Annotated in this window: 54 protein-coding genes, 1 tRNA gene, 1 other RNA gene and 1 pseudogene (1 of these 57 only partly in view); 36 read left to right on the top strand and 21 right to left on the bottom strand. The window is 62.0% G+C overall.

From position 1 onward, the window contains the following. The 3 genes from ACGYKA_RS10750 to ACGYKA_RS10740 all read left to right on the top strand — a co-directional run. Window positions 1-1,027 carry the 3' portion of a hypothetical protein gene (locus ACGYKA_RS10750; protein ID WP_394409625.1) on the top strand. Its footprint begins 203 nt before the window's first position, so the window shows 1,027 of its 1,230 coding nt (coding positions 204-1,230); the start codon falls outside the window, past its left edge; its stop codon occupies window positions 1,025-1,027. Then, entirely contained in the window at window positions 1,024-2,376 is a 1,353-nt protein-coding gene (locus ACGYKA_RS10745) for a cytochrome P450 (protein WP_394409627.1), read from the top strand. Before ACGYKA_RS10750 ends, ACGYKA_RS10745 begins: the two co-directional genes overlap by 4 nt. Window positions 2,377-2,444: 68 nt before the next feature. Continuing rightward, window positions 2,445-3,338: a fructose bisphosphate aldolase gene (locus ACGYKA_RS10740; RefSeq protein WP_271687239.1), complete on the top strand. Its 894-nt coding sequence runs from the start codon at window positions 2,445-2,447 to the stop codon at window positions 3,336-3,338. 48 nt (window positions 3,339-3,386) lie between these two features. Here ACGYKA_RS10740 and ACGYKA_RS10735 read toward each other — a convergent pair whose 3' ends face one another. From ACGYKA_RS10735 to ACGYKA_RS10700, 8 genes are all read right to left on the bottom strand, one after another. After that, a complete protein-coding gene (locus tag ACGYKA_RS10735; RefSeq protein ID WP_271687240.1) occupies window positions 3,387-3,614 on the bottom strand; it encodes an N-(5'-phosphoribosyl)anthranilate isomerase in 228 nt (75 codons plus the stop codon). Between the two features lie 9 nt (window positions 3,615-3,623). Then, window positions 3,624-3,857 (bottom strand): ribbon-helix-helix domain-containing protein, encoded by a 234-nt coding sequence (locus ACGYKA_RS10730; protein WP_271691335.1) that lies wholly within the window; start codon window positions 3,855-3,857, stop codon window positions 3,624-3,626. Then, window positions 3,854-4,030 carry a DUF4169 family protein gene (locus tag ACGYKA_RS10725; RefSeq protein WP_067266677.1) on the bottom strand — a complete coding sequence of 59 codons (177 nt, stop codon included), beginning with the start codon at window positions 4,028-4,030 and terminating at the stop codon, window positions 3,854-3,856. Before ACGYKA_RS10725 ends, ACGYKA_RS10730 begins: the two co-directional genes overlap by 4 nt. Further along, the gene (gene fumC / locus ACGYKA_RS10720) at window positions 4,027-5,418 is read right to left on the bottom strand and encodes a class II fumarate hydratase (protein WP_394409629.1); all 1,392 of its coding nucleotides are present in this window, start codon (window positions 5,416-5,418) and stop codon (window positions 4,027-4,029) included. The genes ACGYKA_RS10725 and fumC overlap by 4 nt, the downstream gene beginning before the upstream one ends. A 95-nt stretch (window positions 5,419-5,513) precedes the next feature. Further along, on the bottom strand, window positions 5,514-5,993 hold the full coding sequence (locus ACGYKA_RS10715; RefSeq protein ID WP_394409631.1) for an SspB family protein: 480 nt from the start codon (window positions 5,991-5,993) through the stop codon (window positions 5,514-5,516). Between the two features lie 73 nt (window positions 5,994-6,066). After that, window positions 6,067-7,311 (bottom strand): chromate efflux transporter, encoded by a 1,245-nt coding sequence (chrA, locus tag ACGYKA_RS10710; RefSeq protein WP_394438741.1) that lies wholly within the window; start codon window positions 7,309-7,311, stop codon window positions 6,067-6,069. A gap of 120 nt (window positions 7,312-7,431) precedes the next feature. Next, window positions 7,432-7,780: a transfer-messenger RNA gene (gene ssrA / locus ACGYKA_RS10705) on the bottom strand. A 62-nt stretch (window positions 7,781-7,842) separates the two neighbouring features. Next, complete coding sequence (locus ACGYKA_RS10700) at window positions 7,843-8,595, bottom strand: FadR/GntR family transcriptional regulator (protein WP_394409636.1); 753 nt, start codon at window positions 8,593-8,595, stop codon at window positions 7,843-7,845. Window positions 8,596-8,672: 77 nt separating this feature from the next. Here ACGYKA_RS10700 and ACGYKA_RS10695 point away from each other — a divergent pair, with 77 nt between their 5' ends. From ACGYKA_RS10695 to ACGYKA_RS10620, 16 genes and pseudogenes are all read left to right on the top strand, one after another. Beyond that, window positions 8,673-9,461 (top strand): DUF2182 domain-containing protein, encoded by a 789-nt coding sequence (locus tag ACGYKA_RS10695; protein ID WP_394409639.1) that lies wholly within the window; start codon window positions 8,673-8,675, stop codon window positions 9,459-9,461. Between the two features lies 1 nt (window position 9,462). Continuing rightward, a complete protein-coding gene (locus ACGYKA_RS10690) occupies window positions 9,463-10,095 on the top strand; it encodes a DUF1326 domain-containing protein (RefSeq protein ID WP_271687246.1) in 633 nt (210 codons plus the stop codon). Next, window positions 10,092-10,592, top strand: a complete 501-nt coding sequence (locus ACGYKA_RS10685; protein WP_394409642.1) for a DinB family protein — start codon at window positions 10,092-10,094, stop codon at window positions 10,590-10,592. The genes ACGYKA_RS10690 and ACGYKA_RS10685 overlap by 4 nt, the downstream gene beginning before the upstream one ends. Then, window positions 10,592-11,695: a dimethylsulfoniopropionate demethylase gene (locus ACGYKA_RS10680; protein WP_394417851.1), complete on the top strand. Its 1,104-nt coding sequence runs from the start codon at window positions 10,592-10,594 to the stop codon at window positions 11,693-11,695. The genes ACGYKA_RS10685 and ACGYKA_RS10680 overlap by 1 nt, the downstream gene beginning before the upstream one ends. Before the next feature lie 36 nt (window positions 11,696-11,731). Then, entirely contained in the window at window positions 11,732-12,718 is a 987-nt protein-coding gene (gene acuI, locus ACGYKA_RS10675) for an acryloyl-CoA reductase (RefSeq protein ID WP_394409648.1), read from the top strand. Between the two features lie 67 nt (window positions 12,719-12,785). After that, entirely contained in the window at window positions 12,786-13,211 is a 426-nt protein-coding gene (locus ACGYKA_RS10670; RefSeq protein ID WP_067266693.1) for an HIT family protein, read from the top strand. Between the two features lie 177 nt (window positions 13,212-13,388). Continuing rightward, window positions 13,389-15,026, top strand: coding sequence for a BCCT family transporter (locus tag ACGYKA_RS10665; RefSeq protein ID WP_276154402.1), 1,638 nt, complete (start codon window positions 13,389-13,391; stop codon window positions 15,024-15,026). A gap of 98 nt (window positions 15,027-15,124) precedes the next feature. Further along, window positions 15,125-16,350: pseudogene (locus ACGYKA_RS10660) on the top strand (aminotransferase class V-fold PLP-dependent enzyme). A 61-nt stretch (window positions 16,351-16,411) separates the two neighbouring features. After that, complete coding sequence (locus ACGYKA_RS10655) at window positions 16,412-17,833, top strand: cryptochrome/photolyase family protein (protein ID WP_394417848.1); 1,422 nt, start codon at window positions 16,412-16,414, stop codon at window positions 17,831-17,833. A 62-nt stretch (window positions 17,834-17,895) separates the two neighbouring features. After that, window positions 17,896-19,107, top strand: a complete 1,212-nt coding sequence (locus ACGYKA_RS10650; RefSeq protein ID WP_394409657.1) for a class I SAM-dependent methyltransferase — start codon at window positions 17,896-17,898, stop codon at window positions 19,105-19,107. A 36-nt stretch (window positions 19,108-19,143) separates the two neighbouring features. Then, complete coding sequence (locus ACGYKA_RS10645; protein WP_394409660.1) at window positions 19,144-19,584, top strand: TrgA family protein; 441 nt, start codon at window positions 19,144-19,146, stop codon at window positions 19,582-19,584. 5 nt (window positions 19,585-19,589) lie between these two features. Continuing rightward, the gene (locus tag ACGYKA_RS10640; RefSeq protein WP_394409663.1) at window positions 19,590-20,723 is read left to right on the top strand and encodes an NUDIX domain-containing protein; all 1,134 of its coding nucleotides are present in this window, start codon (window positions 19,590-19,592) and stop codon (window positions 20,721-20,723) included. 13 nt (window positions 20,724-20,736) lie between these two features. Then, complete coding sequence (locus ACGYKA_RS10635; RefSeq protein WP_394409666.1) at window positions 20,737-21,771, top strand: cysteine synthase A; 1,035 nt, start codon at window positions 20,737-20,739, stop codon at window positions 21,769-21,771. Continuing rightward, window positions 21,768-24,134: a DUF3772 domain-containing protein gene (locus tag ACGYKA_RS10630; protein ID WP_394409669.1), complete on the top strand. Its 2,367-nt coding sequence runs from the start codon at window positions 21,768-21,770 to the stop codon at window positions 24,132-24,134. Before ACGYKA_RS10635 ends, ACGYKA_RS10630 begins: the two co-directional genes overlap by 4 nt. Continuing rightward, on the top strand, window positions 24,131-24,853 hold the full coding sequence (locus tag ACGYKA_RS10625; protein WP_394409672.1) for an alanyl-tRNA editing protein: 723 nt from the start codon (window positions 24,131-24,133) through the stop codon (window positions 24,851-24,853). Before ACGYKA_RS10630 ends, ACGYKA_RS10625 begins: the two co-directional genes overlap by 4 nt. 72 nt (window positions 24,854-24,925) lie before the next feature. Continuing rightward, window positions 24,926-25,015: transfer RNA gene (locus ACGYKA_RS10620), tRNA-Ser, on the top strand. Window positions 25,016-25,125: 110 nt separating this feature from the next. Here ACGYKA_RS10620 and ACGYKA_RS10615 read toward each other — a convergent pair. The 4 genes from ACGYKA_RS10615 to ACGYKA_RS10600 all read right to left on the bottom strand — a co-directional run bounded on the left by ACGYKA_RS10615 (window position 25,126) and on the right by ACGYKA_RS10600 (window position 28,905). Then, window positions 25,126-25,416, bottom strand: a complete 291-nt coding sequence (locus ACGYKA_RS10615) for a hypothetical protein (protein ID WP_394409675.1) — start codon at window positions 25,414-25,416, stop codon at window positions 25,126-25,128. A 436-nt stretch (window positions 25,417-25,852) separates the two neighbouring features. Beyond that, window positions 25,853-26,449 (bottom strand): L,D-transpeptidase, encoded by a 597-nt coding sequence (locus ACGYKA_RS10610; RefSeq protein ID WP_394407775.1) that lies wholly within the window; start codon window positions 26,447-26,449, stop codon window positions 25,853-25,855. Between the two features lie 111 nt (window positions 26,450-26,560). After that, a complete protein-coding gene (locus ACGYKA_RS10605; RefSeq protein ID WP_394409678.1) occupies window positions 26,561-28,288 on the bottom strand; it encodes an FAD/NAD(P)-binding protein in 1,728 nt (575 codons plus the stop codon). A 47-nt stretch (window positions 28,289-28,335) separates the two neighbouring features. After that, a complete protein-coding gene (locus tag ACGYKA_RS10600; protein WP_067267369.1) occupies window positions 28,336-28,905 on the bottom strand; it encodes a DUF882 domain-containing protein in 570 nt (189 codons plus the stop codon). Window positions 28,906-29,235: 330 nt separating this feature from the next. Between ACGYKA_RS10600 and ACGYKA_RS10595 the strand changes: the two genes are divergently transcribed. Genes ACGYKA_RS10595 through ACGYKA_RS10580 form a run of 4 tightly spaced genes read left to right on the top strand, consistent with a single transcriptional unit; the run spans window position 29,236 to window position 33,480 of the window. After that, on the top strand, window positions 29,236-30,852 hold the full coding sequence (locus ACGYKA_RS10595; RefSeq protein ID WP_394409681.1) for a murein L,D-transpeptidase: 1,617 nt from the start codon (window positions 29,236-29,238) through the stop codon (window positions 30,850-30,852). Between the two features lie 34 nt (window positions 30,853-30,886). Next, on the top strand, window positions 30,887-31,978 hold the full coding sequence (lpxD, locus tag ACGYKA_RS10590) for a UDP-3-O-(3-hydroxymyristoyl)glucosamine N-acyltransferase (RefSeq protein ID WP_394409684.1): 1,092 nt from the start codon (window positions 30,887-30,889) through the stop codon (window positions 31,976-31,978). Between the two features lie 32 nt (window positions 31,979-32,010). Continuing rightward, the gene (locus ACGYKA_RS10585; protein WP_394409687.1) at window positions 32,011-32,268 is read left to right on the top strand and encodes an acyl carrier protein; all 258 of its coding nucleotides are present in this window, start codon (window positions 32,011-32,013) and stop codon (window positions 32,266-32,268) included. Between the two features lie 3 nt (window positions 32,269-32,271). After that, entirely contained in the window at window positions 32,272-33,480 is a 1,209-nt protein-coding gene (locus tag ACGYKA_RS10580; protein ID WP_394409690.1) for a beta-ketoacyl-[acyl-carrier-protein] synthase family protein, read from the top strand. A gap of 69 nt (window positions 33,481-33,549) precedes the next feature. Here the strand turns inward: ACGYKA_RS10580 and ACGYKA_RS10575 are convergent, their stop codons facing one another. After that, complete coding sequence (locus ACGYKA_RS10575; protein WP_209217784.1) at window positions 33,550-34,200, bottom strand: invasion associated locus B family protein; 651 nt, start codon at window positions 34,198-34,200, stop codon at window positions 33,550-33,552. Between the two features lie 467 nt (window positions 34,201-34,667). Between ACGYKA_RS10575 and ACGYKA_RS10570 the strand changes: the two genes are divergently transcribed. After that, window positions 34,668-36,206 (top strand): helicase HerA-like domain-containing protein, encoded by a 1,539-nt coding sequence (locus ACGYKA_RS10570; protein WP_394409693.1) that lies wholly within the window; start codon window positions 34,668-34,670, stop codon window positions 36,204-36,206. A gap of 74 nt (window positions 36,207-36,280) precedes the next feature. Here ACGYKA_RS10570 and ACGYKA_RS10565 read toward each other — a convergent pair whose 3' ends face one another. From ACGYKA_RS10565 to ACGYKA_RS10540, 6 genes are all read right to left on the bottom strand, one after another. Continuing rightward, a complete protein-coding gene (locus ACGYKA_RS10565) occupies window positions 36,281-37,585 on the bottom strand; it encodes a branched-chain amino acid ABC transporter permease (RefSeq protein WP_394409696.1) in 1,305 nt (434 codons plus the stop codon). Continuing rightward, complete coding sequence (locus tag ACGYKA_RS10560; RefSeq protein WP_271687268.1) at window positions 37,582-38,592, bottom strand: branched-chain amino acid ABC transporter permease; 1,011 nt, start codon at window positions 38,590-38,592, stop codon at window positions 37,582-37,584. Before ACGYKA_RS10560 ends, ACGYKA_RS10565 begins: the two co-directional genes overlap by 4 nt. Window positions 38,593-38,594: 2 nt before the next feature. Then, window positions 38,595-39,416, bottom strand: coding sequence for an ABC transporter ATP-binding protein (locus ACGYKA_RS10555; RefSeq protein ID WP_394409698.1), 822 nt, complete (start codon window positions 39,414-39,416; stop codon window positions 38,595-38,597). Then, window positions 39,413-40,195 carry an ABC transporter ATP-binding protein gene (locus ACGYKA_RS10550; RefSeq protein WP_067266791.1) on the bottom strand — a complete coding sequence of 261 codons (783 nt, stop codon included), beginning with the start codon at window positions 40,193-40,195 and terminating at the stop codon, window positions 39,413-39,415. Before ACGYKA_RS10550 ends, ACGYKA_RS10555 begins: the two co-directional genes overlap by 4 nt. An 88-nt stretch (window positions 40,196-40,283) precedes the next feature. Next, window positions 40,284-40,445, bottom strand: coding sequence for a hypothetical protein (locus tag ACGYKA_RS10545; RefSeq protein ID WP_394409701.1), 162 nt, complete (start codon window positions 40,443-40,445; stop codon window positions 40,284-40,286). Window positions 40,446-40,592: 147 nt separating this feature from the next. Beyond that, entirely contained in the window at window positions 40,593-41,777 is a 1,185-nt protein-coding gene (locus ACGYKA_RS10540) for an ABC transporter substrate-binding protein (RefSeq protein ID WP_394409704.1), read from the bottom strand. Window positions 41,778-41,963: 186 nt separating this feature from the next. Here ACGYKA_RS10540 and ACGYKA_RS10535 point away from each other — a divergent pair, with 186 nt between their 5' ends. Beyond that, the gene (locus tag ACGYKA_RS10535; RefSeq protein ID WP_394409707.1) at window positions 41,964-43,061 is read left to right on the top strand and encodes a PQQ-dependent sugar dehydrogenase; all 1,098 of its coding nucleotides are present in this window, start codon (window positions 41,964-41,966) and stop codon (window positions 43,059-43,061) included. 3 nt (window positions 43,062-43,064) lie between these two features. Here ACGYKA_RS10535 and ACGYKA_RS10530 read toward each other — a convergent pair whose 3' ends face one another. After that, window positions 43,065-44,069, bottom strand: coding sequence for a GlxA family transcriptional regulator (locus ACGYKA_RS10530; protein WP_394409710.1), 1,005 nt, complete (start codon window positions 44,067-44,069; stop codon window positions 43,065-43,067). A 191-nt stretch (window positions 44,070-44,260) separates the two neighbouring features. Here ACGYKA_RS10530 and ACGYKA_RS10525 point away from each other — a divergent pair, with 191 nt between their 5' ends. Then, on the top strand, window positions 44,261-45,631 hold the full coding sequence (locus ACGYKA_RS10525; protein ID WP_271687274.1) for a class II 3-deoxy-7-phosphoheptulonate synthase: 1,371 nt from the start codon (window positions 44,261-44,263) through the stop codon (window positions 45,629-45,631). An 88-nt stretch (window positions 45,632-45,719) separates the two neighbouring features. Here ACGYKA_RS10525 and ACGYKA_RS10520 read toward each other — a convergent pair whose 3' ends face one another. Beyond that, window positions 45,720-46,379, bottom strand: coding sequence for a PAS domain-containing protein (locus ACGYKA_RS10520; RefSeq protein WP_394438731.1), 660 nt, complete (start codon window positions 46,377-46,379; stop codon window positions 45,720-45,722). Between the two features lie 280 nt (window positions 46,380-46,659). On the opposite strand from ACGYKA_RS10520, the gene ACGYKA_RS10515 reads away from it, so the two are divergent. From ACGYKA_RS10515 to phoB, 10 genes are all read left to right on the top strand, one after another. Further along, a complete protein-coding gene (locus ACGYKA_RS10515) occupies window positions 46,660-47,550 on the top strand; it encodes a YicC/YloC family endoribonuclease (RefSeq protein ID WP_394409716.1) in 891 nt (296 codons plus the stop codon). Between the two features lie 3 nt (window positions 47,551-47,553). After that, entirely contained in the window at window positions 47,554-48,201 is a 648-nt protein-coding gene (gene gmk, locus ACGYKA_RS10510) for a guanylate kinase (RefSeq protein ID WP_394401072.1), read from the top strand. Then, entirely contained in the window at window positions 48,198-48,719 is a 522-nt protein-coding gene (locus ACGYKA_RS10505; protein WP_394409719.1) for a gamma carbonic anhydrase family protein, read from the top strand. Before gmk ends, ACGYKA_RS10505 begins: the two co-directional genes overlap by 4 nt. A gap of 1 nt (window position 48,720) precedes the next feature. After that, window positions 48,721-49,773, top strand: a complete 1,053-nt coding sequence (locus ACGYKA_RS10500; protein WP_271689969.1) for an ATP-binding protein — start codon at window positions 48,721-48,723, stop codon at window positions 49,771-49,773. A gap of 138 nt (window positions 49,774-49,911) precedes the next feature. Then, a complete protein-coding gene (locus tag ACGYKA_RS10495) occupies window positions 49,912-50,952 on the top strand; it encodes a substrate-binding domain-containing protein (protein WP_394409722.1) in 1,041 nt (346 codons plus the stop codon). 70 nt (window positions 50,953-51,022) lie between these two features. Continuing rightward, the gene (gene pstC / locus ACGYKA_RS10490; RefSeq protein WP_394401077.1) at window positions 51,023-52,519 is read left to right on the top strand and encodes a phosphate ABC transporter permease subunit PstC; all 1,497 of its coding nucleotides are present in this window, start codon (window positions 51,023-51,025) and stop codon (window positions 52,517-52,519) included. Continuing rightward, the gene (pstA, locus tag ACGYKA_RS10485; protein WP_271687279.1) at window positions 52,516-53,871 is read left to right on the top strand and encodes a phosphate ABC transporter permease PstA; all 1,356 of its coding nucleotides are present in this window, start codon (window positions 52,516-52,518) and stop codon (window positions 53,869-53,871) included. Before pstC ends, pstA begins: the two co-directional genes overlap by 4 nt. Before the next feature lie 15 nt (window positions 53,872-53,886). Continuing rightward, entirely contained in the window at window positions 53,887-54,684 is a 798-nt protein-coding gene (pstB, locus tag ACGYKA_RS10480) for a phosphate ABC transporter ATP-binding protein PstB (protein ID WP_067266771.1), read from the top strand. Between the two features lie 4 nt (window positions 54,685-54,688). Further along, on the top strand, window positions 54,689-55,396 hold the full coding sequence (phoU, locus tag ACGYKA_RS10475; protein ID WP_394409725.1) for a phosphate signaling complex protein PhoU: 708 nt from the start codon (window positions 54,689-54,691) through the stop codon (window positions 55,394-55,396). A 4-nt stretch (window positions 55,397-55,400) separates the two neighbouring features. Next, entirely contained in the window at window positions 55,401-56,090 is a 690-nt protein-coding gene (phoB, locus tag ACGYKA_RS10470; protein ID WP_067266767.1) for a phosphate regulon transcriptional regulator PhoB, read from the top strand. Window positions 56,091-56,235 lie beyond the last annotated feature (145 nt).

Genomic DNA, 56,235 nt, shown 5'->3' with positions numbered 1-56,235 from the left:
CGGGCAGCGGGTGAGCGCGCAGGTCGAGGTTCTGGTCTGGTCCGACATCGTGCGCGAAAGCATGAGCAGTTCGATCCCCGCGACCTATTGGCAATTGCTGCGCACCGCTTGGGTCTACATCGGATCGGGCGCGCTTTGGCGGCTCATGCGGCTGCGCAAGGGGCCGGTGATCGCCGCACTCTACCCCGTTGGCATGTTGATCGCGCAGGCGCTGCTGGCGGTGGCGCTTGGCCTGTTGAGCTATGGCCTTCTCGGCATGCTCAGCGATCATTGGGCCGCGCGGCTCGCCTTCGCGGCACTGGGCATGGGGTTGGGCATTGCCCTGCTGCGCTGGTTCAAAAAGAAGGACGGCAAGTTTTTCGCCTATTACCTCATGCATGACTACGCCTATTCCGCCGCCACCAAGGGCGCGAATCCACCGCAGCTTGAGGCGCGTATGGCGACCTTTGCCGATGCCATCGCCGCTGCGCTGACTGATGATGTCGACGAGGTCTTGGTCGTCGGCCATTCCTCGGGCGCGCATCTGGGGGTATCTGTGCTGGCCGATCTGATCCGGTCGGGCAGGGTGGCCGAAAGCGGGCCTGCTCTGGGTTTCCTCACGCTGGGGCAGGTGGTGCCAATGGTGTCTTTCCTGCCCCGGGCCGAGCGGTTGCGCAGCGATCTGCGCTATCTCTCGGCGCGTGATGAATTGGCTTGGGTCGATGTCACCGCCCCGGGCGATGGCTGCGCCTTTGCGCTTTGCGATCCGGTGTCGGTGTCCGGCGTCGCGCCCGAAGGGAAGCGTTGGCCGCTGGTCTTCTCCGCCGCCTTCACGCAAACGCTTAGCCCCGCGCGGTGGAAGGCACTGCGCTGGCGGTTCTTCCGACTGCATTTCCAGTATCTTTGTGCCTTCGACCGGCCGCGTGACTATGATTACTTTCAGATTACCGCCGGGCCCCAGACGCTCGCCGCACGCTATGACGGGCGGCCTGCATCGAAATCGCGGATCGACCACGCGGTCAGCAAATACACCTCCGTCGCCGCATGAGCCAACCGCCCAAACCACCCGCGCGGCCCGACCGCGTCTCGCTCTGGCGCTATGCCAAACTGTTTCGCGCCGACATCCTCTCGGCCCAGCCGGCGCGGCTTTACCGCGCGTGGATGGCGGAGTTCAAAACGCCGTTTTTTCGCAGCTACCTGATGAACCAGCCCGAACTGGTGAAAACCGTGTTGAAGGACCGGCCCGAGGATTTCCCGAAATCCGACCGTATCGGCGAGGGGCTGCGGCCCCTCTTGGGCAACTCAGTCTTTCTGACCAATGGCGAGACATGGAAACGCCAGCGCCGCATCATCGACCCAGCCTTCGAGGGCGGGCGGCTGCGTGAGACTTTTCCCGCCATGTGGGACGCGGCAGAGGCGGCTGCGGCACGGCTGGACTCCAAGGCGGACCAGGTGGTCGAGATCGAGGCTGAGACAAGCCACGCCGCCGCCGATGTGATCTTTCGCACGCTGTTTTCGCTGCCGATCGAACATGAGGTCGCCCGCGCGGTTTTTGACGAGTTTCGCAATTACCAGCGTAGCCAGCCGATCCTGAACCTCGGGGCGCTTTTGCCGCTGCCGCGCTGGATGCCGCGCCTGTTTCGCCGCGACACGCGGGCCAGTGCGGCGCGGATCAGGACGCTGATCACCGATCTGACCCGCGCGCGCATGGCGCAGATCGAGGCGGGCACCGCGCCCGACGATCTTGCCACCAAGATCATGACCCAAGCCGATCCCGAAACCGGAGAGCGCTTCGACACCCAAGAAATGGTCGATCAGGTCGCGATCTTCTTTCTTGCAGGGCATGAGACCAGCGCCTCGGCCCTCGCTTGGGCGCTATACTTGATGGCCACCCATCCCGCGTGGCAAGAGCGACTGGCGGAAGAGGCGCAGGCGCTTGAGACCTGCGATTTCGCGGTGGTGTCGAAACTAAAGCTCAGCCGCGATGTTTTTCGCGAAACGCTGCGCCTTTACCCGCCCGTGCCGATGATGGTGCGCGAGAACCGCTGCCCCGAACACTTCCGTGACCGACAGGTGAAACAGGGCGCGCAACTGGTGCTCAGCCCGTGGCATCTGCACCGCCACGAACGGCTTTGGGAGAACCCCGACGGCTTTGACCCGACCCGCTGGCAGACCGAGAATGGCAAACAGTGCCAGCGCGACGCTTTCATCCCATTCTCCGCCGGGCCGCGGGTCTGCACGGGGGCGGGCTTTGCCATGGTCGAGGGGCCGCTGATCCTGTCGCGCATCCTGCGCGACTTCCGCGTGACGGCCCAACCGGGCCGCGTGCCAGTGCCTGTCGCACATTTGACCGTCCGTTCAGATAAGGGCATTTGGTTAGCGCTATCAAGACGCTAGCTGCTATCATCGGCTTTGCGTTTCAATTAGAAACGCAGCGAACGGAATCAAAATAGGACCTGGGTGACATGGGCTACGACAAGGCGCAACTTGAGCAAATGGACAGCGGCAAGGGCTTCATCGCGGCGCTTGATCAATCGGGTGGCTCCACCCCCAAGGCGCTGAGCCTCTATGGCGTGGAACCGTCGGACTACAACGGCGACGAAGAGATGTTCAAAGCCGTCCATGACATGCGGGCGCGGATCATCTTGGCCGATGATTTCACCTCTGAAAAAGTGATTGGCGCGATCCTTTTCGAGCGCACGATGGATGACACGATCAACGGCAAGCCGGTCGCGCAGCTGCTCTGGGAAGACCGCGGCGTGGTGCCTTTCCTGAAGATCGACAAGGGTCTGGAAGAGACCAATAACGGCGTGCAGATGATGAAGCCGATCATGGAGATCGACGACCTGCTGGCCCGTGCCGTGAAACACGGCATCTTCGGCACCAAGGAACGCTCTGTCATTCATGAGGCCAATGAAAACGGCATCGCCGCCGTGGTGGCGCAGCAGTTCGAACTGGCCAAACAGGTCTGTGCCGCCGGTCTCGTGCCGATCATCGAGCCCGAGGTGAACATCAACTCCGAGAGCAAGGCCGAGGCCGAAGAAATTCTGCACGGTGAGATCGAGAAGCATCTGAAGGCGCTGCCCGAAGGTGAGATGGTGATGCTGAAACTGACGATCCCCGAAAAGGCCGGTCTCTATGACGATCTTGCCGAGCATGCCAATGTGCTGCGCGTCGTGGCGCTGTCGGGTGGCTATTCCACGGCGGAAGCCTGCGAACGGCTGGGCAAGAACCGGACCATGATCGCCAGCTTCTCCCGCGCTTTGACCGAAAGGCTGAACGTTAAGATGACGGACGCCGAGTTCAACACGGCGCTTGGGCAGAACATCGAGAAAATCTACCAAGCCTCGATTTGCTAAACGGAATTTTTTGAAAATTCCGAAGCCGTTTTCTTTTAAAGAAAACGGCTACACGATCCGCCGGATGGGTTCACGATGGCAAAATATGATGACCTGTCCGGCGTTTTCCACCGCTTGATACCCACGGCGCTTCAATTCCGCTTCGAATGCCCGGCGTCCGACGAATTTCTCGATATCCCGCGCTTTGCGCCGGATCACCTGACCGCTGATCGCGGCGCGCGAGGCAAAGAGGCTGTGGAGCCACGCCTGTGGCGAAAGGGGAGAGGCCAAAGTCATGGCCGGACGCTAATCCGCTTTTGGTAAACGTTCCTTTAACGACCGCAGCACAAACAAGCGGATCGCCCCGGCCAGCCCGATGTCCAGCCCACGGGCGGCGTCGATCTCGGCCACCAATGCGTTGATCGGCATGCCCCGCGCGGCGGCGATGGCGCGGAACTCATCCCAGAATTCGTCTTCGAGGGAGATCGATGTCCGGTGGCCCCTTAGGGTCACCGAATGTTTGCGGGGCCGTGCGCTCATGTCTCGCGCTTATGCGCATCGAGCGTGGCCTTGGCTTGGGCGGCGCTTTTGCGCGCCGCCTCCTTCTCAGCTTTGCTACGGCCAAAGCGCAGCGCATTCTCATCCGCCTGAGCGCGGCGGGCCGCAAGATCGCGTGCCTTTCTCGCCTTGTTCAGGTTGATGGGCTGGCTCATTTCGGGCCGATCATGTTCTCGGGGCGCACCACACGCTCGAAGGTCTCGGCATCGACGAAGCCCAAGGCAATCGCCTCTTCCTTCAACGTGGTGCCGTTCTTATGCGCGGTCTTGGCGACCTTGGTGGCATTGTCATAACCGATCTCGGGGGCCAGCGCGGTGACCAGCATCAGCGACTCGCGCATCAGCTTCTCGATCCGGTCCGCATCAGCCTTGAGGCCATCCACCAGATTGTCGGTAAAGGCCGAGGCCGCATCGCCCAACAGTTGCATGGATTGCAACACGTTATAGGCCATCATCGGCTTGTAGACGTTAAGCTCGAAATGCCCCTGCGATCCGGCGAAGCCCACGGCGGCATCATTGCCCATGACATGGGCACAGACCTGCGTCAGCGCCTCGCATTGGGTCGGGTTTACCTTGCCCGGCATGATCGAAGAGCCGGGCTCGTTCTCGGGCAGGATCAATTCGCCCAGACCGCAGCGCGGGCCGGAGCCCAGAAGGCGGATGTCATTGGCAATTTTGAACAGCGAGGCCGACACGGTCTTCAGCGCGCCGGAGATCTCGACCATCGCGTCATGGGCAGCCAGCGCTTCGAACTTGTTGGGCGCTGTGACGAAGGGCAGGCCGGTGATCTCGGCCATGTTATGCGCCACAGTCTCCGCCCAGCCCTGTTTGGTGTTCAGCCCGGTGCCCACGGCGGTGCCGCCCTGTGCCAGCTCATAGATACGGCCAAGCGCGTCGCGCACACGGGCAATGCCCATAGCGACCTGATGGGTATAGCCCGAGAATTCCTGAGACAGCGTGAGCGGTGTCGCGTCCTGCGTATGGGTGCGGCCAATCTTGATGATTCCGTCGAATTCTTCGACCTTCTTCTGCAACGCGCCGTGCAGCTTCTCCAGCCCCGGCAGCAGCACGTCACGCGCCGTCATCGCGGTGGCGATATGCATGGCGGTGGGGAAGGTGTCGTTCGACGACTGGCCCATGTTGCAGTGATCGTTCGGGTGCACCGGATCCTTGGAGCCGATGGTGCCGCCCATGACCTCGATCGCGCGGTTGGCGATGACCTCGTTGGCGTTCATGTTCGACTGGGTGCCGGAACCGGTCTGCCAGACCACCAGCGGGAAGTTGTCGTCGAACTTGCCCTCGAAGACCTCTCCGGCGGCTTGAATGATCGCGCGACCGCGTTCCTCGTCCAGCGAGCCCTGCGCCACATTCGCCTGCGCGCAGGCCTTCTTGATCACGCCGAGCGCGCGCACGATGGCGATGGGCTGCTTTTCCCAGCCAATCGGGAAGTTCATGATCGAACGCTGCGTCTGCGCGCCCCAGTATTTATCGGCGGGGACTTCGAGCGGACCAAAGCTGTCGGTTTCGGTGCGGGTATCGGCCATTCTGCGGCTCCTGCTGTGACTTATCGTTGTCCAGCGGTGTACCTGCGCCTTACGCGCTGCGCAATGCGGGGATGGCGCTAACGGCCATTCCGGCGCTACTTCCGAAAGGAATCGAGCGAGACGATCTCGGCATCTTTGACCGGCTCTTCCGCGACTTCCAACTCTGCCTCATCCGTCTGGTCGAGCGTGACCTCATCCTCCGCCACGTCTTCCTCTTCGGTCTCTTGCTGTTCGAACCGCAGGCCGAACTCAACCGAAGGGTCCACGAAGGTGCGGATCGCGTCGTAAGGAATATAAAGCGGCTCTGGCGCATCGCCGAAATTCAGCGTGATAGCGAAACCGTCTTCACCCACATCAAGGCCGTCGTACCAATGCTGCATCACCACGGTCATCTCATCGGGATAACGGTCGGACAGCCAATCGGCCAATTCCGCATCCGGATGCGAGGTGTCGAAGGTGATGAAGAAGTGGTGATTCCCCGGCAGTCCCTTATCCGATACGTCTTGCAAGACCCTGCGGATCAGGCCCCGCATGGCTTCGTGCATCAGGTTGCCGTAATCAATGCTGCGGCTCATTCTTCTCTCCGGTCCGGGCGTTGGGCAGGGGTAAGCATACCCCATTCAGGGGCGAGTGAAAGGGGGTCCCGCGCTAAATCGCGTGAAGGATCAGCGCCAGCATGGGGAGCAGGACCATCGTGAGGACAAACCCACGCTTGAGCGCCAGCATCAGCACGGCCGCCAAGAGGGTGAGCGCGGCGGCCATGGGGTTGAAACTGTTCCAAACGGGCAGGGGCAGGGCGAGCGGGCCATCAGCGCCCACCCGGTCAAACAGCACATGCAGCGCAAACCAGACCGAGAGATTGGCGATGACCCCCACCACAGCCGCCGTGATCGCCCTCAGCGCGCCTTCAATACGCGGCTGTTCAGAGAGCGCCCCAAGATACGGGCCCGCAAGGAAAATCCACAGAAAACAGGGCGTGAAAGTGACCCAAAGCGCCAGCAGCCCGGCAGCCATCGCCCCCGCGGGGCCGCTTTGCGCAAATCCCGCCAGCATCCCGACGAATTGCGTCACAAGGATCAGCGGGCCCGGCGTCGTCTCAGCCAAGCCGAGCGCGTCGATCATCTGATCGGTCTCGATCCAGCCGAAATCCTGCGCCACGGTCTGGGTCATATAAGCCAGCACCGCATAGGCCCCGCCGAAGGTCACCACGGCCAGCCTGGAAAAGAACAGACCCAGTTGCAGCAGAAAGTCGTCGCCCATGAAGGCAAGGAACAGAAGCGGCGCGGCCCAGAGACCACCCCAGATGAGCAGGGTACGCAGGCTATGCGCCGGGGGCAGGTCGGCGGCTTCGGTCTCGGGCGTCGGGCTTCGGGTCAGCATCCCAATGGCCCCGGCCGCCAGAATGATCAGCGGAAACGGCAGGCCCAGCACGAAGAGCGCGATGAAAGACCCAAAGGCCAGCGCCCAGCCGAGACGCCCGTGAAGCGCCTTTGAAGAAACCTTCAGAAGCGCTTGGAATACCACGATAATAACAGTGGCCTTGATGCCCAGAAAGGCCGTTTGTACCAAGGGCATCTGCCCATACCACGCATAAAGCAGCGCGAGTGCGGCGATGAAGACCGCACCCGGCACGACGAAAAGCAGCCCCCCCAACAGCCCGCCCGCAACGCCGCGCAGGCGCCAGCCTGCATAGGTCGCCAGCTGCATCGCCTCCGGTCCGGGCAACAGCATACAGAGCGAAAGGGCCCGCAGGTAGGTCTGCTCGCTCAACCACGGGCGATGCTCGACCAGCTCGCGGTGCATCACGGCGATTTGGGCTGCGGGGCCGCCGAAGGACATCAACCCGATCCGGCCAAACACGCGAAACATATCGGGCCAACTGGGCGGGGTCATCGGGGCCATCCTGCGTCATCAAAGCCACCACGGCTTCGCTGCGTCACGGATAGGGCCAGAGAAAAGCGCGGTCAAGTTAATGCAAGAGCGCCGTCTAACGGGTATGGAATGGAAGGGAAAAGTGCAGGTTTCTGTTGCCAGGTACCTGCGAACCCCGCCTTAAGCTGCAAGGCCTAAGGACTTAAGATTTCAGTCGCTAAAACCGCTTACGCGGCCATCGCAACTGGAGCACGATTGTCATTTGCAATTGTACAGTTTGAACCGATAACGGTGGTATCTCACCGAGACAAAGCAACCCCTTTAGACGTTCGTCGATCCTATTTCGGCCCCATGATCCCCAAATGAAGGATGTTTGGTGGAGCCGCCGGGTACCGCCCCCGGGTCCGAACCGCTTATTACGAGCGCGTTTATGTCCATAGTCCCGAAGGACGTGATTAAAGTAGGGCCGCCATGGGCGAATTGCAAGGGGTGGGATGCGGTGAATTTTTCACGTCAAGATAAGAGCGTATCGCGTTGTTTATATGGCCCAACCTAGCGTCTGCCCGCAACTTCGGCATTCCGCGCCGCACGCGCGGCGAAAACGCTTTGGGCAAGCTGTTGCGTCTCGGCCTCCAGCGCGGTCAGCCCTGCCGTCACCGCCCTGTCGTCATGGGCCTCTACCGCATCCGCGATCTCTTGATGCAGAGCCACGATCCGTGCGCGATCCCGCGCGGTGAAGGTGATCATATTCATCAAAGTTTGCATGGCTTCGACCGCGCCCGCGAGTTGGTAGCTCAGCACCGGATTGCCCGCGCCATCGACCAACGCCCGGTGGAAGGCGACGTCGGACGCGCAAAAGGCCTCGTCCGTGAGGCCCGGTTGCGCCTGCCGGTGAATTTCGGCGCGCATGGTAGCAAGGTGATCCGCCGTCCGGCGCTCTGCCGATAACGGCGCGCAAGCGCGCTCCAATGCAAAGCGGGCCTCGCAGGCGGTCTCAAAGCTCACCGCGTTCATCGACAGAAGCAGAGTCGATGTGGTGATCTGCTGCGCGTAGGCATCCGGAAAGCTCAGGCGGTTAACGAAAGCACCCCCCGTGGCTCCGCGCTGCGTGCGGATCAGCGATTGCGCGGCCAGACGCTTGAGCGCCTCGCGCACCGTGGGGCGGGAAACCTCGAACTGCTCGGCCAGCTCCGCCTCGGAGGGCAGACGCTGGTCGACGATCAGATGCCCGCCGATGATGGCGTCGCGAATGGCCGTGGCGATCTGGGCCGATAGATCGGCGGGGTTGCTTGGGTCGATTTTCATATGTCTTACAATTAGTGTTTGCGAGGACTTTAATTGTCTGACATTAAATCTACAAGAGCACGCAGGGGAGGGCGGTGATGACCGGGATGGTACGATCAACACTATGGCTGGGGTTTTTCGCCCTAATTCTCGCCGCTTGGTGGATGATGTACAGCATGGCGATGCAGATGGATCTCGATCTGCTGGGCCGCCCCGGGGCCATGGGCGAACGTATGCGGCAGATGGATCCGGGCATGGATATGTATATGCCCATGGCGCGTTTCTTTCCACTGTTCGTGATGTGGGGCGCGATGATGGCGGCGATGATGGTCCCGACCATGGTGCCAACGCTACGCGCCTATGAAGACCTTATGACTTCGGCCAATGGCAAGCGCGCGGGCTGGCTGGCGGTGCTTGCAGGCTACCTCGCAGTCTGGTTGATCTTCGCGGCGGGGATCGCGGGTTTGCAACTGATGCTGCTGCACGGCGGCGTCATCGACATGCTCGGCATCGCCAAATCGCGTTGGACGGCGGCGGCGCTGCTTTTGGCTGTAGGACTCTTCCAATTTACCCGCGCCAAGGAGATTTGCCACGGGGTCTGCCACTCTCCGATGATGTATTTCATGGGCCACTGGCGCCCCGGCGCCGCGGGCGGTTTTCGCATGGGGCTGGGCCTCGGTGCCTTTTGCGCGGGCTGCTGCTGGGGCTTTATGCTTCTGGGCTTTGCCGGCGGGGTCATGAACCTTGCTTGGATGGGGCTGGCCACGCTTTTCATGGTCATCGAAAAACTGCCCCAGATCGGGCATTACGTAACAAAACCAATGGGTTTCTCCCTAATCCTCGGCGCAGGAGTCGTGGCGGGTTGGCCCGTGATCACAGGAGGATGATATGCCAAACAGAGAGATGACACCCGCCAATTGGGCGATCAAGGGCGAGCTTTTCCTGAACTGCTCTTGCGATGTCTTCTGCCCCTGCGTGGTCAGCCTTGGCGCGCATCTGCCGACCGAAGGCCACTGCCATGCATGGATGGGCATCGTGATCGACGAGGGCCATTTCGAGGGGGAGGATTTGGCCGGCCTGAACGTCGGGTTGTTGGTCGACATTCCGGGCCGCATGGGCGAGGGAAATTGGAAGGTCGCCGCCTATGTGGACGACCGCGCGAGCGAGGCGGCCTATGACGGGTTGCTGCAAATCTTCTCAGGCGCTGCCGGCGGCACCACGGGACTGTTCACCATGTTGGTGAGTGAGATCATCGGCGCCGAACGCGCCCCGGTCGAAATCATTCGCGACGGCAACCGCCGGGTCATCAACATTGGCCGAAAGATCAACGGCGAGATCGAGATGCTGGCCGGGGCCGAACCGGGAGAGCCTGTGACGATCACCAATTCGAAATACTGGATGGGCCCGAATATCGTGGCTGCGCGTGGCGTAAAATCCAAGGTCCGCGACTATGGCCGGGTCTGGGATTTCGGCGGTAAATCGGCTGAGGTCTGCGCGATTGATTGGCAGGGGGCGCGGTGATCACCCCCGCCTATGCCAAGGAAATGGCGCGCTATAATGCTTGGCAAAACAGACAGTTGTCAAATGTCGTTCAGGCTTTGGATGAAGCATCGTTAACGCAGGATCGCGGGGCGTTCTTCGGCTCCATCCTCGGCACGCTGAACCATCTTCTGTGGTGCGATCAACTCTGGCTGTCGCGGTTCGACCCTGCCGCGCCAAAACCGGAAGGCAAAGACACCGAGCTTTGCCCCTCCGGTGACGCATGGGTTTTGGCGCGAGTTCAATGCGATCTTGCCATTTCTCAGTGGGCGGCGGGGCTGGACCAGTCGATGCTAGACCGCGATTTAACGTGGCATTCCGGCATCTTGCAACGCGATGTTTCCAAGCCAATGGCGGGATGTGTGGTGCACTTCTTCAACCACCAAACCCATCACCGCGGCCAAGTGCACGCCATGCTCACCAGCGCAGGATGTGACGCGCCGGTAACCGATTTCATCTTCATGCCGGGGGAAGGCTGATGGCCGAACTCTCTCCCTCGCGCCGGATCAGGCGCACGCCATTCTCTGCCGGGGTCGAGGCGGCGGGTGTGAAAGCCTATACGGTCTACAACCGGATGCTGCTGCCCACCGTATTTGAGAGTACCGAAGCGGATTATCACCACTTGAAGAAAGCCGTGCAAGTCTGGGACGTGGCATGCGAAAGACAGGTTGAACTGCGCGGGCCCGATGCTTCCCGACTGATGCAAATGCTGACACCCCGCGACCTGCGCGATGTGGCGCCGGGCCGCTGTGTCTATGTGCCGATCGTGGATGAGACGGGTGGGATGCTTAACGATCCGGTGGCGGTGAAACTGGCCGAGGATCGTTGGTGGATTTCCATCGCCGATAGCGATTTGTTGTTGTGGGCCAAGGGAATATGCAACGGTTATCATCTTGATGTTTTGGTCGATGAGCCGGATGTGAACCTGCTGGCGGTGCAGGGGCCGAAAGCCGAAGACCTGATGGAACGCGTTTTTGGTGCGGGGGTGCGGGAAGTGAAGTTCTTCCGCTTCGGGGAGTTCCAGTTTCAAGGCCGCGCCATGAATGTTGCGCGCTCCGGCTACTCCAAACAGGGCGGCTTCGAGATCTACACCGAAGGGGCCGATATCGCGATGCCGCTTTGGGAGACGCTTTTCGAGGCGGGGCGCGATCTGGATGTGCGGGCGGGCTGTCCGAACCTGATTGAGCGGATCGAGGGCGGATTGTTGAGCTATGGCAATGACATGACCGACGACAACACGCCCCACGAATGCGGTCTTGGCAAGCTCTGCGACACGCAGGCGGCGATGGGCTGTATCGGCAGAGATGCGCTGCTGCGGGTGGCGAAAGAGGGGCCGGTGCAACAGATACGTCCCCTAGAGATCGCGGGCGATCCGGTGCCGCTTTGTGATCGTGTCTGGCCCTTGATGGCGGGCGACAAGCGTGTGGGGCAGGTGACCTCGGCGGTTTGGTCCCCTGACTTTGGCGTGAATGTCGCCATCGGAATGGTGCGGATGACCCATTGGGACCCGGGTACGCGGTTGCGGGCGCACACCCCCGACGGCGAGCGTGACGTGACCGTTCGTGAAAGTTACTGGGCCTGAGGTCCGTTAGATTGAAACCTGAAAAGGAGATGAAAGATGAGCTTTAATGCGCTGATTGTAAACAAGGATGACGAAGGCAAGACCAAGGCCGAGGTCACCCAGATCATCGAAGACCAACTGCCCGAGGCCGAGGTGACGGTCGCGGTCGAATATTCCACCGTGAACTACAAAGACGGCCTATGCATCGGGCCGGGTGGTGGCTTGGTCCGCAACTATCCGCATGTGCCGGGCATCGATTTCGCCGGCACGGTCGAGACCTCGAATGACGACCGTTACAAGCCCGGCGACAAGGTGGTGTTGACCGGTTGGCGCGTGGGCGAGGCGCATTGGGGCGGCTATGCGCAAAAGGCGCGGGTCAAGGCCGATTGGCTGGTGCCGCTGCCCGAAGGACTGGACACGCGCCAAGCGATGGCCGTGGGCACGGCAGGTTTCACCGCGATGCTGGCCGTCATGGCGCTTGAGGATCACGGCATCAAGAAAGGCCCGGTTCTGGTCACGGGTGCTGCGGGGGGCGTCGGCTCCGTCGCCACGGCGATCCTTGCCAACCTCGGCTATGAAGTGGCGGCGGTCACCGGGCGGCCCGAGACCGAGGATTACCTCAAAAGCCTTGGGGCGGCCCGGATCGTTGCGCGGGACGAGATCAACGAGACGGTCAAACGCCCCCTTGAGGGCGAGACATGGGGCGGATGTGTCGATGCCGTAGGCGGCGCGATGCTGGCCCGCGTGCTGGGTCAGATGGAATATGGGGCGAGCGTGGCGGCCGTGGGCCTTGCGGGCGGTGCGGCCCTGCCTGCCACGGTGATCCCCTTCCTGCTGCGCGGCGTGAACCTCTTGGGCATCGACAGCGTCATGCAGCCCTATGACAACCGCCTGCGCGCATGGGAGCGTGTGGCCAAAGACCTGCCGATGGACAAGCTGGAAGCGATGGTCCAACCCGCTGGGCTCAGCGACCTGCCGCAATTGGGGGCGGACATCCTGAAAGGGCAGGTCAAGGGCCGGGTGGTCGTCGACGTAAACGCTTGATATTGCCTCGGCGCGGGGCGGTGTGGTTAATGGTCCGCGCCGCCCCGACCGCAAGAAGGAGAGCATGATGGCCAGCTACGACGACGACAATATCTTTGCCAAGATCCTGCGCAAAGAGATCCCCAGCTTTAAGGTCTATGAAGACGACAAGACCTATTGTTTTATGGACATCATGCCTCGCGCCGAAGGGCATTGTCTGGTGATCCCCAAGTCGCCCTGCCGCAACATGCTCGACGCGAGCCCTGCACAATTGGCGGATTGTCTGGCGACGGTTCAGAAAGTCGCCAATGCCTGCCTACGCGCTTTTGGCGCCGATGGCATCACGGTGCAGCAGTTTAACGAGGCTGCGGGCGGGCAAGAGGTCTTTCACCTCCACTACCACATCCTGCCTCGGCATGAGGGCGATAAGCTGCGCCCGCCCGGTGTCCAAGGCGACATGGACCGGATTCGCGAACAGGCCGATGCGATTGCAGCCGCGCTCGGGACAGGGTAGTCCCCCCAAACTTACGTCGCAGCAGATACCGAAACGGTCGTTTTAGCCAAGTTTCCAAGGGGGCTTGGCCACAATGGCTTGCCCAATGGCCGCAAGCCCCTATCCTGTTGCGCACGGATGAAAAAAACAGAACGCCGCGTTCTGCGCGGCAATCTGTCATCAAAGAGGGAACAGATAATGAGCGATACCAATTCGCACGGCATCCCCGAGCCTGAGGGCAAGGCGGATGTGATCGATACCGATTATGAGATCGGTCAGGACAATATCGAACGGCAGATCGGGCCGTTCGGGCTGGATATTCACAACCCGGTCTTTCTAATCTCGGGGATCGCGGTCGTGGTCTTCGTGTTCTACACCATCGCATTGCCGGAACAGGCCGCCGCAATCTTCTCGGCCATGTTCAACTTTACCACGAAGAACTTCGACTGGTTCCTGATCGGCTCTGCCGACTTGGTGGTGATTTTTGCACTTTTGCTGATCGTCACGCCCTTTGGCAGTGTCCGCCTTGGCGGCAATGAAGCGGTCGCGGATTATACCTATCTGGGCTGGTTCGCGATGCTTTTCGCGGCGGGCATGGGCATTGGCCTGATGTTCTACGGCGTGTCCGAGCCTTTAACCCATTTCTCGACCTCCATGGGCGAGATCACGACAGAGAACGGGTTGCGCACCGACTGGGCCCCCTTGGGTGCCGCCACGGGTGACGAGGCTGGTTCGCTGCGCCTTGGCATGGCGGCGACGATCTATCACTGGGGCCTGCACCCTTGGGCGATCTATGCCATCGTCGCGCTGGCGCTGGCGTTGTTTACCTATAACAAAGGTCTGCCGCTGACGATCCGTTCGGCCTTTTACCCGGTTCTGGGCGAACGTGTTTGGGGCTGGCCCGGGCATATCATCGACACCATCGCTGTTTTCGCCACGCTGTTTGGTCTGGCGACGTCGCTCGGTCTGGGGGCCACGCAGGCGAACGCGGGTCTGAACGAATTGTTCGGCATCCCAACCGGCACCACCTCCGAAGTCGTGCTGATCTCCTTGATCACCGCCGTGGCGCTGGTCTCGGTTCTGCGCGGTCTTGATGGCGGTGTGAAGGTGCTGAGTGAGATCAACATGGGGCTGGCCGCCTTGCTGGCGCTCTTCACGCTCTTTGTTGGGCCGACGATCTTCTTGCTGTCCTTCTTCTGGGACTCGCTGGTGGCCTATATCGAATACCTGCCCGCACTGGCAAACCCGTTTGGCCGTGAAGACGTGAACTTCTCGCAGGGCTGGACGGCCTTCTACTGGGCATGGTGGATCAGTTGGTCACCCTTCGTCGGCATGTTCATCGCCCGCGTGAGCCGGGGCCGTACCGTGCGGGAATTCGTGATCTGCGTGCTGCTGATCCCCTCGCTGGTTTGCGTGCTCTGGATGTCGATCTTTGGCGGCACCGCGATCCATCAGGTGCTGAACGACGGCTACACCTCGGCCCAAGATGCGGCCCTGCCGTTGCAGCTGTTCAAAATGCTCGACGCGCTGCCGCTGGCTTCGATCACCTCTTTCATCGGCATCGTGCTGGTGGTGGTGTTCTTCGTCACCTCGTCCGACTCCGGGTCGCTTGTGATCGACACGATCACCGCAGGCGGCAAGGTCGATGCGCCGGTGCCGCAGCGGGTGTTCTGGTGCATCTTTGAGGGTGCCGTGGCCATCGCGCTGTTGATCGGCGGGGGCCTCGCGGCGCTGCAATCCATGGTGATTTCCACCGGTTTGCTGTTCACGCTGCTGCTGCTCTTCATGTGCTTCTGCATCTTCCGCGGTCTGCAGGACGAGCGTAAAATTCGCTAACCTGCACAGCCTTTGTAAAACGGATGACGGCGGCCCTTCGGGGTCGCCGTTTTCTTTGGGCGCTTGACCTCGGCCGCGCTGCGGTCAACCTTCGCGCCATGCATATTGATTCCGAATGGGTCCGCGCCCAATTTCCCGCTTTCGCCGAGCCGAGCCTTCAGGGGCAGGCTTTCTTTGAGAACGCCGGTGGGTCTTACACCTGCCGCCAAGTGATCGACCGGCTGCATCGCTTCTACACCCAGCGAAAGGTGCAGCCCTACGGCGCCTATGAGGCCAGCCGCCTTGGTGGGGAGGAGATGGACGAAGCCCGCACCCGCATGGCCGCGATCCTTGGCGTGACGCCGGAGGAGCTGAGCTTTGGCCCCTCCACCACGCAGAACACCTATGTGCTGGCGCAGGCTTTCGGCCAGATGATGCAGCCCGGTGTGAGGCGATCGTCGTGACCAATCAAGACCATGAGGCCAATACCGGCCCGTGGCGCCGGCTGGCCGAGCGGGGGATCGAGATCCGCGAATGGCAGATCGACCCTGACACCGGGCATCTCGATCCGGCAAAGCTCGAAGAACTTTTGGACGAGAATGTCCGGCTGGTCTGCTTCCCGCATTGCTCAAACGTGGTGGGCGAGATCAACCCGGTGACCGAGATCACGGCGCTGGCCCATGCCGCCGGTGCTTTCGTCTGCGTCGATGGCGTCTCCTATGCGCCGCATGGCTTTGCCGATGTCGGGGTGCTGGGGCCGGATATCTACCTCTTCTCAGCTTATAAGACCTTCGGGCCGCATCAGGGTGTCATGGTCATCCGCCGGGCGCTGGCCGAACTGCTGCCGAACCAAGCGCATCACTTCAACGGGGACGTGCTTTACAAACGTTTCACCCCCGCCGGGCCGGATCACGCGCAGATCGCAGCCAGCGCGGGCATGGCGGATTATATCGATGCTTTCCACGCCCACCATATCGGCGGCACTGCCGGGGCCACGGCGCGCGGTGTCGCTGTGCATGACGCGATGCGCGCCCATGAGACGGCTTTGTTGCAACCGCTGCTGGATGCCATGGCGGCGCGCAACTCGGTGCGGGTCATCGGCCCCACCGATGCGGCAACCCGCGCGCCCACGGTGGCATTGGCGCTTGATCGACCGGGGGTCGAGATGGCGCAGGCACTAGCCGCGCGCGGCATCATGGCAGGGGGTGGCACCTTCTACGCAGGCCGGGCGCTTGGTGCGATGGGGGTAGATGAGGCCAAAGGCGTGCTCCGGCTCAGCTTTACCCATTACACGACGCAGGATGAAATGGACAAACTGCTGAACGCGCTGGATGATCTGCTCTGATCCTTGACCCCGGCGCAGGGGCGCTATGTTTCGGGACAAGTGCAGGAGCAAGACCCCGAACGTGAGCGACAATTCCCCGATTATCATGTGGTTCCGCCGCGATCTGCGGCTGAGCGACCATCCCGCCCTAACGGCGGCCCGCCAGTCGGGCCGTCCGGTGATCCCGCTGTTCATCCACGATGCACAATCAGAGGCCTTGGGCGCGGCGCCGAAATTCCGCCTCGGGCTGGCCTTGGGCTGTCTTGGGGAGACTTTGGCCGAGAAGGGCAGTCGCCTGATCCTGCGTCGCGGCGATGCGCTTGAGGTGCTGCGCGAGGTGATCGAAACAACCGGCGCGGGGGCGGTCTATTGGAGCCGCCTTTACGATCCCGCCGCGATCGACCGCGACGCCAAGGTCAAAGAGACGCTAAAGGACGATGGGGTCGAGGCCTGTAGCTTTGCCGGGCATTTGATGTTCGAGCCTTTGACGGTTGAGACCAAGACCGGCGGCTTTTACAAAGTCTTTACCCCCTATTGGAAGGCGGTCCGGGGCCGCGATGTGGCGCCCCCCTTGGCCACACCGAGCGACATCCCAGCCCCGCAAAGCTGGCCCGAGAGCGCCGCGCTCGACGATTGGCGAATGGACGCCCTGATGCAGCGCGGGCGCGATGTGGTGCGCCCCTATGTGCGTCTGGGGGAGGCCGCGGCACAGGCCCGGCTTGGCTCATTCATGGCCCATATCGTCGAAGGCTACGACGAAAGCCGCGACCTGCCGGGCGAGGATGGCACCTCGGCCTTGTCGGAAAACCTGTCATTGGGTGAGATCAGCCCGGCCCAGTGTTGGCACGCGGGCCAGCGGGCCATGCAGGAGGGCAAGCGCGGGGCTGAGACCTTCCTCAAGGAACTCGCATGGCGCGAGTTTGCCTATCACCTGATGTATCACACGCCGCGCATCCTTGACCAAAACTGGCGCGAGGAATGGCAGGCTTTCCCATGGAACGAAGACGAGCGCCGCGCCGAGGTGCTGGCGTGGAAACAGGGGCGCACCGGGGTGCCCTTCGTCGATGCGGCCATGCGCGAGTTGCAGGTGACGGGCCGGATGCACAACCGGGGCCGGATGATCGTGGCAAGCTATCTGACGAAACATCTGATGTGCCATTGGCGGATTGGGCAAAAGTGGTTCGAAGAGCATCTGATCGATTGGGATCCGGCCAATAACGCGATGGGCTGGCAATGGGCCGCAGGATCCGGCCCCGATGCGACGCCCTTCTTTCGCATTTTCAACCCCGAGACCCAGCTTGATCGTTTCGACAAGGGGCGCGACTACACCCGCCGTTGGATCGCCGAGGGCCGCGCGAAACCGAGTGACGAGGCGCTGGCCTATTTCGACGCGATCCCACGCAGCTGGGGCCGGAGCCCGGAGGACGATTACCCCGATCCGATCATCGATCTGTCAGAGGGGCGGGAACGGGCGCTCGATGCCTATCGCAACCGCGACTTTTAACTTTTTGCGAAACAGCAGCCTGCGGTTACAGTAGGCGTCAAGAACAAGAACGGAACCGAGGTATGAAGCTTACGACCACCGAGGGGCAGAAAGGTCTGCCGCGCTATTTCCCGCAGGTCTTCGCCATGGCGCAGGAAATGCAGCATGGGCGGGTGGACTTTGTCCTGCCTGATGGCCGCGTGTTCCGCGCCGAAGGGGCCAAGCCCGGCCCGGTGGCAGAACTGCATATCCATAACGATGACCTTTTCGCACGGTTGATCCGCGAGGGCGATCTGGGCTTTTGCGACGCCTATCTGGACGAGTGGTGGTCGACACCGGACCTGCAAGCCTTCATGGATTTGGTTCATGCGGGGAATGAGACGGTCTATGACGGTTTCCCCGGCCAAGGGCTGCTGCGTCAGTTCGAGAAGTTCCGCTTCTGGCTTCAGCGCAACAACCGCAAACAGGCCAAGCGCAATATCAGCTATCACTACGATCTGGGCAATGCGTTCTACAGCCTCTGGCTGGATGATACGATGACCTATTCTTCGGCCATTTTCGAGGGCGACGCCCAGCAATCGCTGGAGGCCGCGCAGCGGGCGAAATACAAGTCCATGGTCGATCAGATGGGTGTGGAGCCCGGCGATCATGTCTTGGAAATCGGCTGCGGCTGGGGCGGTTTTGCGGAATATGCCGCCGCCGAACGCGGGCTGAAAGTGACCGCGCTGACCATCAGCCAAGAGCAGTTCAACTACGCGCAGGAGCGGATCGCCAAGGCGGGCCTCTCGGACCGCGTGACCTTCAAACTGCAAGACTACCGCGACGAGACCGAGAGCTATGATGGCATCGCCAGCATCGAGATGTTCGAGGCGGTGGGCGAGAAATACTGGCCGGTCTATTTCGACACGCTGCACCAACGTCTGAAACCGGGCCGCGCCGCGACCTTGCAGATCATCACCGTCGCCGACCGCCGTTGGGAGGTCTATAAACGCGGAGTGGATTTCATCCAAAAATACATCTTCCGCGGCGGCATGTTGCCCAGCCCCACGATCCTGCGGGAGCAGGTAGAGCGGGCAGGGCTGGTGGTCGACCGGTCGATCGAATTTGGCAAAAGCTATGACATCACCCTGCGCCGTTGGCATGAGACCTTTAACGAGAAATGGGATCAGATCACCGCGCTTGGCTTTGACGAACGCTTTCGCCGGATGTGGAATTTTTACCTCACTTCCTGTGCCGCGACATTTGACAGTGGCAATTGCGACGTGACGCAGATTACGGTACGGCGACCTGTGTGACCGCCCCTGCGGTCCGCCCCCGCAAGGAGCCGAAAAATGCCGACTGGTGCACGACTTATGGCGGCGATCTCACTCGCCGTGCTGGCCTTTGTCCTGTCGGGCATGGTGGTGCCTTTGATGCCGGAAAGCACGGATTTCGGGTATTTCCTGCCGCTTAACGTGGTGCTTGGCCTGATCGTGGGCTGGCGCGTGATGGGCCGGCGCGCGGGCCGGGGCATCGTGGCTGCGATCAACAACGGTTTTGCCGGTGTCTTCGTGCTGATGCTCTGGGCGACCTTCTTGCAGGCGGCGAATGAGATGGTCCGGCTGGCGCTGCGCAACCGCTATGACGATCCCTTCGAGGCCATCGTCGCCGTGTTCCAGATCGGCGCGGAATTCGGCCTGATGATCACCACCGTGCCCATCGGCGTGGCACTTGTCGTCGGCGGCATGATCGCAGGGCTTTTGACCGAATTTGCTTACAACCGTTGGCCCTGATCACCATGCGACATCTCTTTATCTACGGCACTCTGCGGCATCTGCCGCTGTTGGAAATCGTGCTTGGCCGCTCCGCCGAGGCGATTGATCTCAGCCCCGCCAATCTGTCCGGCTACCAAGTCTCTGCCGCCGCCGAAGGCCCGTTTCCCACGATTGAGACGCGCGATGGCGCGCAGGCCGAGGGCTTGCTGGTGCGGGGGCTGAGCGCGGATGATTTCGCGCGGCTCGATTTCTATGAAGGCGCGTTCGACTATGATTTGGTGCCGGTGACACTGGCAGACGGGCAGGGGGCTGAGGTCTATCTGCCCCAGCCCGGGCGCTGGACCGCGCAGGGGCCATGGTCCTTGCCTGAGTGGGAGCGTGATTGGGCCGCGCTTTCCCGCCACGCCGCGCGCGAAGTGATGAGCTATATGGGCAAGCGCCCACGGGCCGAGGTCGATGCGATGTTCCCGATGATCCGCCGCCGGGCCCATCAGCAGGTGCTGGGGGCGCAGGGCATGCATGATCCGCTGGCGCTCGATGGCAAGGTCGAAGTGACCGACCGCCGCCGCGTCTACGCGAACTTCTTCGCCCTTGATGAAATCTCGCTGCGACATGAGACCTTTGACGGCAGCATGTCGGCGCAGATCGACCGCGCGGTTTTTGTCGGCGCGGATGCAGCTTTGGTGCTGCCCTATGACCCGCTGCGCGACCGCATGCTGCTGGTTGAGCAAATCCGCATGGGCCCGCTGGCGCGGGGTGATCATACCCGCTGGCAGTTGGAACCCATCGCAGGCCATATCGACCCCGGCGAGACACCGCAGGCCGCCGCCCGGCGTGAAGCGCAGGAAGAGGCGGGGATCACCTTGGGCGCCTTGGAGCCGGTCGGAAACGTATATGCCTCCCCAGGGAATGCGACGGAATTCTTTCACATTTTCGTGGGATTGGCGGATTTGCCGGATCATATTATCGGCACCGGCGGTTTGGCTGCGGAGGGCGAGGATATCCGGTCGCATCTGATGTCCTTCGATGATTTGATGGCCTTGGCGGATGCGCAGGCGCTGGCCAATGCGCCGCTGGTGGCAAGCGCCTATTGGCTCGCCCGCCACCGCGAACGCTTGAGGTCCGAAGACACGACAGCTAAACCGGACGGAACATGAACTGGGGGCAAACATGCAGGTTGCTAGAGATCTGGCCGAGGCCATTGGAAACACACCGCTGATCCGACTGCGCGGCGCGAGCGAAGAGACCGGCTGCGAAATCTTGGGCAAGGCGGAGTTCATGAACCCCGGCCAATCGGTCAAGGACCGCGCGGCGCTGTTCATCATCCGCGACGCCATCGCCCGGGGGGAGCTGAAGCCCGGCGGCACCATCGTCGAAGGTACTGCCGGCAACACCGGCATCGGGCTCGCGCTGGTGGGTGCCTCGATGGGTTTCAAGACCGTCATCGTCATCCCTGAGACGCAATCTCAGGAAAAGAAAGACATGTTGCGGCTGGCCGGTGCCGAACTAGTGCAGGTGCCTGCGGCTCCTTACAAAAACCCCAACAACTTTGTCCGCTATTCCGAGCGTTTGGCCAAGGAACTGGCCAAGACCACGCCCGAGGGGGTGATCTGGGCCAACCAATTCGACAATACCGCCAACCGTCAGGCGCATATCGAAACCACTGGCCCCGAGATCTGGGAACAGACCGGCGGCAAGGTAGATGGATTTTGCTGCGCTGTCGGCTCAGGCGGCACGCTCGTTGGTGTGGCTATGGCGCTGCAACCCAAAGGCGTGAAGATCGCGCTTGCCGATCCCGATGGGGCCGCGCTGCACAACTACTATACTGAGGGCGAGTTGAAGTCCGAAGGCAGTTCCATCGCCGAAGGCATCGGGCAGGGGCGGATCACTGCGAACCTGGAAGGGTTCAAGCCCGATTATTCCTATAATATCTCCGACGAAGAGGCCCTGCCGGTCGTCTTTGATCTATTGGAGAATGAGGGGCTCTGCCTTGGTGCATCCTCGGGCGTCAATGTCGCCGGGGCCATGCGTCTGGCGAAAGAGATGGGGCCGGGCCATACCATCGTGACCGTCTTGTGCGACTTCGGCACGCGCTATCAATCCAAACTCTTTAATCCAGAGTTCCTGCGCGAAAAGGGGCTGCCGACGCCCGGTTGGCTTGATGCCGCACCGCAATCCATCCCAGGTGTTTTCGAGGATACATGACCCAAATGCTCCGCTTCGCCCTCGGCCTTACCGCGCTGCTGGTCTGGCTGACCGGCGCTGCTGTCGCACAGGAACCGGCTTTGCCGGATTTCGACCAATGGGAAACCGTCGCCTCTTCGGCTGAAGAGGCGATTGACGCGCCCGATACCACCGAAACCATGCTGGAGGTGCAGCGCGCCCGGCTGGTGGATTACCGCGCCGAGTTCGACGCGGCGCGCAACCTGAACGCGGCGCGGATCAGCGCGCTGCGCGAACAATTGGCCGCGCTTGGAACCCCGCCGGAGGGCGAGGGGGCCGAGCCGGAATCCCCCGAAGTCGCCGCCAACCGTGAAGAGTTGAACCGACAGCTCAACACACTGCTGACCCCGGTTCAGCGGGCCGAAGCGGCATATTTGCGCGCCGATGCGCTGATTGGGCAGATCGACGTTGCCTTACGCGAACGCCAGACCGAGCAGTTGATGGAGGTAGTGCCCACGCCGCTCAACCCCGTCCATTGGCGCACCGCGATAGACGATCTGGCGACAGCGGCGGGTGAGATCGCCGCCGAAGCGCCTGACGATGCCGACACGGCGCGGCGCAGCCTGCGCGCCTCTCTCCCTGCGGTTCTGGCCCTCACCATTCTGGGCTTGGTGCTGATCTTCCGCGGCCACCATTGGTCGACCGCGATTGTGGGACGGCTCCAGCAATTCGGCGCGCGCGGCTTTGGCATCTGGCGCTTTGTCGTGTCTCTTTTGCGGATCATCCTGCCCACGGTCGGTCTGGTTTTGCTGGCCATGGCCGTCTTGGCAACCGATTGGCTTGGCCCGCGCGGCTCAACCCTTGTGCAGTTGATCCCGGTGATCGGCGGCGCGATGCTGGGTGTTCGCTGGGTCGCCGAACGGGTGTTCTCTCGCGATGAGGACGAGGCGCTGATCCTGCTGCCCGCGGCTGAGCGCAAAGCGGTTCGTTTCTACGTCAGCATCATCACCGTCACCGTCATCTTGGGCGCCATCATCACCGCCATTTTCGATGGCCAGCAACCGGCGGAAACCACCGAGGCCGTGCTGCGCCTGCCGGTGATGCTGCTGAGCGCTTTTGCCCTGTTCCGCATCGGGAAAATCCTGCGCGGTTATAGCGATCCGGTGACAGAAGATGCCTCCGCCGCCGAAGAGCCGCGGACCTCGACATTGAACCGCGTCGTGCGCGGACTGGGCTTGGGCGCGATGATCGTGGCCGTGGTGGCGCCCCTCCTACTGATCAGCGGCTATTACAACGCCGCTGTTTCGCTGCTGCCGCCCTATGTCACCACGCTGGTGCTTCTGGGGCTGGTGATGACGCTGCAACGCTTCTTGGCCGATGTTTACGGTGCCATGACCGGGCAAGGGGTGCAGGCGCGCGACGCGCTGATGCCCGTCTTCTTTGGCCTGATCCTGCTGCTGTTGTCGCTGCCTGTGATGGCGCTGGCATGGGGCGCGCGGGTCACCGACCTGACCGAGCTTTGGGCGCTGTTCAGCCGGGGCTTTGCCTTTGGCGAGACGCGGATCCGTCCTACAGATTTCCTCTCCTTCGCGGTGATCTTCGTGATCGGCTATGCCGTCACCCGTCTGATTCAAGGGGCGCTGCGCAGCAACGTCCTGCCCAAGACGCGGATGGACATCGGCGGGCAGAACGCCATCGTCTCGGGGATCGGCTATGTCGGGATTTTCCTCGCCGCGCTGCTCGCCATCACCGGGGCAGGGATCGACCTTTCTGCGCTGGCCTATGTCGCCGGTGCGCTGTCGGTCGGTATTGGTTTTGGCCTACAAAACGTGGTGTCGAACTTCGTCTCGGGCATCATCCTGTTGATCGAACGTCCGATCTCCGAGGGGGATTGGATCGAGGTGGGTGGTCAGATGGGCTATGTGCGTGACATCTCGGTGCGCTCCACAAGGATCGAGACCTTCGACCGCACTGATGTCATCGTGCCCAACGCCGATCTGATCAGCGGCACGGTCACCAACTACACCCGCGGCAATACCGTGGGCCGCCTCATCGTACCCGTGGGCGTGGCTTACGGCACCGACACCAAACGGATCGAAGGCATCCTGCAAGAGATTGCCGAGGCGCAGCCCATCGTGCTGACCAACCCGCCGCCCGCGGTCTTGTTCTTGAACTTCGGGGCCGATGCGCTGGAGTTCGAGGTGCGCTGCTACCTGCGGGATGTGAATTGGATGATGAAGGTCAAGAACGACATCAACCACGCCATCGCCGCGCGTTTCAAAGAGGAAGGGATCGAAATTCCCTTTGCCCAACGCGACCTATGGCTGCGCAACCCTGAGACGTTGCAGCCTGCGACCAGCGGCAGCGTCGCAGATAGCAGCGACAAGACGGAGCCGCAGGCATGACGGGCGAGCTGTACCGGACCGAGACCTACCTGCGCGACGCCCCGGCCCGCGTGGCGGCCCATACGCCCGAAGGGGGGGTGATCTTGGACAATTCCCTGTTCTACCCCACGGGCGGCGGCCAGCCGGGCGACAGCGGGTGGCTGACCTGGGACAAGCAAGAGCTTACCATTGCAACTACGGTGCGCGACCGCGACAGCGGCGGCATCGCGCTGGTCCCGGCAGAGCCGCGTCCCTTGCCGCCGGTGGGCGCATTCGTGAAACAGGAGCTCGATTGGGACCGCCGGCACAAGCACATGCGCGTCCATACGGCGCTGCACCTTCTGTCGGTCGTGATCCCGCATCCGGTCACGGGGGGACAGATTTCGGCCACCCACGGGCGGCTTGATTTTAACATGCCCGATGCGCCGCAGGATCGCGAGGAACTGGAGGAGGCGCTGAACCACTTCGTCTCCCTTGATGCGCGGGTGAGCGAGGACTGGATCACCGAGGCCGAATTGGACGCCGCGCCTGAACTCATTAAAACCATGTCCGTCGCCCCGCCGCGCGGACGGGGGGACATTCGCCTGATCCGCATCGGAGAGGCAGAAGACCCTATCGATCTGCAGCCCTGCGGCGGCACCCATGTCGCCCGAACCGGCGAGATCGGCGGGCTTCGCCTTGGAAAGATTGAGAAAAAGGGCCGTTTGAACCGCCGGGTCTATGTTCATCTGGGCGGTTAGATAAATTTATCCTCTCTGGGGGGAATTCGCTCTTGCAACTCACTGCCCCCCCAAGCTAAACCCCGCCTCAACGGAGCGGTGGCCGAGTGGTCGAAGGCGCACGCCTGGAAAGTGTGTAGGCGGGAGACCGTCTCCAGGGTTCGAATCCCTGTCGCTCCGCCATTTTCCCTTTTTTGCTGAAAGAAGCTGTTGCCCGTCGGGCCATGCGGCTTCACATGTAGAAAAGCCCGGCACCTTTCGGTCCGGGCTCTCTCGGGTCTACCTATGACAGTTTAGCGGGAGTCGTTGCCCGCGCCGTAACCACCATAGGCGAAACCTTCGCCCAAGCTGCTCACGGGGCCGCTGGTCGAGAAGGTGGCGACCGGCGCAATCTCGTCCGAGAATGTTTCCAACCGCAGGTCAGCGGCGCGCTCATTAGGACGGGTTTCACCGGCATCCGCGGCATGGACGACATCAGCCGTGACAGACGTGTCCAAGCGCAGGTCTTCGTAGCGCGTCGATTGGCCTGCGAAGCTTGCGGTGGCGATCAAAGTGGCGGCGGCGGTTGCGATAAAGAGTTTCATTGTTCTAGTCCTTTCAGGTTTGGGAAAGGGCGTCGGCTTTCTCGCTCTGGGAGAGGCGGGGAGGTCGGGAGGCCCGTTCGATACAATGATATTAAGGCGCAGTGAGGGGCGGTTACAAAGCAACTCGGATCACGGCCCAGTGTTAGAGCGAGACCCGGCGCGATCAGATCGTAACAAATTGCCATAGCCGCATAAGATACTGTTTTTAATAAGTTCTCACCATGCCGCAGAACGGGACTTATGGCATTGGTCGGCCCCGCGAAAGGCGTTCAAGACCTGTTACACAGTCGTCGCAGAAACGTGTGTGCCGCCACCGCACCCAAACCTCTTTGGCCCGTGTGAAATGTTTCAATCCTACTGGTCGACCGAGAGGCAAAAAAAAAGCCCGAAGCGGATATTCTCCGCTCCGGGCTACTTGATGTGGCCGAAAGAAAACTCAGCCGATGGGTTCGTAAAGCACCACGCGGGTGTTCATCGGCACGCGGTCATAAAGCTCGGCCATCTGATCGTTCACCAGACGGGCGCAACCGTTCGAAACCCGTTTGCCCAATGTACTGGGATCATTGGTGCCGTGGATGCGCAGGAAGGTGTCGCCACGCTCTTCGGTGAAGAGATAGAGGGCACGCGACCCCAGCGGATTGTCCAAACCGCCTTCCATACCATCGGCGTATTTCTTGTATTTCTCCGGTTCGCGGTCAATCATACCCGGGGTCGGGGTCCAGCTCGGCCATTCCTTCTTGGCACCAACGTAGAACTCGCCGGATTCGTAGAGACCGGGGCGGCCCACGCCCACGGTATAGCGCCACGCCATATTGTCGGGCAGTGTCCAGTAGAGCGCGAAATTGTCGGGATCGACGTGGATTTCATAGGGCGGCGCGCCTGCCGCGATTGGCACTTTGCGCGGCATCATCTCTGGCGGCACGTCATAGCTCGGCATTTCCTTGGGCGGGTGCGCCAGTGCGGGCGTGGCAAGGACACCGCCGAATGCGGCACCGCTGGCGGCTACACCGGTGATGAAATGTCGTCTCTTCATTGCGTCGTTCCCCTATTCTTCAATCTCGTGTTGAAAGGGAAACCGTTTCAGCGCCTTGCCGTTCCATCGCGCGGGCCGGATCACAAACTGTTGTAGCCAAGCGGCAGCGTGTCAAACCGACAGCCTGTCGATCACGCCCTGCGCCCAACGGTCGGCGGATTGGCCAAAGCAATCGTGCAGGGAATCCACCGCCGTCACGCTGCCGAGCGCCAGCCGCCCCAGCAGGCAAAGGCCGGGCACGGGGCGTCCGTCAGGGGCGCACAGCGTCCCGTCAGGTGCGGTCGCTGCGGCCAGATCGGATGACAGCGGGGAGAGCAAACCGTGCGAGATGAGATCAGGCAGGGGCGGTGCTGCGATGCCCGAGAGGTTCGGCGCAGGCAGCACCGCATCGACGATGACCGACACCTCCGCCGCCTGCCCCTCCGCCTGCAATGTCCAGCCTTGCGCGCTATTCGTGATCTCTGGATTAGTGGCGAAGGACAGGTCGACCAGCCCCGCGTCGATCAGCGCCAAAAGCTCCCGTGCAGAGGCGAGGGGCGGGCCGTAGGAATATAGTTTCAGCCACTCATCGAAGTCTATCAGCCGCTTGGCTGTCTGGGGCGACGCGTTGCCCGGGTCGAAGGCCGCGCGCCATGCGTCCTGCCATTTGCGCCAAACCTGCCCGAGCGTGTAGCCAATGCTCGGCGCGACCTCTCCGGTGGCCAAGTCTATCCCATGGCGCAGCGCCTTCATTGGGGGCAACCGGTCCTGCGCGCCGGGGTCTGACCATTCCACCTTGAGCCAGTTCGCGATTTCCGCCGCCCGCACATTGTGAGGCGCGAGGATACGCGCGACCACGGGCAGGAGGGCGTCAGAGATCAACGAAGGGGCCTCCTCGGGTCCCGCACTGACCGCAGCCGTGGCGGCTTTTGAGAAACCTGCGGTCTCTTCCGATGTGGGATTGAACAGCGCGTCGAAGGCGGCATCCTGTGGCTTGGGGAAGGGGGGTTGCCCGTTGAGCGAGAAGGGCAGAATGCGGCAGGGCTCCCGGCCCGAGGCATGATAGCCCGCCGCGTCGAAACGCCCGCCCTGTGCCATGGTCAGACCACGCAACACATCATAGGTCGACAGCCCCAAGCCCCGGATCGCGACGTGCTTGCCCCGCCATGCCGCCGCCCGCGCACGCAGCTCCGCCGCTGGATAGGCCTGCGCGACCTCCGCCTCGCGCCGCGCCGCGTGCTCTTGCCACTCTGCCCATTGCGCGTCCGGCTCGACAGGGGGCTGCCCGAGGGTGAGGAGGACTTCGTCATATGGCGCCTCCGCCCCGCTTTCCGATTGCAAGCGCCAGCCCGCCCCCTCGGACGAAATGCGGGCCACAGCGGCGGGGATCACCTCACACGTCGCACCGGTTTTCGTAAAACCCCGGGCAAAAAGATCATCCCGCCGCGCCATGAGGTAGCGGCCCATTTCGGCGCGTGAGGGGAAGCTGTCGGGATGGACTGGGCGGTCTTGCCACTCCGCGAAATGTCCGACCCGCGACCCCTTTGGCGGGCGGATCGCGATATCGCGGTTAGGGATGTTAAGCAGACAATAGGCGGGCTCGGAGGGGGCGAAGTTCGGACCCGCGCCGGGATGGGGGCCGGGTTCATAAATGTCGATCTCTATCCGCCCGTCGGTCCCCGTAAGCCGTTGCGACAGAGCCTCCAACGCGCCAAGGCCGCGCGGCCCGAAACCGATCACCGCAATGCGCGCCGCTTCTATCTGCATCTCTCTCCCCGGCATGTGTTTGGCGCGACCGTAGAGCCGTACCACGGCCAGCGAAAGCCCACCGGCGACAAAATCGGGCAACAAAAAAGGCACCCGAAGGCGCCCTTAACAATTCACTCATCCCGATGGAGAGGCTGCGATCAGCCGCCCCAGCTGCGCACTGTGCCGCAGTCCATATGGGTGAAGTTCGAGCCGGAGTAGCGCCCGACGCCGCCACCGCGACAAGCCATCGCCGCGCGGGCCACCTGATGCACCGAGCGCGAGGCGAGGCGCAGGTCAGCGGCCTGACCTTTGAGGTGCAGCGAATTCTTGGCCACACCGCTGGAACGGGAGCGCAGCATCGCGTTGGTTTTCGGGCTGCGGTAGCCGGAGAGGAGCATATAGGGCTCGTTCACATCCAACAGATTGTGCGACGCGGCCATGATATCGATGGTGCGCAGGTCCATGTTGATGACATCGTCGGTCCGCCAGTCGCGCATGAAGTGATTAATTTCGGCAAAGGCGTCTTTGATATAGTGGCCTTCGATCCAATAGATCATGTCCAACCGCTCACCGGTGCGGCCCGAATACATGCGGATGCGGCGAATGTCGCCTGCGCCCCGTAGAAAGCCTGCCGCGTTCGAGAAGGTGGGAGCTGCTGCAACGGTGGTTGCTGCGAATGCGCCGAGAAGGGCGCGCCGGGTCATCCCCGAGGAGCTTTTGCCTGTCATGTGTCTCTGTCCCGTCGTCTGCCTAAGTTACCCAAGATGTTACATGGGCCATTCATCTCATCCCCAGATGCAACATTGTTATTGCATAGCGGGAAAACCTGACCAAGGGCTGAATCGGAATGGTTCCCGCGTGGTTCAAATTTAGGCAAGTTTTTGCGCAATGAGGTTAAGAAACCAATATTTGCAGGGGCAACCGATGCCCAATCCGCACAGCCCATAACGCGTTTTTCCTGCGAACGGAAATTTGAATGGACTTGCGCGTAGTATTATTGGCAAACCGGGCAGGCAATAGGGTCGCGCGGCGGCAATGGTATATTCACGGGGTACGACATGGGTTTCAGCGCGACTTTTTCACGGCAACTGTCCAAATTCATCGCAGGGTTTGCCCTATTGATTTCGGCACTGCTCCTTGCCGCGCCTGCCACGGCGCAGGTCACCGCTTTCAAACAAGCCGTCGCCGAAGCTGCTGCCCAAGACGATGACATCGCCGCCTTCTACCGTGAGAACGATTATACCGCCATCTGGACAGGGGCCGCCGAAGAACACCGCGCGCGCCGCTCCGAACTGATGCGGGCGATCACCACGGCAGATGATCATGGCCTGCCGGTCACGCGCTACAACCCCGATGCGGTGTTGGAGATGCTGCGCACAGCCAAGACCCCGCGTGATCGCGGATTCGCCGAGGTGGAGTTGAGCCGCGTGTTCCTGCGCTATGCCCGCGACGTGCAGACCGGTGTGCTGATCCCCAAACGGATCATCAGCCAGATCGTGCGCGAAATCCCATACCGTGACCGCAAGACCTATCTGCAAGACCTGCCCAAATCCACGCCCGCCGCTTATTTCCGCGCCCTGCCGCCGCGCAGCCTTGAGTATAATGCGCTGCTGAAAGCGAAGATCGCGATGGAAAAGCTGCTGTCGCAGGGCGGCTGGGGCCCCTCGGTACCTGCGGGCAAGCTTGAGCCGGGCGATACCGGAAATGACGTGATTGCCCTGCGCAACCGTCTGATCGCCATGGGCTTTCTGAAGCGGTCCAACGCCATGGGCTATGACGCCAGCCTGACCGAAGCCGTGCGCCAGTTCCAAGAGGCCCACGGGCTGAACACCGATGGCGTCGCCGGTCCGGCCACGATGAAACAGATTAACATCGGCGTTGAGCAGCGGCTGCAATCGGTCATGGTCGCACTCGAGCGTGAGCGCTGGTTCAACACCGACCGCGGCAAACGCCATATCCTTGTGAACATCCCCGATTTCTCGGCCAAGATCATCGACGATGGCAAGATCACCTTCCAGACCCGTTCGGTCGTTGGGGCCGCTCGCGAGGACCGCCCGACGCCCGAATTCTCGGACGTGATGGAGCATATGGTGGTCAATCCCAGCTGGTATGTGCCGCGGTCGATCGTCACTGGGGAATACCTGCCGCAACTCAAGCGCAATCCCTATGCGGTCAACCATATCGAGATCACCGACAGCCGGGGCCGCAAGGTGAACCGCGGCGCGGTGAACTTCAACCGCTACACCGCGCGGACCTTCCCCTTCGCCATGCGCCAACCGCCCAGCAAGACCAATGCCTTGGGTCTGGTGAAGTTCATGTTCCCCAACAAATACAACATCTACCTGCATGACACCCCGGCCAAGAGCCTGTTTGCCCGCGACGTGCGTGCCTTCAGCCATGGCTGCGTGCGTCTGGCCGAGCCCTTTGAATTCGCCTATGCGCTGCTGGCCCCGCAATCGGCGGACCCGGAAGGCGAGTTTCAGGCCATTCTGCGCAGCGGACGCGAGACGCGCGTCGTCCTCGAAGAGCAGGTGCCGGTGCATCTGATTTACCGCACCGCCGTGACCAACGCCCGCGGCCATACCGAATACCGCGATGACGTATATGGCCGGGATGCGCTGATCTGGAACGCGCTCTCCAAGGCGGGGGTGGCCTTGCGCGGCGTTCAGGGGTAACTCTCGGGCGCGCAACAAGTAAGGGCCGCCCGAAATGACCTATAGTGTTCAGCAAATCGCCAAAGCCGTCGGCGCCAGCGCCGAGGGCGACATCGAACTCAAGGTAAGCGGCGTCGCGGAACCCGCCAGCGCCAAATCGGGCGAAATGGCGCTGGCGATGGACCCGCGCTATGCCAGCAGCCTTTCCGATGGCGCCGCCGAGGTGGCGATGCTTTGGGAAGGGGCCGACTGGCGCGCTCTGGGTCTTAAGGCCGCGATCTTGCCCAACCGCCCGCGCTACACGCTTTCTGGCGTGACGCGAATGCTCGACAAGGGGCAGGGGTTCAAGCCGGGCATTCACCCCACTGCCGTGATCGACCCCGAGGCCGTGCTGGGCGAGGGCGTCTCGGTCGGTCCCTTGGCGGTGATCTCTGCCGGGGCGCGGATCGGCGCGGGCAGCGTCATCGGGCCGCTGTGTTTTGTTGGCGTGGATGCGACATTGGGCGATGGCTGTTTTCTGCGCGAACATGTCAGCATCGGCGCGCGGGTCACCATCGGATCGGGTTTCATCGCGCAGTCGGGCGTGCGCTTGGGCGGCGACGGTTTCTCTTTCGTCACGGCTGAGCTGTCCACCGTGGAAAGCGCGCGGCAAACGCTCGGCGATCAGGGCGATGCCGCCCCGCAGCCTTGGACCCGTATCCATTCGCTTGGCGCTGTGACCATCGGCGCGGATGTCGAAATGGGCATGGGTTCCACCATCGACAACGGCACCATTCGCGACACGCAGGTCGGCAACGGCACGAAAATCGACAACCTCGTGCATATCGGCCACAACGCGGTGATCGGCAAAAACTGCCTGCTCTGTGGGCAGGCGGGCGTTGGCGGCTCGACCCGAGTGGGCGACAATGTGGTGCTCGGCGGGCAGGTCGGTCTGGCCGACAATATCACCATCGGCGACCGGGTGATCGCGGGCGGGGGGACCATTGTGCTGTCCAACGTGCCCGAGGGGCGCACCATGTTGGGCTACCCCGCCACCCAAATGAGCAAGCAGACCGAGATCTACAAAGCGCTGCGCCGTTTGCCCAAGCTGCTGCGTGATGTCGCGGCCCTACAAAAGGTGGTTTCCAAAGCCGACAAGGCTGACTAAACCTGCCGCGGACATATGTTGGGGGACGCCGCATGAGCACTCAGGATCAGGTCATTACCATCCTCGCCGAACAGGCCATGATCGAGCCGGAGGATGTCACGCTCGACAGCACGCTCGAAGACCTCGGGATCGACAGCATGGGGGTCGTGGAATGCATCTTTGCGATTGAAGAGACATTCGACATCAGCGTGCCTTTCAACGCCAACAGCCCCAGCGAAAGCGATTTCGACATCTCGACCGTGCGCAGCATCGTCGCCGGGGTGGAACGGCTGCAAGCCGAACAGAGCTGAGCGATGCGGCGCGTTGTCATCACCGGCGCGGGCACGATCAACGCTCTGGGCCTGTCGGTGCCCGAGACGCTGGCGGCCATGCGCGAAGGCAAATGCGGCATTGGCCCGTTGGAGTTCCGCGATGTGGAGCGGCTGGCCATCCGCATCGGCGGTCAGGTGCGCGGGTTCGAGGCCGAGGGCCGCTACAACCGCCAGCAAATCGCGCTTTATGATCGGTTCACGCAATTCACCCTCACCGCCGCCCGCGAGGCGATCGAGCAATCGGGCCTGACCTTCACCGATGACTTGGCCGCCCGCGCCGGGGTGGTGCTGGGCACGGCGGGGGGTGGCGTCTCGACATGGGACGACAATTACCGCGCGGTTTATGAAGAGGGCAAAAATCGGGTGCATCCCTTCGTGGTGCCCAAGCTGATGAACAACGCCGCGGCCAGCCATGTCAGCATGGAATGGAACCTGCGCGGGCCGTCCTTCACCGTCTCCACCGCCTGTGCCTCGTCGAACCACGCCATGGCACAGGCTTTCGCGATGGTTCGCTCCGGCATGAGCCCGGTGATGGTGACGGGTGGATCGGAATCCATGCTCTGCTTCGGCGGGGTGAAGGCTTGGGAAGGGCTGCGCGTGATGAGCCGCGATGCCTGCCGCCCCTTCTCGGCCAACCGCAACGGGATGGTGCAAGGCGAGGGCGCGGGTGTCTTTGTCTTTGAAGACTATGAACATGCCCGGGCGCGGGGGGCCGAGATCCTTTGCGAAGTGGCGGGGTTCGCCATGACCTCGGATGCCAGCGATATCGTCATGCCCTCCAAGGCGGGAGCCGCGCGGGCGATGGAAGGGGCGCTGGCCGATGCGGGGATCAACCGCGAAGAGGTCGGCTATATCAACGCACATGGGACTGGAACGGCGGCGAATGATAAGACCGAATGCGCCGCCGTGGCGGATGTCTTTGGCACCCATGCGGACCAGTTGATGATCTCTTCCACCAAGTCGATGCATGGCCATATCATCGGTGGCACCGGGGCGGTTGAGCTTTTAGCCTGTATCATGGCGCTGAGGGACGGGGTGATTGCCCCGACCATTGGCTATGAGGAACCCGACCCGGAATGCGCGCTCGACGTCGTGCCCAATGAGGCGCGCGAAGCGAAGGTCGATGTGGCGCTCAGCAATGCTTTTGCCTTTGGCGGGATGAACGCCGTGCTGGCACTGCGCCGCGCCTGATCCACGCCCGGCCATAAAAAATGCCGCCCCCGAGGTCGGGCGCGGCATCCAAATCGCGAAAATCCGGTCTTACTGTTCGATGACCGAAACTTCGTCGTAGCTGGCGGTGAAGCCGTCGAGCGAAAGTGTCAGTTTCACTTCCTGATCAGGGGCCAAAGCGGGCACGATGGTCAGCACCGCTTCCTTGCCGCGTTTGAAAGCACCGATATCGGCATCGGTCAGACCCATGCGCACGTAGCAGCCCACGGGGTTGCAGAAGGCATAGGGATAGCGGCGGGCCTTGCCACCGTCGACCGACAGGGTCAACTGCGCGGGCAGGGCGGTCTCAAGCGGGACGACAACCGTGGCACCGGCTTTGGCCTGACCGCCATCGGGAAGACGGAAGAGCGAGACTTCGGCAACCGGCGCGCCTTCGCCATCGGCGAGAAGCTGATACATCTGGCAGGGATCGACCTCTTCCTCGGTCTTGATGCAGCGCATCTCCCAAGCACCGATCTCCTTCTTGGTGTAGGGCTTGCCCAGATCGGGGTCTTTGTCCGCATCTTCACCGAGGCTCAGCTGCTCTTCGATCTGCGAAGCATTGCCGCTAGTGCCGGGCTGGGGCTGCTGCTCTTCGGTCTGGGCGGTGTCTTCTTCCGTGGCGGTCTGGGCGAAAGCCGTCATTGGGGCCGTCAGTGCAAGCGCTGCACAAAGCGGCAGGGCGGTCATAAACTTGCTCATGTCATATCCACATTTGTTGCGTTACCGCCCCTTACCACGCCGCCCCGGGATTGTCAGTGCCAAGGGCCGCATTTCGATCAAGGTTCGGGCAATTTCATGCCGACCCCGCAATCGCGGTTTTCCCGCGATGTCAGAGGCTTAAAGACCAGAAATGCAAAAGGGGACGCAGCGCGCCCCCTTTCCGTGTACTTTCTCCCCGTCGGACTGGGCCGACTTATTAATGCCACGTTAGGCAAGCGCGTGATGCCGGTCAACAGGAAAAATGCGACAATCTGTCAGGGTTTTAGCAAGGTCCCGGTCAGAAAAAGGGCCGCACCCGAAGGCGCGGCCAAGTCTAACAGGGAGGAAGTACACCCACCCGATGAAAGGACATGCGAGCGGGATGCCTTCACTATGGCGCGCAAAGGTTAAGTTTGTATGCTCTAGTGGAACGGACGAATGGCTAAAATTGACAGAAAGGCCCCAGCGTGAGCAGTGACATCTTTATCGGCGGCGGCGGTCCCGACCATGCGACAAAGCAATTCCTCGATCTCGGCTATGCCAACCGCCACGGGCTGATCGCGGGCGCAACGGGTACGGGCAAAACGGTGACGCTGCAAATCCTTGCCGAGGGCTTTGCCAATGCCGGGGTGCCGGTGTTCTTGTCGGATGTGAAGGGCGATCTGTCCGGCCTTGCCGTCGCGGGGAGCGAGGCCGCCAAACTGCACGGCGCTTTCACCGAACGCGCGGCCAAGATCGGCTTTGACGACTATAGCTATCAATCCTTCCCGGTCACCTTTTGGGATCTCTTTGGTGAGCAGGGCCACCCCGTCCGCACCACGGTTTCCGAGATGGGGCCGCTGCTCATCGCGCAGTTGCTCAGTCTGTCCGAGGCGCAGGAGGGCATCCTGAACATCGCCTTCCGCGTGGCCGACGAGGAAGGCATGCCGCTTTTGGACCTGAAAGACCTGCAATCCCTGCTGGTCTGGGTCGGGGAGAATGCAAAGGACTTGGCGCTGCGCTATGGCAATGTCTCGACCGCTTCCGTCGGCACCATTCAACGGCGGCTGCTGGTGCTGGAGAACCAAGGCGGCGCGCAGTTGTTTGGCGAACCGGCGCTGGCACTCTCGGATCTCATGCGCTGCGATGCCGAAGGGCGCGGGCGGATCAACATCCTCGCCGCTGACAAGCTCATGGCTTCGCCCAAACTCTATGCTACCTTCCTCTTGTGGCTCATGTCCGAACTGTTCGAGGAACTGCCCGAGGTGGGCGACCCCGACAAACCCAAGCTCGTGTTCTTCTTCGACGAGGCGCATCTGCTGTTCGACGATGCGCCCAAGGCGCTGGTCGACAAGGTGGAACAAGTGGCGCGGCTCATCCGCTCCAAAGGCGTCGGGGTTTATTTCGTGACCCAGAACCCCGCCGATGTGCCCGACGATATCCTCGGCCAGCTTGGCAACCGTATCCAACACGCGCTACGCGCCTTTACCGCGCGGGACCGTAAGGAACTGCGCCAAGCCGCCGAGACCTACCGCGAGAACCCGCGCTTCGACACCGAAGAGGCGATCCGCGAGGTCGGTGTTGGGGAGGCCGTGACCTCCATGCTGCAACGCAAGGGCGTGCCGGGCGTGGTGGAGCGTACCTTGATCCGACCGCCGTCTTCGCGGCTCGGCCCGATCACCGTGGCGGAGCGTGCGGCGGTGCTGGCGGACTCCGATCTGGCAGGGAAATACGAGACAGTGCAGGACCGCGAGTCGGCCTATGAAATGCTGAAGGCCCGCGCAGAAGCGGCGGCCAAAGAGGCGGAAAAGATCGAAGCCGCGGCAGAGGCCGAGGACGCGGCCGCGCGCGAGTTCCAGAAGGCCCGTCGCTATGGCGGGGCACGCAGCGGCGGCAGCCGGTCAAGCCGCAAGGCGACGGACGGTTTCGGCGATGCCATCGCGAGCGCGGTGATCAAAGAGCTGAAAGGCACCACCGGGCGCCGGATCGTGCGTGGCATCTTGGGCGGATTGTTCAAGGGGCGTTGAAGCGGCCTGAGAGATGAAAAAGGGGCGTGGTATTGCGACCGCGCCCCTTTTTATATCGTGAAGCTCAGCGGGATTTACCGCTCGGGGATCAACCCACGCGGGCTGAAGCGAAGGACCAGAAGCAGCACAATGCCCATGGTCAAAAGCCGCATATGCGCCGCGCTCTCGATCAGATGGGCCTTCAGCGCCGATCCTTCGGACATGCCCGCCGTGATCAGGTTCATCAGCCACAGGCCCATCGGCTCGACCTGCACCCAGAGGAACCAGATCAGGAAGCCGCCAAGGATCGCGCCGAAGTTGTTGCCCGAGCCGCCAACGATCACCATCACCCAAATGAGGAAGGTGAAGCGCAGCGGCTGGTAGGTGCCGGGCGTGAGCTGGCTGTCCATCGTCGTCATCATCGCCCCCGCGATGCCGCAGATCGCGGAACCGAGGATGAAGACCTGCAAATGCCGCGCGGTCACGTCTTTGCCCATGGCCTCTGCCGCGACTTCGTTGTCGCGGATCGCGCGCAGCATCCGGCCCCATGGCGAGTGCAGCGCACGCTGGCTCATCCACAACAGGACGATCAGAACAGCGGCGAAGAGCGCGATATAGAGCAGTTTGACCCAAAGCGTCGAGGCGTCTACCGGATCGAAGCCAAGGCCCGCCGCACGTTCCACGAAGGCGGGGTTGTTTTGCAGGTCGATCTCGTAAGGAACAGGACGGGGCAGGCCGATCACGTTCTTCACGCCGCGGCTCATCCAGTCTTCGTTCTTCAAGACCGCGATGATGATCTCGGCAATCCCCAGTGTCGCAATCGCCAGATAGTCCGACCGCAGGCCAAGGGCCGTCTTGCCGATCAGCCACGCCGCGCCAGCGGCAAAGAGGCCGCCCACGGGCCAAGAGATCAGCACCGGCAGGCCAAGACCCCCGAGATAGCCGGTCTGCGCGGGGTTGATCGCCTCGACCGCCTGAACGGCGGGGTCGAGCAGGGCACGGAAGATGAAGAAACCGATGACCAAGACCGCGATCACCGAAAGCGTGCGCAGCGTGCCCGGGGCCATGCGTTTCATCAGCATGACCGCCGCCACCACGGTGGCCGCCCCAAGCGCCAGCGCCCCCAGAATGGCGAAACCACCGGTGGACCAAGCGCCCTCGGTCGGGGGCATGGAGACCAGCACAGCCGCCAGACCGCCAAGCGCCACAAACCCCATGACGCCCACGTTGAACAGCCCCGCAAAGCCCCATTGCAGGTTCACCCCAAGCGCCATGATCGAAGAGATCAGGCCCATGGCGATGATCAGCAGGGCCGAGTTCCAACTTTGCGCAAAGCCGGTGTAGATGATCATCAGGGCGATGATCGCGAACAGGATCGTGTTTTTCAGAGTCTGGGTCATACCGATTTCCCCTTGAACAGGCCGGTTGGCTTGATCAGCAGAACGATCAGAAGAATGACGAAGCTGACCGCAAATTTGTAATCCGTGCTCATGAGCTGCACCAAGCCGTCCGGCTGCAAACCTTCGGGCATCACATAGCCCAGCACTTTTTTCCATGCGTAGGTGATCGTGACCTCGCTAAAGGCGATCACGAAACCGCCCGCGATGGCCCCGACCGGCGAGCCAAGCCCACCGACGATGGCCGCTGCGAAGATCGGCAGCAGAAGTTGGAAATAGGTGAAGGGTTTGAACGACTTATCAAGACCATAAAGCGTGCCCGCAATCGTCGCCAAGGCGGCCACGATCATCCATGTGATCATCACCACACGCTCGGGGTTGATGCCCGACAACAGCGCCAGATCCTCGTTATCGGAATAGGCGCGCATGGATTTGCCCGCTCGCGTCTTGTTGAGGAACCAAAACAGCAGCGCCACGACGATGATCGCGGTGACGATGGTGATGCCTTGGGTTGTCTTGAACGCCAGACCTTCACGCAGGCCGGTCATTTCTTTGAAATCCCGCGCCGACATGATGAAACGCTGCCCGTCGAGGAAGTTCTGATCGTCCGCGCCGATGATGAAGCGGGTGATGCCGTTGTAAATGAAGGTCACGCCGAGCGAGACGATCACGAGGATCACCGGCTTGGCCTTTTGTTCACGGTAGAACTTGTAGACCACCTTGTCGGTGCCGAGCACCAGCAGCATGGTAAAGGCGATGCCGAAGGGCAGGGCCAGAAGCGCCGTCGGCAGCACGCCGAGGCTCAGACCCATGGACTGGAACAGCCATGTCATCAGGATCGTCGCCATGGTGCCCATGGCCATCGTGTCGCCATGGGCGAAGTTGGAAAACCGCAGGATGCCGTAGACCAGCGTCACGCCAAGCGCGCCGAGCGCCAGCTGCGAGCCATAGGCGATGCCCGGTATGATCACATAGTTCGAAAGTGCAATGAAAGCGTTGAGCAGATCCATGTTCAGCCCCCCAGAAACGATTTGCGGACTTCAGGATCGGCCAAAAGCTCTTTGCCGGTGCCGGTAAAGGCATTCGCCCCCTGCACAAGCACATAGCCTTTGTCCGCGATTTCAAGCGCTTGACGGGCGTTTTGTTCGACCATCAGGATCGGGATGCCGGTGCGGGCGACCTCGATGATCCGGTCGAAAAGCTCGTCCATGACGATGGGGGAGACACCCGCCGTCGGCTCATCCAGCATCAGAACCTTGGGCTGGGTCATCAGCGCGCGGCCCACGGCCACCTGCTGGCGTTGCCCGCCCGAGAGTTCACCCGCCGCCTGATGGCGCTTTTCCTTCAGGATCGGGAAGAGGTCATAGACCTGCATCATCGTATCGCGAAAGTCATCGCGGCGGATGAAAGCGCCCATCTCAAGGTTCTCTTCGACCGACATGGAGGTGAAGATGTTCGAGGTTTGGGGCACGAAACCCATGCCCTTGGCCACACGGTCCTGCGGGCTGAGTTCGGTGATGTCTTCACCATCCAGCCGCACATGGCCCTTGCGCATATCGAGCATGCCGAAGACCGCCTTCATGCCGGTGGATTTGCCCGCCCCGTTGGGGCCGACGATCACCGCGATCTCGCCGCGGTCCACGGCGATGGTGCAGTCATGCAGGATGTCGGGGCCGTTGCCGTAGCCCGCCGTCATGCCGGCACCAATCAGGAAGGGGCCGCCGGGGGCGGGGTGGGTTTTGCCGCTGGCCTTGGGCATGATGCTGCCTTGGCCCTTCGCGTTGCCGACCGACCAATCTTTGTTGCCGCGGTCGCCGTAGGGATCATTGCTCATGCGCCTACCTTGTCCTTGTTCTTCAGCCCGGTGCCGAGATAGGCCTCGATCACCTGTTCGTTCGCCTTGATCTCATCCAGCGTGCCTTCGGCCAGCACGTGGCCCTCGGCCATGCAGATCACCGGGTCGCAAAGGCGGCCGATGAAATCCATGTCATGCTCGATCACGACGAAAGTGTAATTGCGCTCTTGGTTAAGCCGGATGATGGCATCGCCGATGGTGTTCAGCAGCGTCCGGTTCACGCCCGCGCCGACCTCGTCCAGAAAAACGATCTTGGCGTCGACCATCATGGTTCGGCCAAGCTCCAACAGCTTCTTCTGCCCGCCCGAGATCTGGCCCGCCTTCTGTTCGGCCAGATGTTCGATGGTCAGGAACTCCAGCACCTCATCGGCCTTGGCCTTGAGCGCGCGTTCCTCATTGGCGATGCGTTTGGTGCCGAACCATGTGTTCCACAGCGTCTCGCCCGACTGGTTGCCCGGCACCATCATCAGGTTCTCACGACAGGACATCGAAGAAAACTCATGCGCGATCTGGAAGGTGCGCAGCAGCCCCTTGTGGAAAAGCTCATGCGGGGGCAGGCCGGTGATGTCCTCCCCATCCATGGTGACACGGCCCGAAGTGGGCTGAAGCACGCCAGCAATTACGTTGAACAGCGTGGTTTTCCCCGCGCCATTTGGGCCGATCAAACCGGTGATCGATCCTTTCTCGATCGACAGGCTCGCCCCGTCGACGGCGTGAAACCCGCCGAAGTGTTTGTGTACGTCGTCTACGACGATCATATGTCCATCCCCGTGTCCGCCACCTTGTGGCTGGTTTTTATTGGTCGTCATATGGGCCGCGCAGGCAGATGCGCGCCGCCATACCTGTTTACAATGTGCTGAGATTCTTGAAAGGGACCGCTGCGGTCCTGATCTGAAGAAAGCCCTGCGCTGCCTTGTCAGAGGCAGATTGCGCCGTATTGCCGAAATCACGTTCAGCAAAATACATGCCCAAAGCCCTGACCGAGACGGCCATACGTTGCTTTTTCATCCTGTCCTCCCAGACGGGACGTGTTTTCCACGTCCTCAATAGGGGATTTGTACTGGCTGCATCCCCGGAAGAAAAGCCGATTTCCTAAGCAAAAGGCCCGATCGCACTGCGACCGGGCCTCTCTTAGCGGTTAGATGGTGGCGTGGATCAGCGGTAGCCGACCGTGACCATCTTGCCGTCCTTCATCTCGATCTCGCGGTAGTTGCCCGCGCTCTCGCCCGGTCCGATCAGCTCGACCGCCGAGGCACCGACATAGTCCACGTCGCCGCCGTCTTTGATGATCTGAAGCGCCTTGCCCAGTTCACCCGGCAGGATTTTCTCACCCGGGGCGTTGGCGATTTCCATCACCTTTTCCTTGTACGCCGACGGATCGTTGGAGCCCGCGGCCTGCATCGCCAGCAGCATCAGCGCTGCCGCGTCATAGGATTCAGGCGAGAAGGCGTTGGTCGGCTCGAAACCGGCTTCTTTGCCCATCTTCTTGTAGTTGTCCGGGCCTTCGCCAGCAGCACTCGGGTTCTGACCAAAGGAGCCATCCGCGATCTCGGCGAATTTCTCTTCCAGCGTGTCAGAGACCATGCCGTCGGGGAACATGAAGACGTCGAATGCACCGGCGTCCAGCGCACCGTTCACGATGCCCGCGCCACCTTGGTCGACATAGCCTGCCACGACCAGAACCTCACCACCGGCAGAGGCCAGCGCGCCGACTTCGGCGGAGTAATCCGCTTTGCCGTCTTCATGCGAGGTGTTGATGGTCACGGTGCCGCCGGATTCTTTGTAAGCGGTCTCAAAGCTGTCGGCCAAACCTTTACCATAGTCGTTGTTGGTATAGGTGACGGCGACTTCCTTGATGCCACGGTCGTTCAGGATGTCGGCCATGACCTGACCCTGACGCGCGTCCGACGGCGAGGTGCGGAAAAACAGACCGTTGTCTTCGACCGTCGACAGCGCCGGCGATGTCGCGGAGGGCGAGATCATCACGATGCCGTTCGGGATGGCGACGTTCTGCAGCGAGGCGGTGGTTTCACCCGAGCACATGCCGCCCACGATGCCGCTCACACGGTCGGAGGTGATGAGACGCTCAGCCGAGGCCACGGCGAGGCCCGCGTCGATGCAGCCGGTGTCGCCACGCTCGGAGGTCACGGTGGCGCCGTCGAGGAACATGCCGCTCTCGTTAACCTCGGAAATCGCCAGTTCGGCACCGGCGGCCATGTCATTGGCCAGCGATTCCAGCGGGCCGGTGAAGCCCAGCAGAATGCCGATTTTGGTGTCTTCCGCCTGCGCGCCAGTGGCGAGCAAAGCAACGGCCGTTGTGGCCATCAGTATTTTTTTCATTTGGTACTCTCCCTTAGTTGAACTCTCGTTCTGATCGAACGTTAGGTCGTGATTTCGAAAAAGAAAAGGCGATTTATAAAGTGTTTTTCGCGGGCGGGTTTTCGCGTGGACCGGGAACGATGGTGGAAATGGGCGGTGCGCTGGCTATGTCTTGAACCAAGCCCCCATGCCCAAAGGAGCCTGCCCATGACCCGCGCAAAACACCTCGCCACCGCCGCCTTCATCAGCCTCGGCAGCCTCTGCGCTGCGGGTGCCGCCACAGCGCAGAGCGGTCTCACGATCACCCCCATGGCCGAGGATTTCGAAGCCCCTTGGGGCGTCGCGCCTTTGCCCGGTGGCGGTCTGTTGGTGACAGAGAAGGCCGGACGTTTGATCTATCAAAAGGACGACACACGGCATGAGGTCTCGGGCCTACCGGAGGTGGCCGTGGTCGGGCAGGGCGGTCTGTTGGACATCACCTTGGCCGGAGATTTCGCGCAGAGCCGCCTGTTGTTCCTGACCTATGCCAAACCTCAAGAGGGCGGCGGCGCGGGGACCGCTTTGGCCAGCGCGCGCTTGTCCGAGGATACCCGCAGTCTGGAAAACCTGACCGAGCTTTTCGCCATGAAGCCGGGCAGCAGCGGCGGCCAGCACTTCGGCTCGCGCGTGGTCGAAGCGCCGGATGGTACGCTGCTGGTGACCATCGGCGAACGCGGCGATCGTCCGGCGGCGCAGGACCGCAGCACCCATAACGGCAGCATCATCCGCGTGAACCGCGACGGCTCGGTCCCCGATGACAATCCCTTTGTCGACACGCCCGACGTGCTGCCCGAAATCTGGTCCTACGGCCATCGCAACCCGCAAGGGGCGGGGCTGGATCTGGATGGGCGGCTTTGGGTGTCGGAACACGGTGCCAAGGGCGGGGATGAGGTGAACCGCATCACCAAGGGCACGAATTACGGCTGGCCCGTGATTTCCTACGGGGAACACTATTCGGGCGCGAAGATCGGTGAGGGCAGGGCGAAAGAGGGCATGGCGCAGCCCGAATTCTACTGGGATCCCTCCATCGCGCCTGCGGGGCTGATGGTCTATTCCGGCGCGCTTTTTCCTGAATGGGAGGGTGACATCTTCGTCGGCTCGCTCAAGTTCGACTATATCGCCCGGCTAAGCGGCACGCCGCTGGAAGAGGTGGCGCAGATCAAAACCGACGAGACCGCCCGCGTGCGCGATGTCGTCGAAGGGCCGGAGGGCGGGATCTGGTTCATCTCAGAGGTCAACGGCACCGTCTACCGGATCACGCCCTGACCCTCAGACGGGCTGCCGGGTGGATTGGCTGCCGCGCTCACGATAAGGCGTGGTCTGGTAATGCGCCCGGTAGCATTTCGAGAAATGCGAGGGCGAGGCAAAGCCGCAGGCCAGCGCCACGTTGATCACGCTCATATCCGTCTGCATCAGCAGGTTGCGCGCCTTTTGCAGCCGCAATTCCATATAGTAGCGTTTTGGGCTGCGGTTGAGGTAGCGGCGAAACAAACGCTCTAGCTGGCGGGTCGACATACCCACGTCGCGGGCGAGCATGGAGGGGCTGATCGGCTCTTCGATATTGCGCTCCATCTGCTGGATCACTTGAGAAAGCTTGGGATGGCGCACGCCGATTCGCGTGGGCACCGACAGGCGCTGCGTGTCTTGGTCGGTGCGGATCGAGGAATAAATGAGCTGATCCGCCACGGCGTTGGCGGTCTCCTCTCCATGATCATCGGCGATAAGTTTGAGCATCATATCCAAAGAAGACGTGCCGCCCGCCGTGGTCAGCCGGTTGCCGTCGACCACGAAGACCGATTTCGTCAGAATGACCTCTTCGAATTCCTCGCCGAAACTGTCCTGATTCTCCCAATGGATCGTGGCGCGTTTGCCGTCGAGCAGCCCCGCTTTGGCCAGCGTATGCGCCGCGGTGCAAAGCCCGCCAACAACCAGCCCCTTGCGCGCCTCGCGACGCAGCCATGCCAGCAACTTCCTGGTGGTCGCGGCCTGCACGCCGATGCCGCCACAGATCATGATGGTATCGTCGCGGCCCAACTCCTCAAGCCCGCCGTCCAGTGCGAACACCGCGCCGGATGAGCTTACACAGGTCTCACCGCTTTCGCCCACGACCTGCCATTCATAGACCTCGCGTTCGAGCATGCGGTTGGTGATCCGCAGGCATTCCACCGCCGAGGCAAAGCTCAGCAGGGTGAAATTCTCCAACAACACAAAGACGAAGCGCCGCGGCTTGTCGGTCTGGGGGGGCATGCGGGTGGCCGGGCGCGGTTGGGACATCACGGCGTCTTTCTATTCAGGTCGTCTCTGTCGACATGTGCCATGGCCGCCAGAACTTGCCGGAAACATTGCCCACGCGCCTGTCGCGACGTCAATAGGGCGCATTTCGGTTCTGGTCACTTTCCCCGCGCCTTTGTATAGAGAAAGATCACGAAGCGCCGACACTCGGCGCTGTGGAGCGGAGTAGAAAGATGACAGACTGGAGCACCTCGAGCTGGCGCAGCAAACCGCGCGTCCAGATGCCCGATTACCCTGACCAAGCCGCATTGGAAGCGGTTGAGGCACAGCTGGCACGCTATCCGGTCCTCGTTTTTGCGGGCGAAGCACGCCGGTTGAAGAAACATCTGGCCGCCGCGGGCCGTGGCGAAGCCTTTCTTTTGCAGGGTGGCGACTGTGCCGAGAGCTTTGAACAGTTCAGCTCGGACGCCATTCGCGACACCTTTAAGGTGATGTTGCAGATGGCCATCGTGCTGACCCATGGGGCCAAGGTGCCGGTGATCAAACTGGGCCGCATGGCCGGTCAATTCGCCAAACCGCGCTCGGCCCCGACCGAAGTGGTGGATGGTGTGGAACTGCCCAGCTACCGCGGCGACATCATCAACGATCTGGCCTTCAACGAAGCGGCGCGTATCCCCGACCCGCAAAAGATGCTGCGCGCCTATACACAGGCCGCCGCCACGCTGAACCTGCTGCGCGCCTTCTCGACCGGGGGCTATGCCGATGTGCATCAGGTCCACGGCTGGACGCTGGGCTTCACCGACGACGAAAAGGCCGAAAAATACCGTGAGATCGCCAACCGCATCTCTGACACACTTGATTTCATGGCCGCCGCCGGGGTCACTGCCGAAACCGCGCATACGCTGCAATCGGTGGAGTTCTACACCAGCCACGAGGCGCTGCTGCTGGAGTATGAAGAAGCGCTTTGCCGCCGTGACAGCCAGACTGGCAAGTGGCTTGCGGGCTCTGGTCACATGATCTGGATCGGTGACCGCACGCGGCAACCCGACGGGGCGCATGTGGAATTTGCCAGCGGCGTGCAAAACCCGATTGGCCTGAAGTGTGGTCCCTCGATGACCAGCGATGACCTCAAACAGTTGATGGCCAAGCTGAACCCCGAGAATGAAGAGGGCCGTCTCACCCTGATCTCGCGCTTTGGTGCGGGGCAGGTGGGCGATCACCTGCCGCGTCTGATCAAAACGGTTCAGGAAGAGGGCGCCAATGTCGTCTGGACCTGTGACGCGATGCACGGCAACACGATCAAATCCTCTACCGGCTACAAGACCCGGCCCTTCGATTCCGTGCTGCGCGAAGTACATGAATTCTTTGCCGTGCATAACGCCGAAGGCTCCGTCCCCGGCGGTGTACATTTCGAGATGACCGGCCAAGACGTGACCGAATGCACCGGCGGTGTGCGGGCGGTCAGCGACGAAGACCTGTCGGACCGTTACCACACGGCCTGCGACCCACGGCTCAACGCCAGCCAGTCGCTGGAACTGGCCTTCCTCGTGGCCGAGGAACTGTCGAACCGCCGCGTGGCACAGACGGCGCGGGCGGCGGGGTAACATCCTCGACCTGCACTTGTATTTGACGAAAGAAACGCCGTCCCGTTTTCCGGGGCGGCGTTTTCGCGTTCCGAGGGCGGCGGACGGGCTATTCTTGCTCTGACTTCACCAGACGCAGATAGGGCGGGATGTCACCCGATGGGGCGGCGGTGAAGCTTGCTTTCGGCTCTGCGAATCCGGTTTCGCGTGGCAAAAGCGGCTGCTGCAGGGGATCGGCATGGCGCACAGGTTTGGCCACCCCGCCAAAGGCGCTATGCCGCGTGGCCTGCGCCAGATCGAAGCGCCGCGGGGTTTGGCCGATCTCCCCCAGCACGACGAGACAGCCCAGCACCCGACTGACATCGCCCAGATCGCTTTTCAGCGGCAAGAGCAGCATCCGCCCCGTCAAGGCAGGCCGCCCATAGCTCGCCGCCGCGCCCAAGTGCAGCGTGATCTGGCCGGGCATCTGAAACACTTCTTCCAGCGCTTCGCTGACGCGGGGGCGTGACTGCGTTCCGAAAAAGGCGGTGATCGGCATGCCGCGCACCTCCATCCCCATGAGGTCGCGCAGGTGGCCGCCTGCGATCCGCAACCGGCCGACACCTACCGCGACACGTTCGAGGATAAAGGCATATTCCAATGCCTGCTCGATCCCGCGCGGGTCGATATCCGACCGCCGCGGCATCAATCTGTTGCCGCGCAGGGCCTCCCAATAGGCTTCGACCTGCGCGACCGGGCCATAGCCAACATGCGTCCGATGATCTGACATGGCGACAACATTCTGCGCGGTGTGGCCTGTATTGCCCATTGAAACTCACCCATAAGGACTTGGCCAATACAGCAGCCGTTTTTGAAACGACAGCGGCACAATGCGGCCGAAATGATTACCAAATCATTAATACCGCAGGCGGTTAAGGATTTCGTTACGCTTTCGCTGAAATGGTTAACGCGTGAGCCATGGGATACGCCGGGCGAGGGGCCGGGGGCTTGCCCCTCGCGGGGGTTTCGCCGTAAGGCAGGACATGACCGCCCTTGCAAGGAACGCGCCGATGATCAGGTCCATGACAGGTTTCGCCTCTGCCTCCGGCGCTTTGGAGGGTTGGAGCTGGTCTTGGGAGCTGCGCGCCGTCAATGGCAAAGGGCTCGACCTGCGGCTGCGCGTGCCCGATTGGGTCGAGGGGCTTGAGGCCGCTCTACGCAAGCAGATTTCGGCGGAGGTGGCGCGGGGCAATATCACCTGCAACCTGCGCATCTCCTCGGCTGAGAGTGACGGCAGCTTGCAGATCAACGAGGCGCATGTCGACACGCTGCTGACCGCCCTGCATGAGATCGAGGCCCGTGCGATGGATGCCGGGGTATCGCTGGCGCCCTCACGGGCGAGCGACATTCTTTCCATGCGCGGCGTGCTGGAACAGGCCGATCAGGCACAGGACATCGACGCGCTGCGCGCCGCTTTGCTGGCGGAAGTGCCGACCCTGCTGCGTGATTTCAACGAGATGCGCGCGCAGGAAGGCGCGGCGCTGGCCGGTGTGATGCAAGAGCAGTTGACCGAGGTCGAAAACCGCGCCGCCGAAGCCGCCGCTTTGGCCGAAGCCCGTAAGGAAGAAACCGCTGCCCAGTTGCGCCGCAACCTTGCCCGCGTGCTCGACAACAGCGAGGGCGCGGATGCAGACCGGGTGGCGCAGGAGCTGGCCTTGATCGCGGTCAAGGCCGATGTCACCGAAGAGATCGACCGCCTTGCCGCCCATGTCGCCGCCGCGCGCGCGCTGATCGGGCAGGGCGGGCCGGTGGGGCGCAAGCTGGATTTCCTGATGCAGGAGTTCAACCGCGAAGCCAACACGCTCTGCTCCAAGGCGCAGAGCACCGAATTGACGACTGTCGGTCTGGCCCTGAAGGCGGTGATCGACCAAATGCGCGAACAAGTGCAAAATGTGGAGTAAGACGTGACAAACCCAAGCCGACGCGGCCTTCTGATCATTCTCAGCTCCCCCTCCGGGGCGGGCAAATCGACCATGGCCCGCGCCCTGCGCGCATGGGATCCGACGATCAACTTCTCGGTCTCGGCCACCACCCGCGCCCCCCGCCCGGGCGAAGAGGACGGCAAGGATTACCGCTTTGTCGGCGAAGAGGAGTTCCGGCAGGCCGTGGCTGAGGGCGAAATGCTGGAACACGCCCATGTTTTCGGCAACTTCTACGGATCCCCCAAGGCCCCCGTGCAGGCAGCGATTGACGAGGGGCAGGACATCCTTTTCGACATCGACTGGCAGGGCGCACAGCAGATCCGCAACTCCGACCTGAACACACACACGCTGTCGATCTTCCTGCTGCCGCCCTCGATCACCGAGTTGAAGCGCCGTTTGGAAAGCCGGGGCCAAGACGATGCCGAGACGATTGCCAAGCGCATGGGCAAAAGCTGGGATGAGATCAGCCATTGGGACGGCTACGACTTCGTGCTGGTGAACGACGATCTCGACCAGACCGAGGCGCGGCTGAAATCCATCATCACCGCCGCCCGGCTGCGGCTGAGCCAACAGCCCGCCATCAAGGATCACGTTCGCCGTCTGCAATCCGAATTCGAGGAATTGAAATGACCCTCTACGCCCTCGCCGATGCGCGCCCCGAAGTCGCCCCCGAAGCATGGGTCGCGCCTGATGCCAGTGTCATCGGCAAGGTGACGCTTGGGCCCGAGGCCTCGGTCTGGTTCGGCAGCACCCTGCGCGGCGATAATGAGATGATCACCGTGGGCCGCGGCAGCAATGTGCAAGAGAACTGCGTTTTCCACACTGATATGGGCTATCCGCTGACCGTGGGCGAGGATTGCACCATCGGTCATAAGGTCATGCTGCACGGCTGCACCATCGGCGACAACAGCCTGATCGGCATGGGGGCCACGGTGCTGAACGGGGCGAAGATCGGCAAGAACTGCCTCATCGGGGCAGGGGCGCTGATCACAGAGAACAAGGTGATCCCCGATGGGTCGCTCGTCATGGGTGTGCCGGGCAAAGTGGTCCGTGAGCTTGACGCGCAGGCGATCCAACAGTTGACCGCGAGCGCCAAACACTATGCCGAGAACGCCGCGCGCTTCCGCCGCGATCTTGAACCGCTCTGACATGGGCAGCACCGCCGTAACCCTTTCCGATGTGGTGGAGGCGCTGCCGCTGCCAAGCGTGGCCATCAATGCCGAAGAGCGGATCACCGTTCTGAACGCGCCCGCCGAGGATCTGCTGGGCAAGGGGCTGCTGGGCCGCCATTTCGTCACCGCGCTGCGCCAGCCGGGGCTGGTCGAAGCGGTCGAGCGCTGTCTCGCGGGTGCGGGGCCGTGCCAAGCGCGCTTTACCAGCACCGGCGGCGAACATGGCACCACCTACGACGTAAGCCTGCGCCCGGTGGGCGACCACGGGATTGTCCTGCTTAGTTTTAACGACGTGACGGAGATGGCGCAGGCAGGCCAGATGCGCCGCGATTTCGTGGCCAATGTGAGCCACGAGTTGCGCACCCCGCTCACCGCGCTGATCGGCTTCATTGAGACGCTGCAAGGTCCGGCGCGCGATGACACGGCGGCGCGCGAGCGGTTTCTGGGGATTATGGCGCAAGAGGCCGAGCGGATGAATCGGCTGGTGGGAGAGCTTTTGTCCCTCAGCCGGGTCGAGGCCGAAGAGCGCGTGCGCCCCGAAGCGCCGATCGATGTGCGCGACGTGCTACGCGGCACCCTGCGCAACCTCGCGCCGCTGGCGGTCGACAGCAATGTGACACTGGCACCGACCTTGGGGGATGTGCCCGCCCTCGTGCTAGGCGATGCGGATCAGTTGGTGCAGGTCTTCACGAACCTCATCGAGAACGCGATCAAATACGGCGGGCGCGACAACCGGGTCGAGATTTCTCTTAAACGCACGGGCCATGATCCCGCGATGCGCGGCCCGGCGGTCCATGTCAGCGTACGGGACCACGGCCCCGGCATCGACGCCATCCATCTGCCGCGGCTGACCGAACGGTTCTACCGGGTCGACAGCCACCGCAGCCGTGCGCTTGGCGGAACGGGACTGGGTCTGGCCATCGTCAAACACATCATGAATCGTCACCGCGGGCGGCTCAAGATCACCAGCACCCCCGGCGAAGGGGCCGAATTCCGCGTGATTCTGCCGATGAAACCGGGTTCTGACTGATTTTTGCAGAAATTTGGTGATTCAGGCCGACTGTCATGAAACTGTAACGTTGCTGTCACAAAAGCACAGCACCGCCTTCATAGACGGGGCGCAGATCACCATGGGGTGGTCACCAATTCGCATCTGACAGGAGATATCATGTCACTCGCAAAACTCACCACTTCCGCCCTGGCGATTGCCGCCGTATCCGCAACCGCTGCTGCCGCGCGTGACCAAGTACAGGTTGCCGGTTCCTCGACCGTGCTGCCCTATGCCTCCATCGTCGCCGAAGCCTTTGGCGAGAATTTCGACTTCCCGACACCGGTCGTGGAATCGGGCGGCTCCTCGGCTGGCCTCAAGCGTTTCTGCGAAGGCGTGGGCGAGAACACCATCGACGTGGCCAATGCCTCGCGCCAGATCAAGGACGCCGAAGTAGCGGCCTGTGCCGAGAACGGCGTGACCGACATTATCGAAGTGCGCATCGGCTATGACGGCATCGTCTTCGCCTCCGACATCAATGGCGAGACCTTCGAGTTCACGCCGGTCGATTGGTACAAAGCCCTCTCCGCCAAAGTTGTTGTCGACGGCGAAGTGACCGAGAACCCCTATACCACATGGGATCAGGTCAACCCCGACTTCCCCGCCCAGCCGATCCAAGCCTTCATCCCCGGCACCAAACACGGCACGCGCGAAGTGTTTGAAGACAAGGTGATCCTCGCGGGTTGCGAAGAAACCGGTGATTACGAAGCCTTCCTCGAAGCCGCGGATGGCGACAAGAAAGCCGCTGAGAAAGAGTGCATCAGCCTGCGCACCGACGGCAAGTCCGTGGACATCGACGGCGACTACACCGAGACGCTGGCGCGCATCGAAAGCAACCAAGACGGCATCGGCGTCTTCGGTCTGGCCTTCTACGAGAACAACACCGACAAGCTGCAAGTTGCGACCATGGGCGGCGTCGAGCCGACCACCGAGAGCATCGCCTCGGGTGACTACCCCGTGTCGCGCCCGCTGTTCTTCTATGTCAAGAAAGCCCACATCGGCGTGATCCCCGGCCTGAAGGAATACGCTGAGTTCTTCGTCGCCGACGAAGTTGCCGGCCCCGACGGCCCGCTGGCCGAATACGGTCTGGTCTCCGACCCTGAACTGGCCGACACCCAGTCCGTGATTGCCGATGAGACCGTGATGGGCAGCGGCTCCTAAGCCTTTACCCTTATCGCCGGGGGCGGGTGACTGCCCCCGGTTTTTCGCTTTTTGATCCACCGGGGGACATGTGGGACAAATACTGACAACAGGCGCGGTGCTGCCGCTGGTCATCCTGATCGCGGCGCTGGCACTGGGCGGGTATTTCCTTGCGCGGCGTCGGGCTTTGGCCTCTGCCCAAGGCGACAGCCGCAAGCTGCATTCGCTGCCAAGCTACTACGGCTACAATGCGGTGATGAGCGTGGCGGTGCCCGCGCTTTTGGTTTTGGGCATCTGGCTGCTGGTTCAGCCGATGCTGGTGCAATCTTCGGTGGTCGATATGATCCCCGCCGAGGCTGTGCCCGAAGGCTCCTCCGTCAATCTGATCATGAGCGATGTGCGTCGTCTGGCCGATGGGCTGGACGCGGCCGTCTCTTCCGGCGCGCTTAGCGCGGCAGATGCGACCGATCTTTCTGCTGCCGATGACCTGCGCGCATGGCTTGGCGAACAGGGCGTTGCCTTGGGCGCCGAGATCAGCCCCGAGGTGCTGCAAGCTGCGCAGGCTTACCGCGAGATGACGGCGACGGGCAATTTCTGGCGCAACATCATCGTGGCGCTGATCGCCTTGGCCGGGCTGGCCATGGTCTACCGCGAAACCGATGCCACCTTCCGCGCCCGCAACCGGGTCGAAGGGGGCGTGAAGGCGCTGCTGATCCTCGCGGCCTCTTTGGCGATCCTGACCACCGTCGGCATTGTGTTGTCGATGCTGTTCGAGACGATCAATTTCTTCAACCTGCATCCCTGGACTGACTTCTTCTTCGGCTCTTCCTGGGCACCGAACTTCCGCGGCGACAGTGACTTGTCGATCCTGCCGCTGCTTTGGGGGACGCTATATATCTCGCTCATCGCGCTGCTGGTGGCTGTGCCCATCGGGCTTTTCGCCGCGATTTACCTGAGCGAATATGCCGGCCCCAAGGTGCGCGCCACGGCCAAGCCGCTGCTCGAAATCCTCGCAGGCATCCCGACAATCGTTTACGGCCTTTTCGCGCTGCTGACGGTGGGGCCATTCCTCGTCCAAGTCTTCGGGCGCGGGGAAGAAGGGCTTTTGGGCGTCGATTGGATGTCGGGGGCGACCTCGGTCCTGACCGCCGGGCTGGTCATGGGCATCATGTTGATCCCCTTCGTTTCCTCCCTGTCGGACGACATCATCAACGCGGTGCCGCAATCGCTGCGCGACGGCTCCTTCGGGCTGGGTGCGACCCAATCCGAGACGATCCGCCAAGTGGTCATGCCTGCGGCGCTGCCGGGCATCGTCGGCGCCGTGCTGCTCGCCGCCAGCCGCGCCATCGGTGAGACGATGATCGTGGTGCTGGGGGCAGGGGCCATCGCCCGCATCTCGGCAAATCCGTTGGAAGCCATGACCACCATCACCACCCGCATCGTCAGCCAGTTGACGGGGGACAGCGATTTCGCCAGCCCCGAGACGCTGGTCGCCTTTGCGCTTGGCCTGACCCTCTTCGTCCTGACCTTGGGCCTGAACGTGCTGGCCCTCTACATCGTGCGCAAATACCGGGAGCAGTACGAATGAGCGATATCCCCAACCCCGCAGCCCCCATCGCAGACCCGCGCGGTGCGTCCCTGCTGGTGCAAGACGGGCGCACCAAACGCCGCAACGCTTCCGAGGGCCGTTTCAAGCTCTATGGCATCATTGCCATCGTGATCGGCCTCTTGATGCTGCTGACGCTGCTCTTCACCATCATCTCCCGCGGGACCGGCGCGTTTCAGCAGACCTATGTGACGCTTTCCGTGCCGCTGCTGGAAGACAAGCTCGACAAGAACGGCAACCGCGATTTGGAAGACATCAAGAAGGTCTCGACCTTCGGATATTCGCCGCTGCTAAAAGCTGCCTTTGAAAACAAGGTCGAAGCGGGCGAGGTTGAGACCGATCTCAAGCCCAAGGCGATGGCAGATATCCTGTCGAAAGACGCCGCCGCTCAATTGCGCAACTACGTCTTGGCCAACCCGGAGCTGATCGGCACGAATGCCGAGTTCGAGTTCCTGACCAACAGCCGTGTCGATGGCTACCTCAAGGGCCGCGTGACCCGCGAAAGCATCGCCAATGACAAGAACATCAGCGCCGAGCAGCTTGATCTGGTCGATGCGTTGATCGCCGACGGCAGCATCGAAAAGCGGTTCAACCTCGACTTTATCACAGGCGCCGATGCCTCTGACGCGCGGCCCGAAGCGGCGGGCATGGGGGTGTCGATGATCGGCTCTTTCGCGATGATGCTGGTGGTGCTGGTGCTGGCGCTGCCCATCGGGGTCGCCGCGTCGATCTACCTCGAAGAATTCGCGCCGAAGAACTGGATCACCGACATCATCGAAGTGAACATCTCGAACCTCGCCGCGGTGCCCTCGATCGTCTTTGGTATCCTTGGCCTTGCGGTGTTCATCAACTACATGCACCTGCCGAACTCGGCTCCGCTGGTGGGCGGTCTGGTGCTGACGCTGATGACCCTGCCGACGATCATCATCTCGACCCGCGCCTCGCTCAAATCGGTGCCGCCCTCGATCCGCGACGCGGCGCTTGGGGTAGGGGCCTCGAAAATGCAATCGGTGTTCCACCATGTGCTGCCCCTCGCCGCACCGGGCATCCTGACAGGGACGATCATCGGGCTTGCCCAAGCCCTTGGCGAAACGGCACCTTTGCTGCTGATCGGCATGGTGGGCTTCATCGCCTCCAATCCGCCCGACAGCATCGCCGAAGGGCTGATGGCCCCGAACTCCGCCATGCCGGCCCAGATCTACGAATGGGCCAAACGCGCCGACCCGGCCTTCTACGAACGCGCTTGGGGCGGTATCATCATCTTGCTGGTGTTCCTGATCACGATGAATGCCATCGCCGTGCTGCTGCGCCGCCGCTTTGAGCGTCGTTGGTAAACCAAGGACGGGACCATGAAAGACAACAGATATTCGGAGAGTGACGTGACAACCCAACCCGTCAAGATCGCGGCCCGCAACGTGCAGGTCTACTACGGTGACAGCCACGCCATTCGCGACGTGGACATCGACATCAACGACAAGACCGTGACCGCCTTTATCGGCCCTTCGGGCTGTGGCAAATCGACTTTTCTGCGTTGTATCAACAGGATGAACGACACAATTGATGTGGCCCGCGTGACCGGCGACATCCGCATCGATGGCGAAGACATCTATGACAAACGGGTCGACCCGGTGCAGCTGCGCGCCAAAGTGGGCATGGTTTTCCAAAAGCCAAACCCCTTTCCAAAGTCGATCTACGACAACGTGGCCTACGGCCCGCGCATCCACGGGCTGGCCCGCAATAAGGCCGACCTCGACGATATCGTCGAACAGGCCCTGCGCCGGGGCGCGATCTGGAACGAGGTGAAGGACCGTCTGCACGCGCCGGGCACAGGCCTTTCCGGCGGCCAACAGCAGCGTCTGTGCATCGCCCGCGCCGTGGCAACCGAACCCGAAGTGCTTTTGATGGACGAACCATGCTCGGCTCTCGACCCCATCGCCACCGCGCAAGTCGAGGAATTGATTGACGAATTGCGTCAGAACTACTCCGTCGTGATCGTCACGCACTCCATGCAACAGGCCGCGCGGGTGAGCCAGAAAACCGCCTTTTTCCACCTCGGCAACCTCGTGGAATTTGGCGACACCGACGACATCTTCACGCGGCCCCAAGACCCGCGCACCGAAAGCTACATCACCGGCCGTATTGGATAATATCATGTCAGATCAACACATTGCATCAGCATTCGACCGCGATCTGGAAGCCGTTCAGGCGCAGATCCTTAAAATGGGCGGGCTGGTCGAAGACGCCATTCGCCGCGGCGCGCAATCGCTCGAAACCCGCGACGAAGAGCTCGCCAATGAGGTGCGGGCAGGGGACAAGGCCATCGACGGGCTGGAAGAGCAGATCAACGAGAACGCCGCCCGCGTCATCGCGCTGCGCGCGCCCACGGCGATCGACCTGCGTCTGACACTGAGCGTCATCAAGATTAGCGCCAACCTCGAACGTATTGGCGACTATGCGAAAAACATGGCCAAGCGCACCAGCGTTCTGAACCAGATGGAGCCGGTCAGCGACAGCACTGGCGCGATCCGCCGCATGGCTGGCGCGGTTGAGGCGATGCTGAAAGACGCGCTCGACGCCTATATTCAGCGCGACGCGGATCTCGCGCGCGATGTGATCACCCGTGACGAAGATGTCGACCAGATGTATAATGCGCTCTTCCGCGAATTCCTTACCTTCATGATGGAAGACCCGCGCAGCATCACCGCCTGTATGCATCTGCATTTCATCGCCAAAAACGTCGAACGTATGGGTGACCATGTGACCGCCATCGCCGAACAGGTTGTCTATCTGGTGACCGGTGAGACGCCCGAGGACGACCGGCCCAAGGCCGACCGCACTTCGATCACCACGAAGGACTGAGACGATGGACGTCACACGACCCCAGGTTCTGCTGGTAGAAGATGAACCCGCGCAACGTGAGGTACTGGCCTATAACCTCGAAGCCGAAGGCTTTGAGGTGCGCCGGGCCGAAGACGGCGAAGAAGCCATGCTTCTGGTCTCAGAGGCCGCGCCGGATTTGGTGATCCTCGATTGGATGATGCCCTTGATGAGCGGCATCGAAGTTTGCCGTCAGCTTAAATCGCGCGAGGCGACGCGGCATATTCCAGTCATCATGCTCTCCGCGCGCTCTGAAGAAGTGGATACCGTGCGGGGCCTGGAAACCGGCGCGGACGACTATGTGATCAAGCCGTACAACCTGCGCGAACTTATGGCCCGTGTGCGCACGCAGTTGCGCCGCACACGTCCCGCAGCCGCAGGCGCGCTGCTGAGCTTTGACGATATCCAGCTCGACCCGGAGCGTCACCGCGTGAGCCGCGCGGGCAACGAGCTGAAACTGGGGCCGACGGAGTATCGGCTGCTGACGACGCTGCTGGAAAAACCCGGGCGCGTGTTCAGCCGCGATCAATTGCTCGACCACGTCTGGGGCCGCGACATCTATGTCGATACGCGCACGGTGGACGTTCATATCGCGCGACTGCGCAAAGCATTGACGCGCGAAGGTGGCGGAGACCCGATCCGAACCGTGCGCGGTGCGGGTTACGCCTTGGGTTAAACTCTTCTAGCTCTTCTTAGGACCCGTCTTTTTTACATAATACTGATTATCAGTTTCGCATATGTAGCCGCAAAGCAGTAATGTCACCCATCGGCAAAGCAGAAGTGTCACTCTCCTTGCATACGGTAGCGAGGATTAGTGGACA

Origin of the sequence: Sulfitobacter sp. 1A15106 (genome assembly GCF_043556995.1) — a bacterium.
Classification (GTDB): Bacteria; Pseudomonadota; Alphaproteobacteria; order Rhodobacterales; family Rhodobacteraceae; genus Sulfitobacter; species Sulfitobacter faviae.
Note: the sequence above shows the minus strand (reverse complement) of the source record. Positions and strands in the feature narration are given on the sequence as shown.

Coding starts and splice junctions, on each gene's coding strand:
- ACGYKA_RS10745 (WP_394409627.1), top strand. CDS start 1,024: ATGAGCCAACCGCCCAAACCACCCGCGCGGCCCGACCGCGTCTCGCTC.
- ACGYKA_RS10740 (WP_271687239.1), top strand. CDS start 2,445: ATGGGCTACGACAAGGCGCAACTTGAGCAAATGGACAGCGGCAAGGGC.
- ACGYKA_RS10735 (WP_271687240.1), bottom strand. CDS start 3,614: ATGACTTTGGCCTCTCCCCTTTCGCCACAGGCGTGGCTCCACAGCCTC.
- ACGYKA_RS10730 (WP_271691335.1), bottom strand. CDS start 3,857: ATGAGCGCACGGCCCCGCAAACATTCGGTGACCCTAAGGGGCCACCGG.
- ACGYKA_RS10725 (WP_067266677.1), bottom strand. CDS start 4,030: ATGAGCCAGCCCATCAACCTGAACAAGGCGAGAAAGGCACGCGATCTT.
- fumC (WP_394409629.1), bottom strand. CDS start 5,418: ATGGCCGATACCCGCACCGAAACCGACAGCTTTGGTCCGCTCGAAGTC.
- ACGYKA_RS10715 (WP_394409631.1), bottom strand. CDS start 5,993: ATGAGCCGCAGCATTGATTACGGCAACCTGATGCACGAAGCCATGCGG.
- chrA (WP_394438741.1), bottom strand. CDS start 7,311: ATGACCCCGCCCAGTTGGCCCGATATGTTTCGCGTGTTTGGCCGGATC.
- ACGYKA_RS10700 (WP_394409636.1), bottom strand. CDS start 8,595: ATGAAAATCGACCCAAGCAACCCCGCCGATCTATCGGCCCAGATCGCC.
- ACGYKA_RS10695 (WP_394409639.1), top strand. CDS start 8,673: ATGACCGGGATGGTACGATCAACACTATGGCTGGGGTTTTTCGCCCTA.
- ACGYKA_RS10690 (WP_271687246.1), top strand. CDS start 9,463: ATGCCAAACAGAGAGATGACACCCGCCAATTGGGCGATCAAGGGCGAG.
- ACGYKA_RS10680 (WP_394417851.1), top strand. CDS start 10,592: ATGGCCGAACTCTCTCCCTCGCGCCGGATCAGGCGCACGCCATTCTCT.
- acuI (WP_394409648.1), top strand. CDS start 11,732: ATGAGCTTTAATGCGCTGATTGTAAACAAGGATGACGAAGGCAAGACC.
- ACGYKA_RS10670 (WP_067266693.1), top strand. CDS start 12,786: ATGGCCAGCTACGACGACGACAATATCTTTGCCAAGATCCTGCGCAAA.
- ACGYKA_RS10665 (WP_276154402.1), top strand. CDS start 13,389: ATGAGCGATACCAATTCGCACGGCATCCCCGAGCCTGAGGGCAAGGCG.
- ACGYKA_RS10650 (WP_394409657.1), top strand. CDS start 17,896: ATGAAGCTTACGACCACCGAGGGGCAGAAAGGTCTGCCGCGCTATTTC.
- ACGYKA_RS10645 (WP_394409660.1), top strand. CDS start 19,144: ATGCCGACTGGTGCACGACTTATGGCGGCGATCTCACTCGCCGTGCTG.
- ACGYKA_RS10640 (WP_394409663.1), top strand. CDS start 19,590: ATGCGACATCTCTTTATCTACGGCACTCTGCGGCATCTGCCGCTGTTG.
- ACGYKA_RS10635 (WP_394409666.1), top strand. CDS start 20,737: ATGCAGGTTGCTAGAGATCTGGCCGAGGCCATTGGAAACACACCGCTG.
- ACGYKA_RS10630 (WP_394409669.1), top strand. CDS start 21,768: ATGACCCAAATGCTCCGCTTCGCCCTCGGCCTTACCGCGCTGCTGGTC.
- ACGYKA_RS10625 (WP_394409672.1), top strand. CDS start 24,131: ATGACGGGCGAGCTGTACCGGACCGAGACCTACCTGCGCGACGCCCCG.
- ACGYKA_RS10615 (WP_394409675.1), bottom strand. CDS start 25,416: ATGAAACTCTTTATCGCAACCGCCGCCGCCACTTTGATCGCCACCGCA.
- ACGYKA_RS10610 (WP_394407775.1), bottom strand. CDS start 26,449: ATGAAGAGACGACATTTCATCACCGGTGTAGCCGCCAGCGGTGCCGCA.
- ACGYKA_RS10600 (WP_067267369.1), bottom strand. CDS start 28,905: ATGACAGGCAAAAGCTCCTCGGGGATGACCCGGCGCGCCCTTCTCGGC.
- ACGYKA_RS10595 (WP_394409681.1), top strand. CDS start 29,236: ATGGGTTTCAGCGCGACTTTTTCACGGCAACTGTCCAAATTCATCGCA.
- lpxD (WP_394409684.1), top strand. CDS start 30,887: ATGACCTATAGTGTTCAGCAAATCGCCAAAGCCGTCGGCGCCAGCGCC.
- ACGYKA_RS10585 (WP_394409687.1), top strand. CDS start 32,011: ATGAGCACTCAGGATCAGGTCATTACCATCCTCGCCGAACAGGCCATG.
- ACGYKA_RS10580 (WP_394409690.1), top strand. CDS start 32,272: ATGCGGCGCGTTGTCATCACCGGCGCGGGCACGATCAACGCTCTGGGC.
- ACGYKA_RS10575 (WP_209217784.1), bottom strand. CDS start 34,200: ATGAGCAAGTTTATGACCGCCCTGCCGCTTTGTGCAGCGCTTGCACTG.
- ACGYKA_RS10565 (WP_394409696.1), bottom strand. CDS start 37,585: ATGACCCAGACTCTGAAAAACACGATCCTGTTCGCGATCATCGCCCTG.
- ACGYKA_RS10560 (WP_271687268.1), bottom strand. CDS start 38,592: ATGGATCTGCTCAACGCTTTCATTGCACTTTCGAACTATGTGATCATA.
- ACGYKA_RS10555 (WP_394409698.1), bottom strand. CDS start 39,416: ATGAGCAATGATCCCTACGGCGACCGCGGCAACAAAGATTGGTCGGTC.
- ACGYKA_RS10550 (WP_067266791.1), bottom strand. CDS start 40,195: ATGATCGTCGTAGACGACGTACACAAACACTTCGGCGGGTTTCACGCC.
- ACGYKA_RS10545 (WP_394409701.1), bottom strand. CDS start 40,445: ATGAAAAAGCAACGTATGGCCGTCTCGGTCAGGGCTTTGGGCATGTAT.
- ACGYKA_RS10540 (WP_394409704.1), bottom strand. CDS start 41,777: ATGAAAAAAATACTGATGGCCACAACGGCCGTTGCTTTGCTCGCCACT.
- ACGYKA_RS10535 (WP_394409707.1), top strand. CDS start 41,964: ATGACCCGCGCAAAACACCTCGCCACCGCCGCCTTCATCAGCCTCGGC.
- ACGYKA_RS10530 (WP_394409710.1), bottom strand. CDS start 44,069: ATGTCCCAACCGCGCCCGGCCACCCGCATGCCCCCCCAGACCGACAAG.
- ACGYKA_RS10525 (WP_271687274.1), top strand. CDS start 44,261: ATGACAGACTGGAGCACCTCGAGCTGGCGCAGCAAACCGCGCGTCCAG.
- ACGYKA_RS10520 (WP_394438731.1), bottom strand. CDS start 46,379: ATGTCAGATCATCGGACGCATGTTGGCTATGGCCCGGTCGCGCAGGTC.
- ACGYKA_RS10515 (WP_394409716.1), top strand. CDS start 46,660: ATGATCAGGTCCATGACAGGTTTCGCCTCTGCCTCCGGCGCTTTGGAG.
- ACGYKA_RS10505 (WP_394409719.1), top strand. CDS start 48,198: ATGACCCTCTACGCCCTCGCCGATGCGCGCCCCGAAGTCGCCCCCGAA.
- ACGYKA_RS10500 (WP_271689969.1), top strand. CDS start 48,721: ATGGGCAGCACCGCCGTAACCCTTTCCGATGTGGTGGAGGCGCTGCCG.
- ACGYKA_RS10495 (WP_394409722.1), top strand. CDS start 49,912: ATGTCACTCGCAAAACTCACCACTTCCGCCCTGGCGATTGCCGCCGTA.
- pstA (WP_271687279.1), top strand. CDS start 52,516: ATGAGCGATATCCCCAACCCCGCAGCCCCCATCGCAGACCCGCGCGGT.
- pstB (WP_067266771.1), top strand. CDS start 53,887: ATGAAAGACAACAGATATTCGGAGAGTGACGTGACAACCCAACCCGTC.
- phoU (WP_394409725.1), top strand. CDS start 54,689: ATGTCAGATCAACACATTGCATCAGCATTCGACCGCGATCTGGAAGCC.
- phoB (WP_067266767.1), top strand. CDS start 55,401: ATGGACGTCACACGACCCCAGGTTCTGCTGGTAGAAGATGAACCCGCG.